Origin of the sequence: Microvirga terrestris (assembly GCF_015694425.1) — a bacterium.
GTDB classification, from domain to species: domain Bacteria; phylum Pseudomonadota; class Alphaproteobacteria; order Rhizobiales; family Beijerinckiaceae; genus Microvirga; species Microvirga terrestris.
The window spans coordinates 1-56,665 of the sequence record NZ_JADQDN010000012.1 but is presented as its reverse complement, the minus strand read 5'-3'; the positions used below and the strand labels follow the sequence as shown (position 1 = coordinate 56,665).

52 protein-coding genes and 2 pseudogenes (1 of these 54 cut by a window edge) are annotated in these 56,665 nt (G+C 61.8%); 29 read left to right on the top strand and 25 right to left on the bottom strand.

The window, feature by feature from the left end:
- Positions 1-798 carry the 3' portion of an ElyC/SanA/YdcF family protein gene (locus I2H36_RS17635; protein WP_196265214.1) on the top strand. It extends 30 nt beyond the left edge of the window, so only the last 798 of its 828 coding nucleotides appear in the window; the start codon falls outside the window, past its left edge; the stop codon is at positions 796-798.
- Here the strand turns inward: I2H36_RS17635 and I2H36_RS17630 are convergent.
- The gene (locus tag I2H36_RS17630) at positions 765-1,040 is read right to left on the bottom strand and encodes a DUF3253 domain-containing protein (RefSeq protein WP_190846701.1); all 276 of its coding nucleotides are present in this window, start codon (positions 1,038-1,040) and stop codon (positions 765-767) included. The two genes, I2H36_RS17635 and I2H36_RS17630, sit on opposite strands and share 34 nt — an antisense overlap.
- A complete protein-coding gene (locus I2H36_RS17625; protein ID WP_196265213.1) occupies positions 1,033-1,725 on the bottom strand; it encodes a DUF599 family protein in 693 nt (230 codons plus the stop codon). Before I2H36_RS17625 ends, I2H36_RS17630 begins: the two co-directional genes overlap by 8 nt.
- A gap of 74 nt (positions 1,726-1,799) precedes the next feature.
- Between I2H36_RS17625 and I2H36_RS17620 the strand changes: the two genes are divergently transcribed.
- A complete protein-coding gene (locus tag I2H36_RS17620; protein ID WP_196265212.1) occupies positions 1,800-2,210 on the top strand; it encodes a rhodanese-like domain-containing protein in 411 nt (136 codons plus the stop codon).
- Here the strand turns inward: I2H36_RS17620 and I2H36_RS17615 are convergent.
- The 4 genes and pseudogenes from I2H36_RS17615 to I2H36_RS17600 form a co-directional block, all read right to left on the bottom strand.
- On the bottom strand, positions 2,207-2,500 hold the full coding sequence (locus I2H36_RS17615) for an acylphosphatase (RefSeq protein ID WP_196265211.1): 294 nt from the start codon (positions 2,498-2,500) through the stop codon (positions 2,207-2,209). The genes I2H36_RS17620 and I2H36_RS17615 overlap by 4 nt on opposite strands.
- 223 nt (positions 2,501-2,723) lie before the next feature.
- A pseudogene (locus I2H36_RS17610) lies at positions 2,724-3,137 on the bottom strand (gamma-glutamylcyclotransferase family protein); the annotation flags it as partial.
- 17 nt (positions 3,138-3,154) lie between these two features.
- On the bottom strand, positions 3,155-5,155 hold the full coding sequence (locus tag I2H36_RS17605; RefSeq protein WP_196265209.1) for an acetyl-CoA carboxylase biotin carboxylase subunit: 2,001 nt from the start codon (positions 5,153-5,155) through the stop codon (positions 3,155-3,157).
- Positions 5,156-5,259: 104 nt separating this feature from the next.
- Positions 5,260-5,673 (bottom strand): hypothetical protein, encoded by a 414-nt coding sequence (locus I2H36_RS17600; RefSeq protein WP_196265208.1) that lies wholly within the window; start codon positions 5,671-5,673, stop codon positions 5,260-5,262.
- A 318-nt stretch (positions 5,674-5,991) separates the two neighbouring features.
- Here I2H36_RS17600 and I2H36_RS17595 point away from each other — a divergent pair, with 318 nt between their 5' ends.
- Together I2H36_RS17595 and I2H36_RS17590 are read left to right on the top strand one after the other, a co-directional pair.
- The gene (locus tag I2H36_RS17595; protein WP_196265207.1) at positions 5,992-6,921 is read left to right on the top strand and encodes a ring-cleaving dioxygenase; all 930 of its coding nucleotides are present in this window, start codon (positions 5,992-5,994) and stop codon (positions 6,919-6,921) included.
- A 116-nt stretch (positions 6,922-7,037) separates the two neighbouring features.
- Positions 7,038-7,646, top strand: a complete 609-nt coding sequence (locus I2H36_RS17590; RefSeq protein WP_196265206.1) for an alpha/beta hydrolase — start codon at positions 7,038-7,040, stop codon at positions 7,644-7,646.
- A 196-nt stretch (positions 7,647-7,842) separates the two neighbouring features.
- Here the strand turns inward: I2H36_RS17590 and I2H36_RS17585 are convergent, their stop codons facing one another.
- Both I2H36_RS17585 and I2H36_RS17580 read right to left on the bottom strand, forming a co-directional pair.
- Positions 7,843-8,922: a PLP-dependent cysteine synthase family protein gene (locus I2H36_RS17585; protein WP_196265205.1), complete on the bottom strand. Its 1,080-nt coding sequence runs from the start codon at positions 8,920-8,922 to the stop codon at positions 7,843-7,845.
- A 2-nt stretch (positions 8,923-8,924) separates the two neighbouring features.
- On the bottom strand, positions 8,925-10,457 hold the full coding sequence (locus I2H36_RS17580; protein WP_196265204.1) for an acyl-CoA carboxylase subunit beta: 1,533 nt from the start codon (positions 10,455-10,457) through the stop codon (positions 8,925-8,927).
- A gap of 152 nt (positions 10,458-10,609) precedes the next feature.
- Here I2H36_RS17580 and I2H36_RS17575 point away from each other — a divergent pair, with 152 nt between their 5' ends.
- Positions 10,610-10,987, top strand: coding sequence for a hypothetical protein (locus tag I2H36_RS17575; RefSeq protein WP_196265203.1), 378 nt, complete (start codon positions 10,610-10,612; stop codon positions 10,985-10,987).
- Between the two features lie 48 nt (positions 10,988-11,035).
- Here the strand turns inward: I2H36_RS17575 and I2H36_RS17570 are convergent, their stop codons facing one another.
- On the bottom strand, positions 11,036-11,770 hold the full coding sequence (locus I2H36_RS17570) for an ATP12 family chaperone protein (protein WP_196265202.1): 735 nt from the start codon (positions 11,768-11,770) through the stop codon (positions 11,036-11,038).
- A gap of 125 nt (positions 11,771-11,895) precedes the next feature.
- Positions 11,896-15,066, bottom strand: a complete 3,171-nt coding sequence (locus tag I2H36_RS17565; protein ID WP_196265201.1) for a tetratricopeptide repeat protein — start codon at positions 15,064-15,066, stop codon at positions 11,896-11,898.
- A gap of 276 nt (positions 15,067-15,342) precedes the next feature.
- Here I2H36_RS17565 and I2H36_RS17560 point away from each other — a divergent pair, with 276 nt between their 5' ends.
- The gene (locus tag I2H36_RS17560) at positions 15,343-17,103 is read left to right on the top strand and encodes a glycosyltransferase family 2 protein (RefSeq protein ID WP_210331124.1); all 1,761 of its coding nucleotides are present in this window, start codon (positions 15,343-15,345) and stop codon (positions 17,101-17,103) included.
- On the opposite strand, the gene I2H36_RS17555 is transcribed toward I2H36_RS17560, so the two are convergent.
- Together I2H36_RS17555 and I2H36_RS17550 are read right to left on the bottom strand one after the other, a co-directional pair.
- Positions 17,100-17,426, bottom strand: coding sequence for an STAS domain-containing protein (locus I2H36_RS17555; RefSeq protein ID WP_196265199.1), 327 nt, complete (start codon positions 17,424-17,426; stop codon positions 17,100-17,102). The genes I2H36_RS17560 and I2H36_RS17555 overlap by 4 nt on opposite strands.
- A complete protein-coding gene (locus I2H36_RS17550) occupies positions 17,423-18,208 on the bottom strand; it encodes a PIG-L deacetylase family protein (protein ID WP_210331123.1) in 786 nt (261 codons plus the stop codon). The genes I2H36_RS17555 and I2H36_RS17550 overlap by 4 nt, the downstream gene beginning before the upstream one ends.
- 331 nt (positions 18,209-18,539) lie before the next feature.
- On the opposite strand from I2H36_RS17550, the gene I2H36_RS17545 reads away from it, so the two are divergent.
- A complete protein-coding gene (locus I2H36_RS17545) occupies positions 18,540-19,004 on the top strand; it encodes a hypothetical protein (RefSeq protein WP_196265197.1) in 465 nt (154 codons plus the stop codon).
- Here I2H36_RS17545 and I2H36_RS17540 read toward each other — a convergent pair.
- Genes I2H36_RS17540 through I2H36_RS17530 form a run of 3 tightly spaced genes read right to left on the bottom strand, consistent with a single transcriptional unit; the run spans position 19,001 to position 21,790 of the window.
- Positions 19,001-19,441 carry an ATP-binding protein gene (locus I2H36_RS17540; protein ID WP_196265196.1) on the bottom strand — a complete coding sequence of 147 codons (441 nt, stop codon included), beginning with the start codon at positions 19,439-19,441 and terminating at the stop codon, positions 19,001-19,003. The genes I2H36_RS17545 and I2H36_RS17540 overlap by 4 nt on opposite strands.
- Positions 19,442-19,473: 32 nt before the next feature.
- On the bottom strand, positions 19,474-19,809 hold the full coding sequence (locus I2H36_RS20535) for an STAS domain-containing protein (protein WP_196265195.1): 336 nt from the start codon (positions 19,807-19,809) through the stop codon (positions 19,474-19,476).
- A complete protein-coding gene (locus tag I2H36_RS17530; RefSeq protein WP_196265194.1) occupies positions 19,796-21,790 on the bottom strand; it encodes a PP2C family protein-serine/threonine phosphatase in 1,995 nt (664 codons plus the stop codon). Before I2H36_RS17530 ends, I2H36_RS20535 begins: the two co-directional genes overlap by 14 nt.
- Positions 21,791-21,862: 72 nt before the next feature.
- Here I2H36_RS17530 and I2H36_RS17525 point away from each other — a divergent pair, with 72 nt between their 5' ends.
- Entirely contained in the window at positions 21,863-22,921 is a 1,059-nt protein-coding gene (locus tag I2H36_RS17525; protein ID WP_196265193.1) for an endo-1,4-beta-xylanase, read from the top strand.
- A 126-nt stretch (positions 22,922-23,047) separates the two neighbouring features.
- The gene (locus I2H36_RS17520; protein WP_196265192.1) at positions 23,048-23,563 is read left to right on the top strand and encodes a GAF domain-containing protein; all 516 of its coding nucleotides are present in this window, start codon (positions 23,048-23,050) and stop codon (positions 23,561-23,563) included.
- A gap of 46 nt (positions 23,564-23,609) precedes the next feature.
- Here I2H36_RS17520 and I2H36_RS17515 read toward each other — a convergent pair whose 3' ends face one another.
- Positions 23,610-24,044, bottom strand: a complete 435-nt coding sequence (locus tag I2H36_RS17515; protein WP_196265191.1) for an RbsD/FucU family protein — start codon at positions 24,042-24,044, stop codon at positions 23,610-23,612.
- Positions 24,045-24,050: 6 nt separating this feature from the next.
- Positions 24,051-25,028: an aldo/keto reductase gene (locus I2H36_RS17510; protein WP_196265190.1), complete on the bottom strand. Its 978-nt coding sequence runs from the start codon at positions 25,026-25,028 to the stop codon at positions 24,051-24,053.
- 460 nt (positions 25,029-25,488) lie between these two features.
- Here I2H36_RS17510 and I2H36_RS17505 point away from each other — a divergent pair, with 460 nt between their 5' ends.
- From I2H36_RS17505 to I2H36_RS17490, 4 genes are all read left to right on the top strand, one after another.
- Positions 25,489-27,033, top strand: coding sequence for a sugar ABC transporter ATP-binding protein (locus I2H36_RS17505; protein ID WP_196265189.1), 1,545 nt, complete (start codon positions 25,489-25,491; stop codon positions 27,031-27,033).
- A gap of 5 nt (positions 27,034-27,038) precedes the next feature.
- Entirely contained in the window at positions 27,039-28,034 is a 996-nt protein-coding gene (locus I2H36_RS17500) for an ABC transporter permease (RefSeq protein ID WP_343234471.1), read from the top strand.
- Between the two features lie 121 nt (positions 28,035-28,155).
- Positions 28,156-29,097 carry an ABC transporter substrate-binding protein gene (locus tag I2H36_RS17495; protein ID WP_196265188.1) on the top strand — a complete coding sequence of 314 codons (942 nt, stop codon included), beginning with the start codon at positions 28,156-28,158 and terminating at the stop codon, positions 29,095-29,097.
- Between the two features lie 76 nt (positions 29,098-29,173).
- The gene (locus I2H36_RS17490; protein WP_246718882.1) at positions 29,174-30,013 is read left to right on the top strand and encodes an amidohydrolase family protein; all 840 of its coding nucleotides are present in this window, start codon (positions 29,174-29,176) and stop codon (positions 30,011-30,013) included.
- 41 nt (positions 30,014-30,054) lie between these two features.
- Here I2H36_RS17490 and I2H36_RS17485 read toward each other — a convergent pair whose 3' ends face one another.
- The 3 genes from I2H36_RS17485 to I2H36_RS17475 form a co-directional block, all read right to left on the bottom strand.
- Entirely contained in the window at positions 30,055-31,941 is a 1,887-nt protein-coding gene (locus tag I2H36_RS17485; protein ID WP_196265187.1) for a bifunctional sugar phosphate isomerase/epimerase/4-hydroxyphenylpyruvate dioxygenase family protein, read from the bottom strand.
- Positions 31,942-32,007: 66 nt separating this feature from the next.
- Entirely contained in the window at positions 32,008-32,688 is a 681-nt protein-coding gene (locus I2H36_RS17480) for a GntR family transcriptional regulator (protein ID WP_196265186.1), read from the bottom strand.
- On the bottom strand, positions 32,685-33,353 hold the full coding sequence (locus I2H36_RS17475) for a GntR family transcriptional regulator (RefSeq protein ID WP_196265185.1): 669 nt from the start codon (positions 33,351-33,353) through the stop codon (positions 32,685-32,687). The genes I2H36_RS17480 and I2H36_RS17475 overlap by 4 nt, the downstream gene beginning before the upstream one ends.
- Before the next feature lie 201 nt (positions 33,354-33,554).
- Between I2H36_RS17475 and dctP the strand changes: the two genes are divergently transcribed.
- The 6 genes from dctP to I2H36_RS17445 all read left to right on the top strand — a co-directional run bounded on the left by dctP (position 33,555) and on the right by I2H36_RS17445 (position 39,515).
- Positions 33,555-34,547 carry a TRAP transporter substrate-binding protein DctP gene (gene dctP, locus I2H36_RS17470; RefSeq protein ID WP_196265184.1) on the top strand — a complete coding sequence of 331 codons (993 nt, stop codon included), beginning with the start codon at positions 33,555-33,557 and terminating at the stop codon, positions 34,545-34,547.
- A gap of 84 nt (positions 34,548-34,631) precedes the next feature.
- Positions 34,632-35,150 carry a TRAP transporter small permease gene (locus I2H36_RS17465; RefSeq protein ID WP_196265183.1) on the top strand — a complete coding sequence of 173 codons (519 nt, stop codon included), beginning with the start codon at positions 34,632-34,634 and terminating at the stop codon, positions 35,148-35,150.
- A complete protein-coding gene (locus I2H36_RS17460) occupies positions 35,147-36,448 on the top strand; it encodes a TRAP transporter large permease (RefSeq protein WP_196265182.1) in 1,302 nt (433 codons plus the stop codon). Before I2H36_RS17465 ends, I2H36_RS17460 begins: the two co-directional genes overlap by 4 nt.
- 29 nt (positions 36,449-36,477) lie before the next feature.
- Entirely contained in the window at positions 36,478-36,927 is a 450-nt protein-coding gene (locus tag I2H36_RS17455; protein WP_196265181.1) for a type II 3-dehydroquinate dehydratase, read from the top strand.
- 5 nt (positions 36,928-36,932) lie between these two features.
- Positions 36,933-37,835 carry a shikimate dehydrogenase gene (locus I2H36_RS17450; RefSeq protein ID WP_196265180.1) on the top strand — a complete coding sequence of 301 codons (903 nt, stop codon included), beginning with the start codon at positions 36,933-36,935 and terminating at the stop codon, positions 37,833-37,835.
- Positions 37,836-38,021: 186 nt separating this feature from the next.
- A complete protein-coding gene (locus I2H36_RS17445; RefSeq protein WP_196265179.1) occupies positions 38,022-39,515 on the top strand; it encodes a tetratricopeptide repeat protein in 1,494 nt (497 codons plus the stop codon).
- Between the two features lie 440 nt (positions 39,516-39,955).
- Here I2H36_RS17445 and I2H36_RS17440 read toward each other — a convergent pair whose 3' ends face one another.
- Complete coding sequence (locus I2H36_RS17440) at positions 39,956-40,192, bottom strand: hypothetical protein (protein WP_196265178.1); 237 nt, start codon at positions 40,190-40,192, stop codon at positions 39,956-39,958.
- 356 nt (positions 40,193-40,548) lie between these two features.
- Between I2H36_RS17440 and I2H36_RS17435 the strand changes: the two genes are divergently transcribed.
- The 5 genes from I2H36_RS17435 (at position 40,549) to I2H36_RS17415 (ending at position 46,332) form a co-directional block, all read left to right on the top strand.
- On the top strand, positions 40,549-42,165 hold the full coding sequence (locus I2H36_RS17435; protein ID WP_343234470.1) for an adenylate cyclase: 1,617 nt from the start codon (positions 40,549-40,551) through the stop codon (positions 42,163-42,165).
- Between the two features lie 206 nt (positions 42,166-42,371).
- Entirely contained in the window at positions 42,372-43,811 is a 1,440-nt protein-coding gene (locus I2H36_RS17430) for a DUF1254 domain-containing protein (protein ID WP_196265233.1), read from the top strand.
- A gap of 65 nt (positions 43,812-43,876) precedes the next feature.
- Positions 43,877-44,425: an alkyl sulfatase C-terminal domain-containing protein gene (locus tag I2H36_RS17425; protein ID WP_246718881.1), complete on the top strand. Its 549-nt coding sequence runs from the start codon at positions 43,877-43,879 to the stop codon at positions 44,423-44,425.
- 665 nt (positions 44,426-45,090) lie between these two features.
- Positions 45,091-45,954: a hypothetical protein gene (locus I2H36_RS17420; protein WP_246718880.1), complete on the top strand. Its 864-nt coding sequence runs from the start codon at positions 45,091-45,093 to the stop codon at positions 45,952-45,954.
- 174 nt (positions 45,955-46,128) lie between these two features.
- Complete coding sequence (locus I2H36_RS17415) at positions 46,129-46,332, top strand: hypothetical protein (RefSeq protein WP_196265176.1); 204 nt, start codon at positions 46,129-46,131, stop codon at positions 46,330-46,332.
- Between the two features lie 53 nt (positions 46,333-46,385).
- On the opposite strand, the gene I2H36_RS17410 is transcribed toward I2H36_RS17415, so the two are convergent.
- The gene (locus I2H36_RS17410) at positions 46,386-47,018 is read right to left on the bottom strand and encodes a response regulator (protein WP_196265175.1); all 633 of its coding nucleotides are present in this window, start codon (positions 47,016-47,018) and stop codon (positions 46,386-46,388) included.
- A 133-nt stretch (positions 47,019-47,151) separates the two neighbouring features.
- A complete protein-coding gene (locus tag I2H36_RS17405) occupies positions 47,152-48,897 on the bottom strand; it encodes a sensor histidine kinase (protein ID WP_196265174.1) in 1,746 nt (581 codons plus the stop codon).
- A 327-nt stretch (positions 48,898-49,224) separates the two neighbouring features.
- Between I2H36_RS17405 and I2H36_RS17400 the strand changes: the two genes are divergently transcribed.
- The 5 genes from I2H36_RS17400 (at position 49,225) to I2H36_RS17380 (ending at position 53,623) form a co-directional block, all read left to right on the top strand.
- A complete protein-coding gene (locus I2H36_RS17400; protein WP_196265173.1) occupies positions 49,225-50,148 on the top strand; it encodes a formylglycine-generating enzyme family protein in 924 nt (307 codons plus the stop codon).
- Positions 50,145-51,854 carry an arylsulfatase gene (locus tag I2H36_RS17395; RefSeq protein WP_196265172.1) on the top strand — a complete coding sequence of 570 codons (1,710 nt, stop codon included), beginning with the start codon at positions 50,145-50,147 and terminating at the stop codon, positions 51,852-51,854. Before I2H36_RS17400 ends, I2H36_RS17395 begins: the two co-directional genes overlap by 4 nt.
- A gap of 146 nt (positions 51,855-52,000) precedes the next feature.
- Positions 52,001-52,258 (top strand): hypothetical protein, encoded by a 258-nt coding sequence (locus I2H36_RS17390; RefSeq protein ID WP_196265171.1) that lies wholly within the window; start codon positions 52,001-52,003, stop codon positions 52,256-52,258.
- A 34-nt stretch (positions 52,259-52,292) separates the two neighbouring features.
- Entirely contained in the window at positions 52,293-52,439 is a 147-nt protein-coding gene (locus tag I2H36_RS17385; protein ID WP_196265170.1) for a hypothetical protein, read from the top strand.
- Positions 52,440-52,630: 191 nt separating this feature from the next.
- The gene (locus I2H36_RS17380) at positions 52,631-53,623 is read left to right on the top strand and encodes an HAD family hydrolase (protein ID WP_196265169.1); all 993 of its coding nucleotides are present in this window, start codon (positions 52,631-52,633) and stop codon (positions 53,621-53,623) included.
- 110 nt (positions 53,624-53,733) lie between these two features.
- Here the strand turns inward: I2H36_RS17380 and I2H36_RS17375 are convergent, their stop codons facing one another.
- On the bottom strand, positions 53,734-54,813 hold the full coding sequence (locus I2H36_RS17375) for a calcium:cation antiporter (RefSeq protein WP_210331122.1): 1,080 nt from the start codon (positions 54,811-54,813) through the stop codon (positions 53,734-53,736).
- Between the two features lie 522 nt (positions 54,814-55,335).
- Positions 55,336-55,882 (bottom strand): annotated as a pseudogene (locus tag I2H36_RS17370) (mechanosensitive ion channel family protein); the annotation flags it as partial.
- Between the last annotated feature and the right edge of the window lie 783 nt (positions 55,883-56,665).

Genomic DNA, 56,665 nt, shown 5'->3' with positions numbered 1-56,665 from the left:
TTTTTCACTACGCCATCCAATCTGCTGATCAGCCTCATCCTACTGGGGCTGATCCTCAGCCTATTCAAGCGTATGCGCCGCCTCGGCATTGGGCTGAGCCTCGCCTTCACGCTAGCGACCGTTGCCCTGGGCCTCCTGCCGATCGCCACCTATGTCCTGCTGCCTCTGGAGGAACGCTTTCCCGCCTTCCACGATGACGGCAGACCGGTCGACGGCATTATCCTGCTCGGCGGCGCCGTCGAGGCATCCGATTCGAAAGCCCTGGGCAGCATCGTGGCCAATGAAGCGGCCGAGCGTGTGCTCGACACGATCCAGCTTGCCCATCGCTACCCGAAAGCTCGCATCCTCATCTCGAGCGGTGCCGGGACTGTCTTCAGGGACGGGGCCACTGAGGCTCCCATCATCGCAGATTACTTCAAGACCATCGGCATCGACCCTGCCCGCATTCTGATCGAAGACCGGTCGCGGACGACGGCCGAGAATGCCGCCTACTCGCAAGAACTCGTAAAGCCCCGAGAGGGCGAGCGGTGGCTCCTGGTGACGTCGGCCTGGCACATGCCGCGAGCCGTAGGGGTATTCGAGAAGGCTGCGTTTCCAGTGACACCCTATCCGGTGGATTTCCGCACGGCCCGTGGATTGCGCACCCACCTGCCCTTCGCGTCCCTCTCAGAGGGCCTGCGGCGACTCGACATAGGCACCAAGGAATGGGTGGGCCTGATCGGCTACTACGCGACCGGGCGCACCGCGCGACTGTTCCCCGGACCTCAGGATTCTGCAGGCGGCAGCGCCAGCCGATAGGTGCCACGAAAGTCGTCCGGGTCGACCGGCCGCCCTTTGCGCAGGATGACGATACGTCCCTCCTTCATGAGGCGCACGGCCACTTTCCGGACCGGCTGCATGAGCGGCCCCCATCCGTCCGGCTGGTTGCCGCCAAGAGCCTGGGCCACGTCGGCCGGCCCGATGGTTTTACCAGGTCCCCGCTCCTCCAGGAGCGCCAACATGGTGGCTTCCAGCTCTTCCGGTGTCGCGGTTCTAGACATTGAACTGCTTCACAGCCGCCTCCCTGGCATCCGACAGAAACTGGCGCCGCCACATGACAATCAGCACGCCGGCTGTGGCGACCATGAAAAGGTAGGCGCTCACGAACCACCCGAGATAGGCCAGCGAGAAGAAGAAGGCCCGCTGGCCGCGGTTGAAGTGCTTGCCCGCAACCGCGTTCATGGCACCGGCCTGACGGGCGACGGTAAGCGCCTCCTCGCGGCTGCTCTCCGTCAGTACAGGAACGGCCCCGACGATGATCGCCATGTAGTTGAAGAGCCGATACGACCAGGCAAACTTGAAGAAGGCATAGACGAAGATCACGGCAAGCCCGCCGACCTTCACGTCCCAGGCGATCCGCGTCGGCGGCTCGCCGAAAGGCAGATCGGCAAAGAGCGGCAGCACCGAATCCGTCGAGCGCAGGAGCGCCAGCACGCCACCGATGGCAATGAGGGAGGTGGAAGCGAAGAACGCGGTGCCGTTCATGAGCGAGGCCAAGATCGTGGTGTCGACGATCCGGTTCTCGCGCACCACCATCTGCTCCATCCAGCGATAGCGATACTGGTTCATCACCTTGTTAAGGCTCTTCTGCCCCGCGGGCGTGAGTTCGAGGGCCGCGTGGTAGCCGAACCAGGCGATCAGAAAGAAGGCCAACGCCGCGTAGTCGAGATTGGTGAAGCCCAGCACCCGTGATCCCCCGTTGACTCCGCCGCCATCATGCCCAGTTTGGTGAAAGGCTCAAAGCGGAAGAACAACCTGTCATGCCTCAAACCATCACCCGCGGCTACAAGACATTGCTCGACGAGGCCAATGCGAAGATCCGGACCGTGCCGGTCACCGAGGCCATGTCCCTGCACGGCCGCGAGGACGTGGTGTTCGTGGACCTGCGCGATCCGCGCGAGCTGGAGCGCGAGGGGCGCATCCCGGGCGCCGTGCATTGCCCGCGCGGCATGCTGGAATTCTGGATCGATCCGGAAAGCCCCTATCACAAACCGGCCTTTGCCCAGGACAAGACCTACCTGTTCTTCTGCGCCGCAGGCTGGCGCTCCGCTCTTTCCGCCGCTACGGCACAGGACATGGGCCTGAAGCCGGTCGCCCACATGGAAGGCGGCTTCACAGCCTGGAAGAAAGTTGGCGGAGCTATCGAGAGCACGGAGCCGAAGAAGACTTAAGTTGTTCGCCGAATTTCGAACCGGGTGGGCAAGTCGCGATCGCCCTCGCTGCCGTCGAGGGTCTCTATGGTCTCGACCACGGCGCCGGCGGGCCCCTGATGGCAGGCCTTGAGCATCACTTGAACCAGATCAGCCGGGCCTGAGAAAACGGCTTCGACCGAACCGTCCCGCCTGTTCCGAACCCAACCCTTGAGACCGTGCAGCTCGGCCTGATGCTGGGTCCAGGCGCGAAAGCTTACGCCCTGGACGCGGCCACGGATCAGAACATGAAGGGTGCGGCTTTCGCTCATGGTTCCTCCGCGATGAGCATGGCATCGGCGTAGTCCTCATCGGGCGTTTCGATAAGGGACAAACCTCCTGCGCCATACGCGGACTCAACGCGCCCGTATGGCAAAGGTTCTTCGAGCGGGAATCGCCCGTTCAGCGGGGCTTGCGGATCGTGCTCGCCGGGACGCTCCAGAGAGGGCGGACCTTAGGCTGCTGAGGCGCCAATGCCGAGGACTGGGTCTTCGGTAGCCACATATTCAGGCTCCGGATGTAATCCTCCGGCAGGCTCGCATGCCGGGCAGCCTCGATCACGCCTTCCATGTAGCCAGGGAGCGGAGTGCCGGGCTTGGCGCTGCGGCCTACATAAACGAGCGCCCGGCGCGGCCCCTGCGCCGTCACGATCGGCTGGATGACCTTGGCGTAGAGGCCCGTCGAGAGGCTTTCATAGCGGTCGAGGGCTGGCACGTCCGCGAGCGCCAAATCCCACACCATGCCCCAAACCGCCCGCTGCGGATCACGCACGACCGTGGCATAGCCTTCGTCGAAGATCATGAAGCGGTGGCGCATGAGCCGCCCGATGCCGACCTGCTTCGAGCCCGGACAACGCATCAGCATGGCAGCTTGGTCCATGTTGGACCCATAAGCGAAGTAAAGGGGCATCGTTAGCGCCTAAACTCTCAGGCGAATTCCAGGATCACGGCATCGACCGCGAGGCTGTCGCCTTCCTTGGCGTGGATCTTGGAGATGGTGCCGTCGCGCTCGGCGCGCAACACGTTCTCCATCTTCATGGCCTCGACGATGCAGAGCGGCTCGCCCGCCTTGACCTCCTGGCCCTGGGCAACGCTGATCGCTTTCACCAACCCGGGCATCGGGCAGAGCAGCTGCTTGCCCGTATCGGCCTCCAGCCGCTCCGGCATCAGGGCGGCGAGCTCCGCCTCACGCTTGGTATAGACCCGCACCTCGGCGGAAGCCCCTGCATGGGACAGGACCACTCCGTTGAGGATCGGGCGCACCTGCACCGCGATCTCCTCGCCACCGACGGTGCCGTTCCAGACCGGCTCACCGGGAATCCAGCCCGACGCGATCGGCCAGGTCTCGCCGTCGATCACCACCGCGAAGCCGCCGTCGATGTCCTCGATGGCCACCTCGTGCCGCTCCGTGCCCAGCATAACCACACGCTCGCGCTCGAATTTCACGGCGGAGGCGGGCCGCATCTGGCCCGAGATGTGCCGCTTGCGCTCATTGAGGATGTGGTCGACGGCAGCGCCGACGGCCGCCATGCGATGGGCGACAATGCCCTCCGGCGCAGGCGCCCTGAAGCCTTGCGGGAACTCCTCGGCGATGAAGCCGGTGGAGAGCTTGCCCGACTGCCAGCGCGGATGCTGCATCAGGGCTGTCAGGAACGGGATATTGTGGCGGATGCCCTCGATGGCAAAGGCGTCCAGCGCCGTCGCCTGGGCCTCGATGGCCTGGAGGCGTGTGGGCGCATGGGTCACGAGTTTGGCGATCATCGGATCGTAGTAGATCGAGATCTCGCCGCCCTCATACACGCCGGTGTCGTTGCGCACCGTGATGCCATCCTGTTCGCCCTCGTTCGGTGGGCGGTAGGTGACCAGCCGGCCCGTGGAGGGCAGGAAATTGCGCACCGGGTCTTCCGCGTAGATGCGGCTTTCCACCGACCAGCCGTTGAGCTTCACGTCGGATTGGGCAAGACGCAGCTTCTCGCCTGCGGCCACCCGAATCATCTCCTCCACGAGGTCGATACCGGTTATCATCTCGGTGACCGGGTGCTCCACCTGGAGGCGGGTGTTCATCTCGAGGAAGTAGAACGACTTGTCCTGGCCGGCCACGAACTCCACCGTGCCGGCGGAATCGTAGCCCACAGCCTTGGCGAGAGCGACCGCCTGCTCGCCCATAAGGCGTCGTGTCTCCTCGTCGAGGAGCGGCGATGGAGCCTCCTCAATGACCTTCTGATTGCGGCGCTGGATCGAGCATTCGCGTTCGCCGAGATAGATCACGTTGCCGTGCTTGTCGCCCAGCACTTGGATCTCGATGTGGCGCGGATCGGTGATGAACTTCTCGACGAAGACGCGGCTGTCGCCGAACGAGCTTGCCGCCTCCGACGTGGCGCGGGCAAAGCCCTCTGCCACCTCATCGGAGGAGTAGGCGATGCGCATACCCTTGCCGCCGCCACCGGCGGAGGCCTTGATCATCACCGGATAACCGATCTCGTTGGCAATCTGCACCGCCTGCTCGGGTCCCTCTATCACGCCGAGATAGCCCGGCACGGTCGAGACCTTGGCGGCTGCTGCCGCCTTCTTTGACTCGATCTTGTCGCCCATAGCCGCGATGGCGCCAGGGTTCGGACCGATGAAGACGATGCCGGCCTCGGCCAGGGCCTTCGGGAAGGCCTCGCGCTCGGATAGGAAGCCATAGCCTGGATGGACAGCCTGGGCGCCGGTGGCCTTACAGGCTTCGATGATCTTCTCGATCACCAGGTAGGACTGAGCGGCGGCAGCCGGGCCGATATGGACGGCCTCGTCGGCCATTTCCACGTGAAGCGCATCCCGGTCGGCGTCGGAATAGACCGCCACGGTCTTGATGCCCATGCGCCGGGCGGTCTTGATGACCCGGCACGCGATTTCACCCCGGTTGGCAATCAGGATCTTGTCGAACATGAACCCTCGAACGCTCCAGCCAAAAACTAAACCCACCTCCGTTACTGCACATCCGTGCCTTGGGGAAGCGGGGCTTGGTTCAGCATTTAGCTTTAGAAGCTAGATCAGGCGGCGATCTGGGACAGCCTTGCCTGCTGGCGCCCGCGCATGATGAAGTCGAGGAGCGCGACGTCCACATAGCCAGCCTCATCCAGGATGGCGTAGGCGATCGCCATGGCATTCGGAGACGGTCCGCTGACCTCTAGGAGGGTTGCGAGCCAGAGGGCGTCATCGTTGCTGACCACGCCGTGGGGAGCCCGCTTCCAGATGACGAAATCGGCCACGAGCCTGGTCAGCACCGCGCCCCAGGCGTCGACAGCGGTGACGATGCGGTCGACGGCCAGCAGGGATTCGACCTCAAGACGGCTGGTGATGCCTTCAGCGAGGATCTCGTCCTGAAGCATCGCCACGTCGTCCTCGCAGATATGACCCCTCTCGGTGAGGCTGTCGATGAAATCGCGAAGTTGATCCTTCAACATCCGTTTTGACTCCCGCCGGCATTTATTTCGGCCAACGCCGGTTGATCGCTTGTGCGGGATGACATTCACACGGGCGGCAGGGCTAAACCGTTAACACGGCATGCTGAATCGCCGTTGAGGTTAAGCCTTGCTAAGACTCTTTGGTTGCCGGAATCTTGACGTAACGGATTTTCCAACGTTTGCGCGGATTTGCCAGGACGAACCTCCGAGCTTTGCAATCCCGCAAGGTAGCCCTTTCCGCACTTCATCGAAGCTCGGTGGTACTTATTTCCCTGTCAACGCAGCGCAATCCGCGCTTGCCCGTTAAGGAACGCACCCATGCGGCACCACGGCATTCATCACGTCACCGCCATTGCAGGCCCGGCCCGTGGCAATCTCGATTTCTACACCCGTGTACTCGGCTTGCGCCTCGTCAAGAAGACCGTCAACTTCGACGATCCGGGCACGTACCACCTGTATTTCGGCGACAGCCTCGGCCATCCCGGCTCGATCCTGACCTTCTTTCCCTGGGAGCACGTGGCGCCCGGACGCAACGGCGTCGGCACCACGCAGGAGACGGCTTTCCGCGTACCTGAAGGCTCCCTGGGCTTCTGGATGCACCGCTTCATCGAGCAGGGCGTCGAGCATGGCAGCGTGGAGAAGCGCTTCAGCCAGAGCGTTCTGACCTTCAAGGACCCGCACGGCACCAGCCTTTCGCTCGTCGGCATTCCGAATGCCGAGACCGAGGAGGCATGGAACGTGGATGGCATCCCGGCGGAGCATGCGATCCGGGGCCTGGAGGGCGTTACCCTTCTCGTCGAGAACGGGGAGCGGACGGGCACGATCCTGACCGACGTGTTCGGCTTCCGCGAGGCAGCCCGCGAGGGCTCCGTCGTCCGCTACAGGACGGACGCGCTCATGGGCAGCACGGTCGACATCCGCAGCGTCGGCGGTTTTCTGCCGGGTCGGATGGGCGGCGGCTCCGTGCATCACGTGGCCTTCCGCGCCAAGGACGATGCCGATCAGGCCGGGATGGTGAAAAAGCTTGCCGAAACCCATGGCCTCCAGACCACGGAGCAGAAGGACCGCAACTACTTCCGGTCCGTCTATTTCCGCGAGCCCGGCGGCATCCTGTTCGAGATCGCCACCGACGAGCCGGGCTTCGCCGCCGACGAGGCGCAGGAGCGGCTGGGTGCCGAGCTGAAGCTTCCGGCATTTCTGGAATCGCGACGGGGTGACATCGAGGCGCGTCTGCCAGAATTGGCGTGACCTAAACCCTCTCCCCTCTGCGGGAGAGGGGCAGTAAGTTTAAGCACAGCCCCTCTCCCACCCTGCTGCGCAGGGCACCCTCTCCCGCTTCGGGGAGAGGGAGAAAGAGAAAGATCATGACCGAACTGTCCTTCATCCACCGTTACGAGCCCGCCACGGACCCGACCCGTCCGCCTCTCCTGCTGCTCCACGGCACGGGTGGCGACGAGAACGATCTTCTCGGTCTCGGCCGCATGATCTCACCCGGCTCCACCCTGCTCTCCCCACGCGGCAAGATCCTGGAGAACGGCATGCCCCGCTTCTTCCGGCGACTCGCTGAAGGCGTGTTCGACGAGGAGGACGTGCGGTTTCGCGCGAACGAGCTTGCGGATTTCGTGGCCGAGGCGCGCAAGGCCTACGGGCTTGAGGCTCCCATCGCGGTGGGCTTCTCCAACGGCGCCAACATCGCCGCCGCCATGCTGATGCTGCGCCCTGAGATACTGGCCGGCGCGGCGCTGCTACGGGCCATGGTACCGTTGACCCAGGCTCCGGCAGTGGATCTTGCGGGCAAGCGGGTGCTGATGATCTCGGGCGCCCTGGACCCGATCATTCCGGCTGATAACTCGCAGCGCCTTGCTGCGTCTCTGTCCGCATCGGGTGCCGATGTTCAGCACGAGATCCTGCCGGCAGGCCATAACCTGTCGCAGACGGACCTACAGCTGCTGGTGAGATGGTTTGGTGAATAGACGCTCACTTATCCTCTACTGTCATCCCCGCGCAGGCGGGGATCCATAACGACGACCTTGCACCAACCCGGCACCGTCCGGCGTTTATGGATTCCGGGCTCTGCTACGCAGCCCCGGAATGACATTGAGGGTATCTGCCTCAGCGCCATGGCCGTCCCCGGATTTGATCCGGGGATCAGTCACGGCCATCCACGTCTTAGGGCGCGGCAAGGGCACCAGTCTCGAAGAACCCTTCCATCGCCTCCTCGGCGGCCTTGATGCAGATGCCGCGGCATTCGAGCCAGGCGTCGTCGAAATGCGTGCTGCGGTAGCGCTCGCCGGAATCGCACAGGAGCGTCACGACGGAACCCGTCTCGCCGTTCTTCACCATCTCGCCGACGATCTGCGCCACAGCCCAGAGGTTGGTGCCCGTGGAGCCGCCGCAGGAGCGGCCGATGCGGCGTGACAGGACCCGCGCGGCCGCAATGCTGGCCGCGTCCGGCACCGCATACGCGCGGTCGATGAGGTCAGGCACGAAGGATGGTTCGCAGCGCGGGCGGCCGATGCCCTCGATCACCGAGGGCGGCCCAGAAACGGTGCAGACCTCCCGGTCGGCCAGATGCCGGTGGAACACGGAGGCCTCGGGATCCGCGAGGCAGAGCCGGGTCGGCAGGCGACGGTAGCGGATGTAGCGCCCCAGCGTCGCCGAAGTGCCGCCGGTCCCCGCCCCCACGACGATCCAGGTCGGGATCGGGTGCTCTTCATGCGCCATCTGGCTGAAGATGGATTCGGCGATATTGTTGTTGCCGCGCCAGTCCGTCGCCCGCTCGGCATAAGTAAACTGGTCCATGTAATGGCCGCCGAGTTCGTCGGCGAGCCGCGCGCTCTCCGCATACATCTCGGCGGGGCTATCCACGAAATGGCTCTCGCCGCCATAGAAGGCGATCTGCGCGATTTTTTCCGCCGAGGTCGAACGCGGCATCACGGCGATGAAGCGCAGACCCAGCATCCGGGCGAAATACGCCTCCGACACGGCGGTCGATCCGCTCGACGCCTCGATGATCGTGGTGTTCGGCCCGATCCAGCCGTTGCAAAGCCCATAGAGAAACAGTGAACGCGCCAGCCGGTGCTTCAAGCTACCCGAGGGATGGGTCGATTCATCCTTGAGATAAAGCTCAACGCCCGGAACAGCCGGCAGCGGCACGCGCAGCAGATGCGTATCCGACGAACGGTTGAAATCCGCCTCGATGATCTGGATGGCTGTGGAGACCCAAGCGCGGGTGGAGGGGAATGGCATGATCACAACGGGATATTATCGTGCTTCTTCCAGGGCCGCTCCGTCTCCTTGTGTCGGAGCATCGCGAGCGCGCGCGCGATCCGGCGCCGCGTCGAATGCGGCATGATCACCTCGTCGATGTAGCCGCGCTCCGCCGCCACGAAGGGCGACATGAAGCGGTCCTCGTATTCCTTGGTGCGGGCCGCGATCTTGTCCGCGTCGCCGATATCCTGGCGGAAGATGATCTCCACCGCGCCCTTGGCACCCATCACGGCGATCTGAGCGGTGGGCCAGGCGTAGTTGACGTCGCCGCCGATGTGCTTTGAGGCCATCACGTCATAGGCGCCGCCAAAGGCTTTGCGCGTGATCACCGTCACGAGCGGCACGGTGGCTTCCGAGTAGGCGAAGAGCAGCTTCGCCCCGTGTTTGATCAGGCCGCCATATTCCTGCGCGGTGCCCGGCAGGAAGCCCGGCACGTCCTCGAAGGTGACGATCGGGATGTTGAAGGCATCGCAGAAGCGCACGAACCGGGCGGCCTTGCGGGAGGCATCCGCGTCGAGCACGCCGGCCAGCACCATCGGCTGGTTGGCCACGAAGCCCACCGTGCGGCCCTCGATGCGACCGAAGCCGGTGATGATGTTCTTGGCGTAGGCTTCCTGGATCTCGAAGAAATCCGCCTCGTCCACGACCTTCAGGATCAGCTCCTTCATGTCGTAGGGCTTGTTCGGGTTGTCCGGGATCAGAGTGTCGAGGCTCTCATCCGTACGGGACGGGTCGTCGAAGCTCGGGATTTCCGGCACGCCGTCCATGTTGTTGGCGGGCAGGAAGTCTATGAGGCGGCGTACCTGGAGCAGCGCCTCCACGTCGTTGTCATAAGCGCCGTCAGCCACGGACGACTTGGTGGTGTGCACCTTGGCGCCGCCGAGTTCCTCGGAAGTCACCGTCTCGTTGGTGACGGTCTTCACCACGTCGGGGCCGGTGACGAACATGTAAGAGCGGTCGCGCACCATGAAGATGAAGTCGGTCATGGCGGGCGAATAGACATCGCCGCCCGCGCAGGGGCCCATGATGACCGAGATCTGCGGGATGACCCCCGAGGCGATCACGTTGCGCTTGAACACCTCGCCATAGCCGCCGAGCGCCGCCACGCCCTCCTGGATGCGGGCGCCGCCGGCATCGAACAGGCCGACGATGGGTGCGCGCATCTTGAGCGCCATGTCCTGAATCTTGGTGATCTTCTGGGCATGGGCTTCGGAGAGCGAGCCGCCGAAGACGGTGAAATCCTTGGCGAAGACGAAGACCGTTCGGCCATTGACGGTGCCCCAGCCGGTGACCACGCCGTCGCCGGGGATCTTGGCCTTGTCCATACCGAAATCAGTGGAGCGGTGCTCAACGAACATATCGAACTCCTCGAAGGAGCCATTGTCGAGCAGGAGTTCGATGCGCTCCCGGGCGGTCAGCTTGCCGCGGGCGTGCTGCGCCTCGATGCGCTTCTCACCGCCGCCGAGGCGGGCCTGCGCGCGCCGCTCCTCAAGCCGTTCGAGCATGTCTTTCATGGCTGGACCCTGACTCCCGGGAAAATGATCCCCCGCTTAGCACAGCCGTGCCTGGGTCAAAATCCCACTATGGGTGTGTGCTCCACAGCACTTCTCAGATCGACCGGCGCGGGCTAAGAAAGTTTCGTTATTACGTTACAATGGGGCTGAACATGAACAAGTCCACCCAATTTTCGGCTTTGGCCGTATCCCTGTCGCTGCTGGCGGCCGGCTGCGCGAGCCGCTCGGAAGACGTCGGAGCCGCCTATGTGTCACCAGTCACATACCAGAGCTACAGCTGCAAGGAATTGAGCCTCGAGGCTCAGCGGGTCAGCAGCGCGGCTGCCTCGGCAGCAGGTGCCCAGGACTCCCAGCGGACCAAGGATGCGGTCGCCACGACGGCTGCCGTCGTTATCTTCTGGCCAGCCGCCTTCCTGGTGGGCGGCGATAATGCCAAGACAGCGGAACTCGCCAACCTCAAGGGACAAATGCAGGCTATCGAAGCCGCTTCGATCCAGAAGAAGTGCGGGATCACCTTCCAGCGCGGCTGACGCTCTAAGGTTCAGAAGCCGCCGGCGCGCTGGGCTCCGGCGGCTTTTTCATGCCTGCGTCAAACGATAGACCAGGGACGCGGCCCGGAAATCGGCCTCGCGCCGGCGGCGGCGCTCCATGGCCTCGTAATCCTCACCCCAGACGCTCTCCTGATAAAGCTCATCCACATGGGCGGCTGCCCAGGCCTGCTCCGTGTCGAGCTTCCGGGCCGCATGGGCGAGCGCGATCAGCACCGAACCGGACAGGGTCGTCATCACATGGAGAGCTGCGAGCGCAAACGGCGATCCGATCTGCTCGATGGCCCCGCGGATGGCTGCGACCGCCTCCTCCGGCTGCCCCACATGCATCACGCCCTCACCTAAGGTGAAGCGAGCGCCGTGGGCATCGAGCGCCCAGTCGAGCACTGGTCTCCAGGCGTCATCCTGAGACTTGGCTAGGCGCTCGGGCTCGCCGGCCCGGTAATAAACGAGGTCCGATCCGGCATAACGCACCAGATCGTCGACCACCTCGGCCATTCGCGGCGCCACGCCGTCGATGGCGGAATTGACGATGCGGGTAACCGGCATGGTGGAGGGATCGATCTCGCCCCCCTGCACCTGCCATTCCTCCGCCAGGGCTTCGGCCAGCGCTTGTGAGGGCACGGCCAGAGGGTGCTTGCTCGGCGTCTTCGCCGTCCGGCCGTCGAGCGTGAGGTGGAACAAGCCGTCCCGCTCCTCGACGCCAGCCTCCTTGTAGAAGCGCTTCGGCAGGGTGGGCTTCATACCGGCCTGAGCGGCCCGCATGGGGTTGGGTTCCTCGGCTGAGGGGAACCAGTCGCGTGGGTCTGTCATGGGGGCAGAAATAGTCGCTCCCGGCGCTGTATGCGAGGGATGCTATGAAAAATCCTGAGGGTTGAGGTGTAACCCGCCTACCAGCGGATCCTCAGCTCCCCTCCCAGAGACCAGCGGCTGAACGGCTCGTCGTCCTCTCCGGTATTGAAGTTGCCGTCGTCTTCCGACGAGCGTGCATAGGAGATGAGGTGGCTTGCATAGAGGGCGAAGGTCGTCTGCGAAGTGAAGTCGTAGTTCAGGCGTGCAGACGCATAGGAGACGAAGCCCCCCTCGCCGGGCTCGCTCCAGCCATATCCGGCAGCGCCCTGGAGATCGAACCACCATCGTTCCGCCAAGGGTCCGTAGAATTGGACGCTTGCTTCCAGGGATTGGTAGCGCTTGGGATTCCAATAGCCGTTGTCGACAACCTCCGCGAATTCGAAGGCCGTGTAGCGCGCGCCCAGCCAGAAATAGGGGTTGGCCGTGAAACGCTTGGCGAACTCCACCTGCCCCCAGATGCGCTCGTTGCCGTCGGAGTAGTGGCTGTAGATCGCCTGGGCGGCAAAGCGGGTCGCGTTGTCCGGTGTCACGACCGTCTTAAGGCCGAAATCGTTCTCCAGCACGTCGTTCACGATCGAGTATGTGTTCTCGTCCGCGTAGTGCCGTGCCAGATTCAGGTCGAACCGGAACACATCGGAGGCAATTAGGCTCAAGCTCGTGTCGTGGGTGAGCGTGACGTCCTGATCCTCGTCTCCGTCCGGCCGGTTGCGCCGTGACTCGTCCTCAACGTTCAGGAAGACCGACGACTTGAACTCGACATGGTCGCCGAATCTGTGCTGCCCGGCGATGCCGATGCTCGACATGTCGACACTTGGGAAATCGTCGCCGCGAAAGCGCATGAAGCGGGCCTGAGGCCCGAATTTCGTCAGACCATCGTTGAAGGTCAACTCGTGGGAGGCCTGCAGCGACCAGATCGCGAGATCGTCCGAACGGCGGGCATACCAGCTCTCGATGCGCGTCAGGGGTCGGCGCTCAAGATAAAGCTGATCGAGAAGCGCCAGGGCACCGGGATCAGCGGGCTTCTGCGCCAGGACGGCCCTCGCATAGCCCTCCGACAGGTCCGGGCGCCCCATCTCCCGGCGCGCCTGGGCGGCGATGAATAGCGTGGCGGGGTTCCGGTCGCCGCTGGCCAGAAGTGGGTCGAGCCGGGCAAGAGCCGCCTGCGGCAGCCCCATGGATCTCTCGGCCGTCGCAGCACCGCGGATCGCCTCCACATTGCCGGGCTGGAGTGAGAGCACCACCTCAAAATCAACCAGGGCAGATTTGTGCTCCGTGATGTCGTTAAGGGCGTTGCCGCGTCCGATGAGAGCATCGACGTCGGTATCGTTCGACGCCAGGATCTCGCTGAAGACCGGGATAGCAAGCTTCTGCTGTCCGCTCCAGGCCAGGGCGCGGGCGAGACCGAGCCGGGCATCCCGCCGCTCCTGCGCGTTCAGGTCGGCGCGCTGAAGCACCTTTTGGAAGAGCGGGATGGCTCTCAGCGGCTGACCCGCATACAGCACCTGCTCGGCATATTCCCGCAGCAACTCCCGGCGGCGCCCCGGCATGACGGTCAGCGCACGTTCGAAGAGGTTCACGGCTTCCGCATTGCGGGTTTGCCCAGCGGCTTGGCGTGCTGCACCGACGAGCGCATCCGAGAACGCCTTGCGGGCTTCCTCGTCACGCGGGTTCTCCCGGAAAAGCGGCTGCCAAGCGGCAATGGCCTCACGGAACTGGTTGCTCCAGAGGAGCGCGAAGGCAAGGCCGCGCCTCACTCGCCGACGCTCCGCGTCGGAGCGCTGGCCATCGCCCAGGGCCTCTCGATAGAGGGGCACCGCGCCGGCCGGATTGCCCGAATAGGCCGTCTGATCGGCATATTCGGGAAGCAGTTCCTGCCGTCGTTGCGGTGCGGTCTCGATGGCTCTGCGGAAGTAGGAAGCGGCATCGGCGTTGCGGGTGCTCTCGGCCGACTGGCGGGCAGCACCCACGTAAGAATCAGAGAGCGCTTTTCGCGCCTCCGCATCGCTCCGGTCAGCCTGAAGGATATTGCCCCAGGCTTCGATCGCCGGCTGAAACTGGCTGCTCCACAGGAGAGCGAACGCCAGCGAGCGGGTCGCCTGTTGCCGCTCCACTGCCCGAAGATCCTGACGGGCGAGAACCTCGCGATAGAGGGGAACCGCCCTGCCCGGCTCTCCGGAGAAAGCAAGCTGGTCGGCATATTCGCGACTAATCTGCCCCCGCTTGGAGGGATCGAGCGAGATCGCCCTCTCGAAGAGCGAAGCCGCTTCCCTGTTGGCACCCCGTCCCGCCGCTTCTCGGGCCGCCGCGACGGCTGCATCGGCAGGCGAGACTGGAGCGGTGACAGGCGCTCGTTGCACTGGCGCAGGAGCGGCCTGAGAAGGCTGCGCTGTCTGTGCACGGCTTCTCTCGGCGCCGGTTCGAGCTTCTGCCAATCCTTGTCGGACCTGAGCGTCGTCCGGAGATGCCCGAAGCACGCCCTCGAGGGCCGCGACGGCAGCCGGAAACTGGCCACTCCACAGGAGAGCGAAAGCAAGTCCCCGCCTCAGGCGCCGCTGCTGGTCCTCGGGACGGCTGCCATTCCGCAAGGCCTCTTGATAAAGCAGCACGGCCTGATCGGGCTGGCCAGCGTAGGCCGTTTGATCGGCGAGTTCCGGTAATAGTTCCTGGCGACGCTGCGGCGCTGTCTCGATGGCGCGGCTGAAGAGCGTCCTGGCGTTTGCATTGTCGGAGCGTTCTCCGGCCTGTCGCGCTGCACCGACCAGGGCGTCAGACAACGCCTTTCTGGATTCATCGCTGGCAGGGTCTACCCTGAGGCGGGCCTCCCAAGCGGGAATAGCCTCCTGGAACCGGATGCTCCACAGGAGAGCGAAGGCTAGTCCACGCTCGGCTCGTTCGCGATTGGCGGCATCGATAGCAGGGTCGTTCAGTCGCTCGCGATAGAGAGGCACGGCATCCCCAGGGCGGCCGGAATAAGCAACCTGATCCGCATATTCGAGCAGGAGTTCGTTGCGGCGCTCGGGCGCAAAGTTGATCGCCTGCTCGAAAAGACGAGCGGCCTCCTGATTTTCGTTGGTGGAAGCAGCCTGCCGCGCTTGCTCCACAAAATCCTGGGCCGATTGGGCCAGAGCAGATGACGCGGCCAGCCCGAACCCACAGAGGAAAGCGAGGCTTGCGAACCGGATACGAAGGGCAAGCCTACGCTTATACATCGTCTCAGAATCTCGAATCACAAATTCAGGAGGGGCAGTATCTGGATTTTGCCCTTATGGCAGGTAAAGATCGGATCTGGCGAGAGCCTCGCTTCTCCTAACTTTCTTTCCTAGAAAATAGCCTATTCTTATCCCCAGACCAGAGGCCCTTCGCCTCCAGCGTATCTTTCGGAGACGTCTTTCTTGTCCCGTCCTTTGTCCCGCTTTCAGAGTCAGACGCCCTGGACCCCGCTTCCATATTCCCCCTGGCACGAAACATTGTGGCAGTTTCTGTGCGTGGCGAGCCTCGTCTTTGGAACGTGGTATATAGGCTGGCGTTGGGTTGCCTCGATCAATTATGACGCGCTCTGGTTCTCGATCCCTCTCCTGATCGCCGAGACAGGATCCTTCATCGGCCTCGTCCTCTTCACGGCCAATCTTTGGAGTGCGAAATCGCCTGTGCGGGCTCCCCTTCCAGTGACTGTCAGGGACTGCACGGACGATGCGGAGGTGCCCGATAGGCCAGTCTCCGTCGATGTTTTCTTTGCAACCTACAGCGAGGATCCAGAACTTGTTCGGGTCGGCCTGCAGGCGGCCAAGAAGCTCACCTATCCCCACCCTATCGATCTGCGGGTTCACGTGCTTGACGACGGCAAGCGTCCGGCCATGGAGTCGGTCGCCCGGGAAGAAGGAGTGAATTATGTCACCCGCTCCGACAACGTCGGATTCAAGGCCGGCAACCTCAGAAACGCTATGGCGTCCACGTCCGGGGACTTCATCCTGATCTGCGATGCCGACATGCATCCATTCCCTACGTTCCTAGAGGAGACGCTCGGCTATTTCAGGGACCCGAAAGTAGCCTGGGTGCAGACACCACACTGGTTCTACGACATTCCTCCGGGCATACCGCTGCCGGCCGCGCTGGGACGCCGGATGGGCAGCTTGGGTCGAGGTATCGGCAGAGCGTTCGAGCGCATCTTCGGGCCGGTTCAGGTCGGAGAGGATCCGTTCGCCAACGATCCACAACTTTTCTTCGATGTCATTCTGCGCCGGCGCAACTGGGCGAATGCGAGCTTCTGCTGCGGTGCGGGCTCGATCCATCGTCGCGAGGCGGTCATGGAGTCGGCTCTTCGTCAATGGTCCGATCAGGTCGCAGCGGCGGCCGGGCGCAATGAAAAAGCTGCCCGCCAGCTGACCGGCGAGGAGGCCATCACCGACTCGATCAGCGATGTCATGCGCTGGCAGAGCGCGCTGGAAGAAGAGTTCCAGCCCTACAAGTTCCACGTCTCCGAGGACATCTATACATCCATCGTCCTGCACAGCGACCGGGAGCGCGGGTGGAAGTCGGTTCTGCACCCGGTCGTCCAGGCACGGATGCTGTCGCCGAATGATCTTCTCAGCTGGACAATCCAGCGCTTCAAGTACGCGGGCGGCACGCTGGACATCCTTGCCCATGACAACCCGCTGTTCCGGCACGGGCTGACGCTGCCGCAGAAGCTCATGTATGGATCGACCTTCTACTCGTACCTGGCTCCGCTCTGGAACATCATCTTCCTCGTCTCGCCCATCGTCTTCCTGTTCTCAGGAATCGCTCCGGTCTCCGGCTACTCGCTCGATTTTTTCGTGCATATCGCGCCGTTCCTGCTGCTCAACGAACTCTCGCAGCTCGTCGCCATGTGGGGCAACTCGAACGCCAAGGGCCGTGCCTGGTACCTCGCCATGTTCCCACTGAATATGCAGGCGCTATGGGCCGTCGTGCGAGGGAAGAAGATCTCGTTTCCTGTCACGCCCAAGGACCGGCAGATCGGAACCTATGGCAGGCTCGTCAGGTGGCAGATCGCGCTAGTCGTCGTCACCATGGCAGGTCTGGCTTGGGGCTGGGCGGCCTATGGAATGGGACGTGAGGGATATACGCTCGGCGCGATGATCGCCAACACCCTCTGGGGGTTCAGCAATGCCCTGTCGATGATCCCGGTGATTCGGGCGGCCTATTGGCAGCCTGACGCTGAGTTCGAGGCGGCTATCGTGGAAGGGGCGTTGCCGTCGCAGGGGACTTAAGCCCATACCTCGTCAAGCGAGTTGGTTGTCACGAACACCCGATCGAGGGTCGTGAGGCGCAGGAGACGCTGCGCCTGAGGGCTGGGTGCGATAAGGCGCAGATCGCCCTCCGCTTTACGGGCAGCCTTTAGAACTGACACTAGGGTACCGAGCCCAGTGCTGTCGATGAACGAAACCTCGGACAGATCAACGGCAAGACGGCTTTGTCCCTCGGTCAGAGCACCCATCAGACGAGCCAAGACATGAGGTGCCGCAGCAGCATCCAACCTTCCTGACAGGCGGATGAGAGCAATCCCTTGAGCCGTTTGCTCCAGTTCAATCATCTTGAAACGCCGTACGGATGAACAGGCCAGAACCGCTCGGCGGGTCCGGCATCGCCGCCAGTCTTTATCGCAAAATCCGTGACGGTCTTCCTGAAATCCGATGTGAACCTGAAAATCACGGGAACCTGGGATCGGTAACAGGCGATCGAATCGAGGCGCTTCTGAAGGGTCTCCGCAATCGGCACAATGACGGGCTCCCCGACAGCATCTCCAAGAGCCGTCAAACGCGCCTCGACACCGGCAGGCGTGTGGATCGCATAGGGGCAATCTTCGTAGGCAAAGACCTTGACGCCTGCCGATGCGAGATGCCGGCCAGTCTCGAATACAAGTTGATGATCTACATGGGAGCCAATGCCCAGAGGAACGAAGACCTGCATGTCGTCGCGCCATTCTGGCAACTGACGCACCTCCTCTGCGAGATGAGCAGCGAGTTCCAATTCCTCGGGCCTCAAAGCTCCGAAAAGCTCGGGATCGGACCTGTAGCGCTCCCCACGATAGATAGCATCCGGCAGCCCAAGCCAGCGAACAGAGGCTCCGAGGGCACGGGCTGCCTCTGCATCCTCCTGACGGCGAACGGCCAGAACCTGCTCCGCATCGGTGACCTTCCACCGCTCGTGCTTCCAGGCAGCGAACTCTCCGATCATCTCGTCGACCAGTTCACCAGCGAACACGGTAATCATGCGAGGATCATGCCCGCCCTCAGCCAAACGAGCCAAGGTACCGCCGCAGGAGAGCGGAACGTCATCATAATGAGGCTGGATGAAAAGCGATGGTCCAAGCACGAAAACACTCACAGGCCTACTTCAATCGACTCAACCGATCCTTCCGGCCCAACCTGAGTTCTAGGAGCTTCCCTGGCGGATAGACGAATGAATCGTCCCGGACGCATAGCCCGATTTGAGGAGGATCGCACCAAAATGCGGATGCCGATGATGGCATTGTGACCAAAGAAGAAATTGATACTTTGTTTCAAAAAAGCAAGACATGCCGCCGTGCCTTTTCCCCTGACAAGTATCTCACTTGCCTTCCTGGGCGCAGGGCGATTAGGTTTCTGACCTCTTCCCACGGCAAATCCGTGGCGTATTGCGTACCAGGCTTACCGGAGGCTCAACGTTGACTTTCAGAGAAGGCCTCCTCAAGGCCCGAGGGCAGATCATCTTCATTGCAGCACTGACAATCTCGACAGGGATCATCATCTATCTCGAGACCCTCGATACGGAGGAGCGGATCCAAGGGCGCGTTGCGACTGAACTGGCGCGTCAGAGGAATGCCCCTCCGAGCATTTCGCCGGCGGTCGAGGCAAAGGTGAAGGCTAACCTTCAGCGGTCGGAAGAGATTTATTCCGCTGACCCGACCGCCGCTGCGGCGCGAGCGGCTTTGCTGTCGTCCCTCGCTTCCGCCGTGCAGCTCAGCATCCTGAGGCCAGAGGATGGTCTGACCCGGGCCCAAAGGATCCTTGCCGACATGGAGCGCCGCACAGGCGAGGTCAGCCCGGTGCTCGTCTCCGCCTTGGGAGCCGCAGCGGTCGCCTTCCCCACTCTCCAGGACAGGATAGCAGGGCTGGCTTTAGCCCCTTAACTCGGGGCTCCGATCCGCTTGACCATGCGCAGGCGGTTCTCGGATTCGCTCGAATGATACTCGACCTCATCCATGTTCATGCGGATGAGCGCCAGACCCATGCCACCCTCCGGGATGTCGGCCAGATCGGTTTCGTCGAAGGCGAAAGTGTCCTCCGGGACATTGTCCAGCACCTGGGCGGGCATAGGCGGAGCATGGTCGATGATCTCGATCACCACCTGATCGGCCTGAAGCCCGACCGCCACCTGGACGTCTTTCCCCCGCTCCCCGTGATAGCCGTGCTTGATGACGTTGTTGATGGCCTCGACGAGGCTGAGTTCCACCGCGTCCTGATCCTCCGGACTCAGCAGATCCTCGCACAGGGCCCGCACGGCGCGGGCGAGGAGCGAAACCTTGTCGAGGTCGCTATCGATTGAGAGGCTGATGGATGAAACCATCGTGGCTCTTTCTGCGCTCTGGCGGCGAGGGATCAGGCGGAAAGCTGTTCAACCGCGGAATCCACGTTCGCGTGAAGGGCGAAGACGCGATCCATCCGGGTGAGAGTGAAAAGACGGCTGACAGCTCCAGTCGCCCCCGCAACCGCGAGGCTACCCCTCGGGCCGAGGCGCTTGAGGCAGGAGACGAGAGCGCCAAGGCCCGAGCTGTCGATGAAGTCGACTTGGCTCAGGTCGAGAACGAGCTGATTCTGCCCGGCCTCGATGCACTTAGCCATCTCATCTTTGAATGTCGGAGCCTTGCTGGCATCGATCCGCTTCTCTTCAACCCGGACGACAAGAATATTATTGCGTAGATTAGTGGACAGCATTCGCAGGCATCCTTTCGGGTGAACGCTCCAGCATGAGAACGCTCAAGTCATCATCCAGGGTTTCAGAGCCCCGCCAGTTTCGCAAGACGTCATCAAGCCGGTCGAGCAGGATGGCACTTGGCTCTTCGGCGACCTCGCGTACTAGCGCGCGCAGCCGGTCTTCGGAGAACTGCTCGCCGCCCTGGTCTTCAGCCTCGACCAGTCCATCAGAGTAGATGAACAGGCGATCGCCCGGACCCAGGTCGAACTCGAGCCGTTCGTAAGAAGCGGCAGGCAGCATGCCGACGGGAAATCCGCCCTCCCCGATCATTTCAACGGCGCCATTGGAGCGTATCACCAGAGGCGATGGATGCCCGGCCTGAATGATGCTGGCGCGCTGTGAGCGGGAGTCGATCTCGCCGAGGATCATCGTGAAGTACGGCAGATCCTCCGGCCACTCCTCGTTAATCTGGACGACGATTTCCTCCAGCGGCGTTCCCTGGGTGCGCGTCAGGATCGCCTGCGAAAGAGCATGATGACAGGCAACCGAAACAAGAGCGGCGGCTGCTCCATGGCCCGCAACATCGACCTGGAAGAAGCCTACCGCGCCATCGGTCCGGCGCACCACATTATAGGTGTCGCCGGCAATAAGGCTCGAGGGCCGGAACAGGCCGTGATACTCCACTCCGTCGATCCGTGCCGATGGCGGCAGCATCGTCCTCTGGATGACCGCAGCGGCCTCGAGATCCTTCCGGAGCTGGCCGTAGGCGTCCCGAAGGCGGGCATGCAGAACCTGCTTCTCGTTCTGGGTCCTCTGGCGCTGAATGGCATTGGCCTTGAACACCCTCAGCGCATCGTTCATCTCGCCGATCTCATCTGCCCGGGCCAGGCGCGGCAAGGAAATCTCCAGGTCGTTGTCCGCCAACCTGAGCATGGCCTGACTAAGACCTTCCAGCGGCCGGACCACTCTCCGGCGCACGACCAGGATGCTGGCCAGCACGGCAGCAGCCCCCAGCAAAAGCAGGACCGACCACAGGGCTACAGACCGTTGGGCCCGGCTGAGTTCCGCCTCGAGCCGATCCCGGGTACTGTGAAGGAGTTCCCGCTGCATCAGAGCAATGTTGCTCAGGGTCCTTCCGGTCAAATCGTACCATTCCGCGGGACCAAGCGTGGGCGGCACCTTCCCAAGGAGCGCCGCAAGTAGAGACCTTTGAATCGGCGCAAAGGTCGAGCTGTAGTTCTCATGGGTCCTTGACACGCTCCCCTTGACACTCTCGCTCAACGGCACAGCCATTTGGCCGTCTATGAGCTCCCAGGCCAGTGCTGCGCGGCCGGCATTTTGACTGATTGCATCAATTTGAAGCCCACCGAGTTCAGATGAATTCTCAAGGGCCCGGCTCATCAAGGCTTGGTTTCGGGCGATGCTCTCACTCAGAATCGCGCCAAAAGCCCTCAGGTTGGCCTCGGTTCTGAGAACCGGGTCGAGCGGCCTCTCGCGCTGGAGAATGGTCATCCGGGACGATTGCAACTCATCCACGAGGCGAGTGGCCTCTTGGAACCAGCGAGGGGCGAATTGTTCCCCTCTTGCACCCTCTGCAAGTCCGAGCGACTGGTCGGCCTGCTGCCGCAGGGTCCTGATCTCCTGACGGATGCGAGACACCGTCTTGAGGCTGCTGCTGGCGTTGCTCAAGGATGCTCGGGTGACTGTGATCTCGCGCTCAGCAGCATTTAACAGGTCGTCCACCTGTCGCCGGACGTCGCGCAGTTCCACGAGGCCGTTGGCTTCGTTCCTCTGCCCGATCAACAGCACGTATGTCTGGCTGCGCTCGTTCGCGAGGGCCTCTGTCCCAAGCAGAAGCTGTTCCCGTACCGTATTCGACGCCACCATCCTTTCCGCCGTCTGGTATCCGAGCAGCTCGTCGCGAATCTGGAATGCAACGGCGATTAGCAAGGCAGCACCGAGGAATGCCGTCAGGAGCAACAGGATGTGGCGGATCTTCATTGATGGGGACTACAGCGGTATCGCGTTGGACGGGAAGTTGCCTGTGATATCATTCTAGGTAAGGAATGAAGAATGCACCATGAGCCGAAGAAGAGCAGCTTGTCGAGCGCCGCCGCTCGAAACGGTATGCTTTTCGGCACCGCTCTTTGCACCTCTGACCTTCTGTCGCAACCAGTCGTCAGGACAGTCCTGCGTGATTGTTCTATTGTTACACCAGAATATGAATTGAAATGGGATTCTGTGTCAGGGACCCAAGACAAGCTTGACTATACAGGTGCCGACAAACTGATTGCTTTTGCCTCGGATAATGATCTGGCCGTTCATGGGCACACGCTCTGGTGGCATGAAGCCATTCCGTCATGCTTTCAGAAGAGTTCGGACAAGCAGTTTCGGGCCGCTGCACTGAAGCATCTGACGGGCACCGTGAATCGCTATGCCGGCCAGCTGCATTCCTGGGATGTTGTGAACGAACCCCTGGAGCCTGACCATGGCCGAAGAGACGGCTTGCGTGAGACGCGCTTTCTGACGGCCTTTGGCCCCGATTATATTGAGATTGCCTTTCGTGAAGCAGCGCGCCTGGATCCTAAAGCCGTTCTCGTTCTCAACGAGATGGGCCTCGAATACGGCTCGCCCGCGGCTGAGCGAAAGCGCCGGCAGATGCTTGCCCTTCTTGAGCGGGAAAAAGCCAGGGGCACCCCGATTGCCTGCCTCGGCATCCAATCTCACCTGACCGCCTTGGAGCAACCCCGGGAACATCCGGATTTTCGCTGCTTCCTTCGGGAGGTCCGGGCCATGGGCCTGAGCGTCATGATCACCGAGATGGACGTCTCAGATCACCTTTGCCCCCGTGATAGGAGGCGGCGCGACGCCATCGTGACCGATACTTACCGGGCCTATCTCGATCTCGTCCTCGAAGAGGCTGAGGTTCTTGCCGTGATCACATGGGGGCTGTCCGACGGTCGGACCTGGCTCAACAGCTTCCGGCCCCGGCCCGACGGCGCCCCGCACCGGCCGCTTCTCTTCGATCGGGCAGTCCGGAGAAAGCATGCCTGGCATGGGGTCAGGGATAGCCTCCTGAACGGACGGCAAACTGGCTCAAGAGCCTCCGGTCTCAGCATAGGAACTGATTAACACGAATGGGCTACTGTAAACGCTGGCAATTTTCGTCCACCATGAAGCGGCTTCAACACTGACTGAACCAACGGTTTCCTCACCTTCAGTAACCCATCACTCGATTTCGCTTCAGGAAAGAAGCGCTTGGTACCCATAACAATGTCCTTCCCTACAGGTCCTCATGAGGAGGAACGCCTAAAAACTCTTCTTGAGACAGGCGCTCTCGATGCCACAGCGGATCCGACGCTTGACCTGATCTGCGAGGAGGCCCGACGGCACTTCGAGGTCCCTATTTGCACGCTGACCCTACTGGACAGAGCCCGGCAGCGCATCAAGGCGGCGCAGGGCCTGGAACCTGGCGAAACGTCTCGGGACGTGGCCTTCTGCAACTATACGATCTTGAGCGATGAGGTCTTCGTCATCGAGGACGCCGTGGCGGACGACCGTGTCAAGGACAACCCCTTCGTGACGGGAGCGCCCTTCATCCGGTTTTACGCTGGGGCTCCTTTGATATTCCTGAAGAACATCAGGCTGGGCGCCTTGTGCCTGATCGATACGAAACCCCGCTCCTTCTCGCGAGGCGACAAGGCAGAGCTTCAGCTTTATGCCGACAGAGCAGTCCGGCAGATCGCCACAGCCGAATTCGAGAAGATAAGCTGATGTCGCCTTCACCTGCTTATGAGCTTTCTGGGAGATCCAGCCAAAATCATCGATCGCGGACAACACCTTTCTTCAAGATGATATTGCCATAGAGCCTTCTTTCGCCCGTTGAAACGATCGCATAGGCAGATTTGGCCTGCTCATAAAAGGCGAAGCGCTCAAGACTGGCGAGACGAAAGTTTGAGCCTTCATGACGTGCAATGATGGCGCGGAACTCATCGAAGATCGGCTGTTCCGCCTGAGTATCGCCCACCACTTCCATGCGCCAGGCCGCCTCCAGTACGAAATCGTCGAGAGGCATCACCGACAGAATCGCATTGGTGACGTCTGTCGCCGTCAGCCCGTCGAGCCGAACGAGACGTCGAGCCATGGCGGCCGCCGGGAAGTTGGCGTCGACAATGGCGATGTCGTCGCCATGCCCCATCGAGCGCAGCACCATCAGCAGATCCGGAGACAGGAGAGGATCGATGTTTTTGAGCATGGCGGATTATCCTGGATTGTAATGGCGACTCGCCTCCGGGTCGTCGGTCGAATAAGAGAGAGAGGCCAGTTCGTCCCAAACGGCTTGCGGAATATGACAAGTTGCCCACTCGATTGTTTGGGCAACCCGTTCGGGTTTGCTGACGCCGCAGATCGTTGAGGTGATCCGTTCGTCCCGCATCGAGAATTGCAGGGCAACTGCCCCGGGCGGGACACCATGCTTGGCGCAGATAGCCTCGATGCGCCGGATCGGATCCAGCACATCTTCCGAGGCCTCCTGGTAAACATACCTCGGATAGGACTCGGAACCCTTCGCGAGGACGCCTCCCGCGTAGGGTGCTGCGTTGAGAACGGAAATTCCTTTCGAATGCGCGAAGCTGATCATGGCATCCGCATTGCGGTTGGCCAAAGTGAAGCGGTTGTGCGTGATTATCGCGTCGAAGTCCCAGTCGCGCAGGAGCGGCATCATGACGTTCACTGCACCTGCGGCTAGGCCAACCGCTTTAACCAAGCCTTCCTCTTTCATCCTGAACAGTTCCGGGAGTGCACCCCGGGCGCCGGTAGTAGTTTCCAGAGAGTCCGCGTGTTCCGGATCATGAAGGTGGAGGAGATCGATGCGGTCGAGGCCCAGCGCCCTGAGGCTCTCCTCCAAAGATCGCCGCGCCTGGGAGCCATCGAACCGGTTCGTTTCCGGGTCGCGATCCAGCTTGGTCGAAAGGACAAATCCTTCCGGCAATCCCCCGCGCTCGCGAATGACATCGCCAATCCGTTCTTCGCTGCGACCGAAACCATAGATGCGGGACGTATCGAGAAAGTTGACCGGGCCCGAGAAGATGGCCCGCACGGTCTCTCGGGCTCGGTCTTCGCTGACGTCATAACCGTAGGTTCCAGGCATGTCCCCCAAAGACGAGGTGCCGAAGCAGATCCTTGATACCGAGAGACCCGTGCGTCCGAGCGGGGTCTTCTGAATCGGCTCTATGGGCATCTGATCACTCCGTTCAGCTCTCCCGAGAGCTTCGATACGACTCCGGCGAGGAATAGGTTCAAGCCTATGGTGCAGTCTCCGAGCAGGCAAGCCACGAGACCGCAGGAGCACCATTTGGGAGGAAGTAGGACTCTGTTGCAATAGCTTCGCGTGCCCCACCTCTTCCACTAACATTTTAGTTGCTTGCCCGTACTCTTAATGAATATCATCCTCGCAAGAAAAGCTTCTTGAGCTTTTGATCCGAACCGAAACCCAAAGGAGCCCCGCAGAACGGCCCCATGGGTGCGGGTCGTCACAGGGGCGGTCGGGAGGAGCAGATGCAGGAGCAGGACAGAGTCCTGTTGGCCTCCGCAACGATTTTGGACTGCCCAATCGTCGTTGCATGGCTGCGCACGGACGCATTAAGGCATGCAAGCACTCCCTCTTTTCATGTTGCCTCAGCTTCACTGGTGCTTTGCTCATGACACCGCTTGTCACGATCAGGGACCTCGACAAGTCATTTCCCGGTGTGAAGGCTCTCAAGAAGGCTCGTTTCGAACTGTTTCCAGGCGAGGTCCATGCCCTCATGGGAGAGAACGGTGCGGGCAAGTCGACCTTGATGAAGGTGCTCGCCGGCATTTATCAGAAAGACTCAGGCGACATTCTCATTGAAGGTAGGCCCGCCGATATTCGATCGCCGCGAGCCGCGAAGGACCTTGGAATCAGCATCATCCATCAGGAGTTGAACCTGATGAATGAACTCACCGCCGCACAGAACATCTTCATCGGCCGCGAACCCAAGCGAGCCATGGGACTTCTCCTTGACGAAGGAGCTTTGAACCGGGCGGCTGCCGATATCTTCTCGCGCATGAATCTCACCCTCGATCCTCGCGCGGAGGTCGGCGAACTCACAGTTGCCATGCAGCAGATGGTAGAAATCGCCAAGGCTCTGTCGTTCAAGTCGAGGGTCTTGATCATGGATGAGCCCACGGCTGCTCTGAACAAGGCTGAAATCGCGGAGCTTTTCGGCATCATCCGCCAGCTCAAAGCTGAGGGCGTCGGCATTGTCTATATTTCCCACAAGATGGATGAGCTGAAGGAAATTTCGGATCGGGTTACCGTCATGCGCGATGGTGAATATGTCGACACCGTCCCAACCGAGTCGACCAGCGTCGATGCCATCATCTCGATGATGGTCGGGCGCAGCCTCACCGAGACCAAGACGGATGTTCCGGACCTGTCGAGCCACGATGTGGTGCTGGAGGTCCGCAATCTCCGCCGAAGCAACGCCATTCAGGATGTCAGCTTCAAACTGCGGAAGGGTGAGATCCTCGGATTTGCAGGCCTGATGGGAGCCGGTCGTACGGAGGTGGCGCGGGCCATCTTCGGAGCCGATCCGCTCGATGGCGGGGACATCATCGTCAGAGGCCAGCCGGTGACGATCCGCTCGCCGCAGGATGCCGTCCGGCTCGGCATCGGCTATCTTTCGGAAGACCGCAAGCGCTACGGACTGGCGACCGGCATGGATGTGGCGGCGAACATCGTCATGCCGTGCCTGAGAAAGTTTCTTTCTCTGAACATGGTCCTCAGGGCGCGGGCGATCCGCGAGGCGGCCCGCTCCTATATCAAGCAGCTGCGGATCAAGACGCCTTCAGATGCTCAGGAGGTACGATTCCTTTCAGGCGGCAATCAGCAGAAGATCGTGATTGCGAAATGGCTGGCACGAGACTGCGAAATCCTGTTCTTCGACGAGCCGACCCGCGGCATCGATGTCGGCGCCAAGAACGAGATCTACAAGCTCCTGAACACCCTTGCCACTCAGGGCCGCGCCATCGTGATGATCTCATCCGAACTGCCAGAGATTCTGCGCATGAGTCACCGGATCGCCGTGATGTGCGAGGGGCGGCTCACAGGTGAGCTCCCAGCCGACGGGGCGACCCAAGAAGACATCATGCGCTTGGCAACACGGCGGCATAGCCTGATGGCGGACAGTTCAAACGCGGCGATTGGGGGATCAACCACGTGACGACCATCGTAGAGAAAGATAGCCGGGCAATCGCCAGGTCCACCGTGCTGAGCCAGGGGGCTTGGCAGAAGATCCTGGCCTTCGCCAGCCTGATTGCCCTGATGGCCGTCTTCAGCATCGCGTCGGAAAACTTCCTGCAGAGCGATAACCTCATCGGCATCCTGCAGGCGACGGCCGTGAATGGCGTTCTCGCGGTCGCCGCGACCTTCGTCATCATCACGGGTGGGATCGACCTATCCGTCGGCACCTTAATGACGTTCTGTGCCGTCATTGTAGGCGTATTCCTGACCTACTGGGGTCTGCCCATGCCCGTGGGCATCGTGGCCGCCATTGCGGCTGGCGCCATCTGCGGATCGATCTCCGGCACCCTCATTGCTAAGATGAAGATACCACCGTTCATCGCAACCCTTGGCATGATGATGCTGCTGAAGGGTCTGGCCCTTGTGATTTCGGGAACCAGGCCGATCTATTTCAACGATACGCCGAACTTTTCAATGATCTCCCAGGAATCTTTGATCGGAGCCGTCCTGCCCTTCCTGCCGATCCCGAATGGCGTCCTGATCCTGTTTGTCGTTGCCATCGTGTCCAGCCTCGTTCTTACGCGCACGGCTTTCGGCCGTTATACCTTCGCCCTCGGCTCGAACGAGGAGGCGGTGCGCCTCTCGGGCGTGAACACGGACTTCTGGAAGATTATCGTCTATACCGTCTCGGGTGGGATTTGCGGCATTGCCGGTCTCGTCATCGCCTCCCGGCTCAACTCCGCTCAGCCTGCCCTTGGCCAAGGATATGAGCTTGATGCCATTGCGGCCGTGGTCATCGGCGGCACATCGCTGAGTGGCGGTCGCGGCACCATTCTCGGTACGATCATCGGCGCTCTGATCATCAGCGTGCTCACGAACGGCTTGCGAATCCTCTCTGTCGCCCAGGAATGGCAGACGGTCGTGACGGGGATCATTATCATTCTCGCCGTCTATGCCGACATCTTGCGCCGCAAGAGCTAAGCCCCTCACCTCTCGTCATCATAAAGGAGCAGACTAAACCGCAACAGCAGCCCACTCATCCAGTACATCCCCAAACCCCGGGTCATCGGGGCCGACAACGAACGATATCCAGGAGGAACAGATGTGGAGCAGACGCAACCTGATCGGTGCCATCGGCATCGGAGTGCTCATCGGCTTTTCGGGCCCTTTAGCGGCCCAGGAAATCTATATCCCTCTCATCTCGAAGGGCTTTCAGCATCAGTTCTGGCAGGCGGTAAAAGCTGGAGCCGAGCAGGCTGCCAAAGAGTATAATGTGCGTATCACGTTCGAAGGCCCTGACAGCGAGACCATGGTCGACAAACAGATCGACATGCTGTCGGCCGCGCTTGCTAAGAACCCGAAAGCGATCGGCTTCGCGGCACTGGACAGCCAAGCGGCCATCCCCCTCCTGCGCAAGGCTCAGGCCGCCAAGATCCCGGTTGTGGCCTTCGACTCCGGGGTCGACAGCGACATTCCGGTAACGACAGCCACGACGAACAATCTTGCGGCTGCGGCTCTGGCAGCAGACAAGATGGCGGAGCTGATCGGCGGAGAAGGCGATATCGCCCTCGTGGTGCATGACCAGACCAGCCGCACGGGTATCGACCGGCGCGACGGCTTTGTGAACCGGGTCAAAGAAAAGTACCAAAAGATCAAGATCGTGAGCGTCCAGTATGGCTCCGGCGATCACCTCAAATCGACGGAGATCACAAAGTCCATCCTCCAAGCGAACCCTCGTCTTAAAGGAATCTTCGGCGCCAACGAAGGGTCGGCCATTGGCGTGGTCAACGGTGCCAGGGAGATGAACCGCAAGATCGTCATCATCGGGTACGATTCCGGGAAGCAGCAGAAGCAGGCGATCCAGGATGGTTTCATGGCGGGGGCCATCACCCAGAATCCGGTCGGCATCGGCTACAAGACCGTCGAAGCGGCCGTGAAGGCTCTCAAGGGCGAGAAACTCGAGAAGGTCATCGACACCGGCTTTTACTATTACGATAAGTCGAACATGAGCGATCCGAAGATTGCTTCCGTTCTCTATGACTGAGGTTCCCCTACCGGGAGAGGGCTTTCCCCTCTCCCGCTCTCTTGTTCGGTAGCCTGCCGCCAATCGTAGGTAAAAGATGAGCCATACCCTGCGCATCGACTCCCACATGCATGTCTGGCAGCTGTCACGCGGGGACTACGGCTGGCTCACACCCAACCTTCCCACCATCTATCGCGACTTCACTGTTGAGGATGTCCGAGCGTCCTGGGAACAAGCGGAGATCGATTACGCGATGCTGGTTCAGGCTGCACCCACCCTTGAAGAAACCCGCTTTCTTCTATCGGTCGCGGAGAATGAGCCCAAGATCAGGGGCGTTGTCGGGTGGATCGACATGCTGGTACCTGATGCCGTCAACCAACTGGAACGTTTGGCCTTCAACCAGCTGTTTCGCGGGATTCGCCCCATGCTGCAGGACATTCCCGACGATGGCTGGATGTTGAAGCCCGAGTTAGCTCCGGTCTACAGAGCGGTCGTCGATCTCGGTTTATGCTTCGACGCGCTTGCTCTTCCACAGCATCTGCCCAATCTCCTGCTGCTGATCGAGCGTTATCCGGACCTGAAGGTTGTCATTGATCATGCTGCCAAACCGCCGATTGGTGAGCCCTTGGAGTCCTGGCACAAGAATCTGGCCCAGTTGGCTGATATTCCTCATGTAAACTGCAAGTTCTCGGGCCTTGTGACTGAGTGCCGAGGGCAAACGTCAAAGGCTGCGCTTGAGCCGGTATCCCAAACACTTCTGGATCTGTTCGGACCAGAACGGCTCATGTTCGGCAGTGATTGGCCTGTTTGCACCTTGCGCAGCAGCTACATCCAGTGGTGGCAGTGGGCACAGGAACTAACTGCTCATCTGCCTCCTGAGCAGAAAAGCGCTGTTTTTGGAGGCAATGCTCAAAGATTTTACGGATTGAGATCATAACAATCTCCTGACCAATCCATACACCATCGGCTTGTCGTTTATCAGAGCCCAGAAGGTGTCGCCTCAGCGGCTAGACGCGTTTGGGAAGCAAGACGGATCGGAGCATTGGAAGCGCCGTAGCCCTGGTAACCCCGGCGCTCCACGATCTCAAAAAAGAACCCGCTCTCCAGGGTTTTCGTATAGACCTGATAATACTCGGCTCCGCCCTCGCGATCATACAAGATGTTGCCGGCGCGCAACTGCCCCACATCCTCGACAGAGAGATCGGTCCTGACTTCGAGATCGTCGTAATAGTTCTCCGGAATCGGCAGGAGATCGACGCCGCGTGCTTTAAGTTTCTCGACGGTGCTGAAGATGTCGTCGGTCGCGAGCGCGATGTGCTGGATGCCCGACCCGAAGAGTTCATTCAGGAAGCGCGAAGACAGGGTGCGCTGGCTTTGGGAGGAATTGAGGATCAGGCGGAGCGCGCCGTCATCGGTCTCGATGGCCTGACTTTGCACCACACCACCGGGGTCGATGACCGCCTGAACCGGCGTTTTCCGGACATCGAGAAGCGATGCGTAGAATAGCAGCCAGGTTAGCATCTCCTCATAATGCATCGATTGCGAGATATGGTCGACGGATTTCAGTCCGGCTCCGACAAAGTCGTCTGCAGCGATGGGCTCGAAATCCACATCCCATAGTCGATCTAACCCCGATTTTTGATCGACGAAGTACAGAAGGCTGCCGCCAAGACCGCGGACGGCCGGTATGTTCATCTCGCCCGGCCCTACAGGCTGCTGAAAAGGCTGATCGAGGAGCGAGCCTGCACGGCCGACCGTGCCTGGCGCGTCGTCGACGCGCAGAGCTAGGGCACAGATGGCGGTGCCATGTGTGATGTTGAAGGAATGGGCGAAGCCTTCTTTGTCCGCATTCACAACGATGTTGATGTCACCTTGCCGCCAACGAGTGACGGCCTTCGAGCGATGGAGCCCTGCTTTCTGGAAGCCAAGGCCGCTCAAAATATGCTCCAATCCAACGACGCTCCGCTCGTCCACGGCGAATTCGACAAATTCGACTCCGGAGCAAAGGGCTTTAGGTGGGAGAGCTTCGACGTTGGGAGGAGCCGCACCCTTGCGCCGGCGGAGCTCGTCGAGCATGACGATCAGGGAGCGTTGACCGTCGATGGCGACGCTTCGCGTGGAGCCTGCCCGGAAGCGGTCGTTGAAGATCTCGAGTGACAGGAGCCCGTCGAATCCCGTCGCATGAAGCACGTCCATGAAATCGTCGATGGGAAGGTCGCCCTGTCCCGGGAAACACCGGTAATGCCGGCTCCAAGACAGGTAATCCATATCGAGCCTCGGCGCATCGGCCATTTGGACCAGGAATATCTTGTCCGACGGGATTGATCGGATCGCCGACAGGTCCGTTCCTCGCGCAAGCACATGGAAGGAATCGAGCACCAGACCCACCGCCGGATGGTTCGCGCGCCGCACGACCTCCCAGGAATCACGATAATCGTGGATGTGCCGTCCCCAGGATAGCGCCTCGAAGGCCACGCGCATGCCGCGCTTGGCGGCGCGTTCGCCGAGTTCGTGAAAGTCAGCCGCCGCCCGCTCGATTCCGCCGAGCGAATCTGGTGAGACGTTGCTGCACACCATCAGGAGGTCGCAGCCGAGTTCCTGCATCACGTCGAACTTGCGCTCGGCACGGGCAAATACCTTTGAGCGCTGCGGCTCGGGCATGCCCTCGAAGTCGCGGAACGGCTGGAAGGTGATCGTCTCGAGCCCAAGCCCCTCGATTAGACGCCGGGCATCGGCGGGCGTGCCGTTGAAGGAGAGAAGATCGTTCTCGAAGATCTCCACGCCCTTGAACTGCGCGGCCGCGATGGCCTCGATCTTCTCAGTCAGGGTGCCGCTCAGGCAGACGGTGGCGATGGCGGTGCGCATGCTCGTCGGTCCGTTTCTTTGGTTGAAATTGGGAGCTTATGCCGATCCGGCCCGCTCCTTCTCTTGTCAGCTGATGGTTCTGGTCGCCAGCGCATGCTCGACGCCTCCGGCCACGTGGCGCGTGAGCACCTCACAGGCGCGCGCAGCGTCCCGTTCCAGGGCGCATTCCAGAAGCTCGGCATGTTCATTGGCCGCGATGTCGCCGCGATAGCTCAGGGCGATCATCTGGTAGCGCAAGTACTTGTCGAAAACCGCCGCGTGGTTGTCGATCAGCATCTTGGATCCACAGGCAGAGATAAGTGCCTGATGGAACTCCCAGTCGTAGCGCTTCCATTCCTCGGTCTGGGACCTATCCCCTTGAGCCATCCGCTCTTCCATTCGGGCAAGCCGATGGTGGGCGGCTACGACCCGGCCCTCCCATTCCATGTCGCCGGCCCGGAATGACTGCTCCAGCGCCCTACCCTCGAGGAGTTGCCTGAGCGCAGCAATCTCCCTTAGGTTCGAAATCGATACGGGAGCCACCTCGAAGCCCTTCTGGCCCTCGGCCACCACGAGCCGCTCGGAATGGAGGCGATTCAGGATCTCGCGAAGCGTGCTGACACTGGCGCCATAATCCGCCTTGAGGCGATCGAGCTTCAGCTTCTTGCCCGGGGAAAGGCGGCCGAACACGATATCGGACCGGATCTTCTGGTAGGCGCTTTCCCCAACGGTGCTGGGTTGCGGGATCACGAGCGTATCGTCGGTCATGTCAGCGCCCCGCTCTCAAGCGTATAGGCCACGCATCCATTCACATGCTGAGTGAGCACCGCGCAGGCTAGTTCGGCATTTCGGGTCAGAGCGCAATCGAGCAGCGTCCGATGCTCCGCTGCCGCGATCTCTCCACGGAAGACGACGGCCACCATCTGGTAGCGAAGATACTGGTCGAAGACGCCTGTATAGAGATCGAGCAGGGTTTGGGAGCCACAGGCCTCGATTAGGGTCTGATGGAACTCGCGGTCGTAGCGTTTCCAGAGTTCCATCCCCTCTTGAGCCCCAGCCAACATCCGCCTTTCCATGAAAGTAAGCTTGTGGTGAGCGGCCACAACACGGCTTTCCCACTCCAAGTCACCGGCAGTGAAGGACAGAGGCAGGGCATAAGTCTCCAGGAGCAGCCTCATGGCCGCTACGTCTTCGAAGCCGGCAGGTGACACGGGGGCAACCCAGAAGCCGCGCTGCCCCTCGGCAATGACCAATCCTTCCGACGAGAGCCTGCTCAGGATCTCTCGCAGGGTGCTGACACTTGCGCCATAGGCATTGGTCAGCTGGTCCAACCGGAGACGTGCTCTGGGGGCCAGCCGACCGAACACGATGTCGGCACGGATCCGTTCATAGGCACGATCCGCAATGGACGTTGCCAGCAACTCAATGCTCATCCGAACACCACCGTTTGATGACTTGGCATCGGTGAACTCTCCTGGGCCGCCCTGCTTTCTGGAAGCAGGGCGGCCATATTGTAGGTCGATCACCAAAATATCAGATGATTCCAATAATGCCTATTGATTTTGTAATTCTCGGAGCTGATAGTGCCGGTCAAGACGCAGGTGAATGCGCACCAACTTGAAGGAGAGGAAACCATGGGATTTGATATCAATCGTCGTGTTCTGATGGCTGCAGGCGCAGCGCTTCTCGCCCTAAGCGCAGCTGGGCCGGCCGCCGCACAGGCACCGACGAGCCTGAGATTCTCGGCCGTCTTCTCGGAGCAGGACATCCGAGCGAACATGATGAAGCAATTCGGCGAGGCGGTGAAGGCGCAGGGCTTTAACCTTCAGCCCTATTACGGCGGCACCCTGTTCAAGCAGGGCACAGAGCTAGTCGCCATGCAGCGCGGTAACCTCGAGATGGGCAACATCGCCCCGCAGGATATCTCGAATCAGATCCCGGAATGGTCCATTGTCACCTCCGCCTATCTGTTCCGCGACGCCGATCACCTGAAGAAGGTTTTTGCGAGCGATGTGGGCCAGCAGCTCAAGAAGCTGGCTTCCGACAAGCTCGGCATCCATATCCTCGGGCCGACCTATTTCGGCGCCCGTCATGTAGGCCTCAAGCCCAACAAGAAAATCAACAAGCCTGAGGATCTTGCAGGCATCAAGCTGCGGATGCCCGGCGGCGACGCCTGGCAATTCCTTGGCCAATCGCTCGGTGCGAACCCGACGCCGATGGCTTATGCGGAGGTCTATACGGGGCTACAGACTGGCGCCATCGATGGGCAGGACAACCCGCTGCCGAACGTGCAGAACATGAAGTTCTACGAGGTGATGTCGCAGATCGCCCTCACCTCCCACCTCGTCGGCTTCGACGTTCTGGCCGTGTCCAACAAGGTCTGGGATGGCCTGTCGCCGGAGAAGAAAGCAGCCTTCCAGGCAGCCGCGGACAAGGCGATCGAGTGGAGCACGCAGGAACACCTGAAGCAGGAGGCGCAACTCGCGACCTTCTTCAAGGAAAAGGGTCTTGAGGTGTACACGCCCGACCTGAAGGCGTTCCGCGAATTCGCGCAGAAGAAGTATTTGGCATCGGATCTTGCGAAGAGCTGGCCGGCCGGTATGGTCGACAAGATCAACGCCATGTAAGGCTTCGAGCCTGGGCCGTCGGAGCCTTGCCCCGGCGGCTTTTCCAAACCTGTTCAGCGCCTTCTTACGAAGGAAACGGCTCCCATGACCTCAACATCGCGGGCACTCGGCTCGTGGCTCGCCCGACGCGCGGAGAACATCGCTGCCGCCATGCTGGCCGTGATGTTCGCAGCCTTCCTCCTGCAAATCGCCTTCCGGTATCTTCTGGGTCTCCCGATTGGATGGACGCACGAGATCAGCGTCGTCCTTTGGCTCTGGCTCGTCCTGTGGGGCGCTGCCTTCGTGGTCAGCGAGGGTGAGGAAATTCGGTTCGACATCATTTATGGAGCTGTTGGACCTGGACCTCGGCGCGTGATGGCGCTCATCAGCGCGATTGCGGTGATCGCGCTCTACACCATCTCTCTTCCGGCCATCGTCGACTACGTCACCTTCATGAAGGTGGAGAGGACAAGCTACCTTAAGATTCGGTTCGACTGGCTGTTCTCGATCTACATCGTCTTCGCTGTCGCCACCATCACCCGCTACATCTGGATCGCTTGGCAGGCCATGCGGGGCGTGGCGCCGGATGAATTCGACCCCACTAAAGCGAGCTCCGGCGTATGAACCTGACCAGCCCATTCTCGATATCGCTCGTTGCGATCACCGCCCTCGCCTTTCTTGGTCTGCCCATCGGTCATGCGATGATCGCCGGCTCGATCCTGTACCTGCTCCTGGCAGGACTGGACATGGGAACGGCCGCTGAGCAGCTGCTCAACGGCATGTATTCCAACTACGTCATCCTGTCGGTTCCTCTGTTCATCCTGGCCGCCGAGTTCATGAATATCGGCAGCATGACGGACCGCCTCATGGCGTTCTGCAATGCCTTGGTCGGCCGCTTCCGTGGGGGGCTCGCCCAGGTCAACATCCTGCAGAGCATCATTTTTGCTGGGATGTCTGGCTCAGCCATCGCCGATGCCGCCGGCACGGGACGCATGATGCAGGCCATGATGACCCGCGATGGCCGCTATCCCGGAAGCTACGCCGCTGCCTTGACGGCCGTCTCGTCGGTGATCGGCCCAATCATCCCTCCATCAATCCCGATGGTGCTCTACGCCCTCGTCTCCGACGCCTCAATCGGCTTTCTCTTCCTGGGCGGTGTCATTCCGGGTCTTTTGATGGCCCTGAGCCAGATGATCATCGTGGCGACGACCGCGCGCAGCAGAAACTTCCCCGTCGAGAAGCCGGTCGCCTTGCGCAAGCTCCCACGGATCACCTGGGAGGCCCTCCCCTCCCTCATGATGCCGGTCGTTCTGCTCGGCGGCATCTACAGTGGCGTGATGACACCGACGGAAGCCGCAGCCGTCGCGGCCGGTTATGCGCTTCTCATATCAGCGGGGCTCTACCGCAGCGTCAGCTGGCGCGACTTTTACAATGCGCTTGCGGTCAGCGCCAGAACGACGGCCTCTATCGGCATGCTCATTGCCGGTGCGCTCGTGTTTAACTATGTCATCACCGTCGAAAACATTCCGGAAGGCGTGAAGGCCCTGCTGGCAGGGTGGGACTTATCCCCGGTCGGCTTCCTGATCTTCGTCAACGTCCTTCTACTGCTGCTAGGGTGCGTGCTGGAAGGAACGGCGATCCTGCTGATTGTGGTGCCCGTCTTCATTCCTACCGCGCAGGCGCTGGGCATCGATCTCGTGCACTTCGGTGTAGTCGTCGTCGTCAACATCATGATCGGGCTGATCACACCACCCTATGGTCTGCTCCTGTTCATCATGGCGAACATCTCGGGCGAGCCCCTGCGTGACATCGTCCGCGACTCGCTGCCGTTCCTGTTCGCCATGATCGTTGCGCTCGCGATCATGACCTTCGTGCCCGAAACCGTCCTCTGGCTGCCGCGCCTCTTCGGCTACCAGGGATAAGCCTGCTCCTTTTTCAGAGACGGATTTCAATGAGCAAGCCGATCTACATCCTCAACGGGCCCAATCTCAACCGCCTCGGAACGCGCGAACCCGAGATCTACGGGCGGACAACCTTGGCCGAAGTCGAAACCATGTGCCGGGATGCCGCCTCCGGCTATCCGATTGTTTTCCGGCAGTCGAACCGTGAATACGAGATCATCGATTGGGTGCACGAGGCAATCGACGAGGGAGGCGGGATCATCATCAACCCGGCCGCCTTCACCTTCACCTCCATGGCCATCATGGATGCCCTGAAGATGTTTTCAGGCCCGCTCTTCGAGTTGCACATCTCGAACATCCACCGGCGTGAACCGATCTATCACAAGTCTTACGTCTCCCCGGTAGCGACCGCAGTTATCGCAGGACTTGGCACCAAGGGCTACCCGATTGCGGTGCGTGCCATGCTCGACATGATCGGCACCCTACCGGCAAAGGCCTGAAAGCCATGGCAGCCGGCCGTTCACCTGAACCTCAATCCCGGACCGATGATGCCTCAGGGTCATGGAACCATCCATCCGTCCTCGTCGGATTGGTGGGCACAGGCATTCAGGCATCCCGAACCCCTGCCCTTCACGAGCGTGAGGGCGGAGAACAGGGTTTGCGCTATGTCTACAAGCTGATCGACCTTGAGGTGCTCGGCCTCGATGCAAGTGCGCTCCCCGAAATCCTTACGGCAGCCCATCGCTTCGGCTACGCCGGGCTCAACATCACGCATCCCTGCAAGCAGGCCGTAATTCCTCTGCTCGACGAGCTGTCGCCCGATGCGGCTGCACTCGGAGCCGTCAATACGGTTGTGCTGAAAGACGGCCGCCGCATTGGACACAACACCGATTGGTGGGGCTTTGCCGAGAGTTTCCGGCGCGAGTTGCCTGATGTGGGTTGCGACCGGGTCGTCCAGTTCGGCGCCGGCGGCGCGGGCTCGGCGGTCGCCCATGCTCTTCTCACCCTTGGAGCAGGCGAAGTCATTCTCATCGATACGGATGAGGCCCGGGCCGGAGATCTCGCCGCCGCCCTGAATGCCCGGTTCGGCAAAGGCCGTGCTACTTCCAGCAACTCGCCCGCAGAGGTTCTGGTTTCAGCGGACGGCATGGTCAACACGACGCCGCTGGGCATGGCAAAGTACCCCGGCATGGCGATCCCTCCAGATCTCTTGCGCCCTGACCTATGGGTTGCGGACATCGTTTATTTCCCGCTTGAAACGGAACTGCTGCGCCAAGCCCGTGTCCACGGTTGCCGGACCATGTCAGGCGGCGGCATGGCTGTCTTTCAGGCCATCGGTGCGTTCCAGCACTTTACAGGCCTCAAAGCGAATACGGAGCGGATGCTCCGGCATTTCAACGAGATGTAACAAGCGGCAATCACCTAGTTTGAAAATGCCTCTGAACCAGCAACTACGGCTTTGGCGAGGCACTGCATGCGCATACTTAGGTTCAACGGCCCAACGCCTTGGCCCGCAAGGCTCAGCAAAGCTAACGCGGTTATCCCTGCATCACGTGGCCTGATTTCAGGCACATGAGGCATGCGGATCCTTACCATGACGAACATCCACCTTCCTGACGTCAACGTCACGATGGCCCTGGTGACTAGCCTCCAGGCGAGCCTGCCGGATTTCAGCCGCATAGTCGATCAGCTCGGGCATCCGTCCCCGGCACTGCGTAAGCTTGGTCTCGTGCATTGGGAGAACGGACGGTTCGAGACGGCTGCACGCACCTTCGAGGCAGCGCTCTCTCTGACCCTCGACGATCCCGACCTCTGGCGCGATCTGGCGAGCGTCTACAGTGCCTCGGACCGCGACGAGCAGGCCCTGACGGCGATTCGGACAGCCCTGGAACTCAACCCGCACAGCGCTCGATCCTGGCAGGCTCTAGCCAGCATCGCAGACCGACTCGACGATGCCGAGACGGCCGAAGAAGCCTACCGCCGCACGGTCGCGCTCGATCCGAAGGCGCCTGCCGCTCATCTCGGGCTCGGTCTGCTGCTGTTCAGGAAGAAGCAATACCAGGAAGCACTCGCGGCTGTGCGCAACTCGGTAGCACTCGATCCAGTCAACGGCTTGGCGCATTTCGCCCTCGGCCACCTGTGCTTCATCACCTGTGATTTCGCCGGTTGCGCGCGCGCCTTCGATGAGGCGACCCAGCTGACCCTGGAGCTCGATCCGCCGACCCGGAAGAAGCGCGCACGCGCCCTGACTTTCCAGACTATGATCGAAGGCCGCGTTAGAGAAGCTCTTCGAAATTACAACGAGATTGCCGGCGAAGACTGCGAGGATCTCGATATTATCGTAAGGGATGCCTTTTCTGTTCTCAGTGCCTCCGGCCACCTTGAAGCCGCCGCCGAAATCGGCAGGATGCGGCTTGCCCAGGAGCCTGACGATCCGGTGCGGCGCTATCTGCTCGACGCTGTGCTCGGGCGGAGCATGACGGCCGCACCTGCGGAGTATATCGAAACCTATTTCGATCAGTTCGCGCCACAGTTCGACAGCAAATTGCTTACGACATTGCGATACGATGGTCCACGCCAGATGACGAAGCTGGTGGCAGGGCACCGGACTGGGTTCAACCACATGCTTGATTTAGGATGCGGCACTGGACTGGCCTCTGAGGAACTACTACGGCTTGGCCCGACCCTGATAGGCGTCGATATATCGTCAGGCATGCTGACCGAGGCAGAGAAGCGCGGTGGATACACCGAACTCGTCAAGTCGGAGGCTGTGGCCTACCTTGAGGCGACCCCGAGCCGCTTCGATCTCATCTTCGCGGCAGATTCGCTGATCTATTTTGGCGATCTCGGACCGATCCTGCGAGCTGCAGCAGATGCCATGGTGCAAGGGGGGTTGTTCGCCTTGAGCATCGAGGTCGTCGCAGGAGACGGCTTCATACTGCAGCCCTCCGGTCGTTTCGCCCACGCACCTGAGTACCTCAAGGCAGTAGCCAGCGATTTCACCATTCTGGAGACCCTGGAAGGCAACATTCGGCTCGAGGCAGGACGGCCAGTAGCCGGTCTCTATGTCATCATGGAAAGACGTTGACGAAACGAGAGCCAAACCATCAGACCCTAAAGCGTCTCCGTGATCAGGGCCGACCCAGAGCCAGCCCATCCAGGCTCTATTCAATCCATATCGCCATATTCAGGTAGCCCTTTCGCTTAAAGGCGACGCGGATACTTACCCGTAGTTCGGCTTCAGGGAGGGCTATGGTCGTCATGATCATCGTATGAGCTCGTGAACACACCTATCCGGGCTCAGGTTACTATACGGGTTGAGCGAACTGGAAGGTGTCAAGTACGATCTTGATATAGTATATCACCAATGCACTGGGCGTCCTATCGATAAAACCGATAAGCGGGTGCGCGGATGAAAGGTTAGACAATCGGCAATGGGGACCGAGCAAAGGTCTGCTAACCGCGCAGATGCTGATATTCACTTTACTTCCGTTCAGTGCCAGGTCCGGACCTTCATCGCATTCCAGGCTATCCTTGCGAATGGCGGTCCAGCTCGGCCGCGAGATCCCTCACCAGTTCCCGGTACTCAGCACAGCGCGCCGTCATCACCGGAGTGTCCGAGCGCTCCCACCGTGCGAGGGCCGCCTGCGCCTCGGCGAGATCCTCGCGGAGCGACAGGAAGCTCTCGTCCGTCCTGGCCAGTTCCTCAATGGTATGCCCCCGGTCCGGAAAGCGGGCGACGGCAGCCTGGACCGCGTGATGCATGGCTTACCCCCGCTGCCGGATTCGGACGGCGCAGGTGCGCCATCCCACAGGTGCGAGCATCGACCCATACCGCATCCAAGGGGAGTATGTTACGGTAGGTTACGAGAAGAGGCGCCTAGTGGCGCCCGCGGATGACGGACCGATCCATGCTCGGCGGAGGCGACGGCACTGTCGGTGCCTCGCCGCAGGCGCAGTCGCCGCCTGCGGCAGATGACGTCCGCGCCCAGCTCGAGATTCTCCTCGGCAGCCCCGACCTCGACGCGCCTGCACGGGCCCGCAGGTTCCTGCGCTATGTCGTTGAGGAGACGCTCGCCGGCCGGGCGGACCGCATCAAGGCCTATACCATCGGCACCGAGGTGTTCGCGCGGAGTGCGGACTTCGATGCCCAGAACGATCCGGCCGTGCGCATCGAGGCCGGACGGCTGCGCCGGGCCCTGGGGCGCTACTATCTCTCGGATGGCCTGACGGACCCAGTGGTTATCACCATTCCCAAGGGGGCGTACGTCCCGCACTTCGCCTGGCGCACGCTGCAAGCCGCGAAGCCCCACCCTTCCCCAGGCGCTGCGCCAACCGGGCATCGGGTCGATTCGCCGCCACGGCGCTGGACGCCCTGGCTCGGCGTGGCGAGCCTCGTGGTCTTTATCGTGGCCGGGCTCGTCTTTTGGGGCCCGTGGCGCGACGGTATGTCCGGCTCACCCCAAGCATCCACCCCCTCGCCGCCCGGGGGGCCGACCCTCGTCGTGCTGCCTTTTGCGGCACTCGGCGAGCCTTCCGCGGCCAGGACCTACGCAGACGGCCTGACTGAGGAGGTCCTGAGCCAATTCGCCCGCTTCAAGGAGATCACCGTCCTCGGGCGGGAGATGTCGCGCAGCATTCCGTCGGGTGCGGATGCCGCCCGCCTCCGCCGTGATCTCGGCATCCGCTACGTGCTGGAGGGTAGCGTCCAGGTCGCGGCACACCGCCTGCGCATTATGGGCCGGCTCCTCGATGCACAGACCGGCGCCGTCCTGTGGTCGCAGACCTACGACGAGGACTTGCACGTCCGTGACCTGTTCTCGATTCAAGATGACGTCGCGCGCAAGGTCGCAACCGCCGTAGCACAGCCTTACGGAATCATCCACCGGGCCGACCAAACCCGGACCAGCACCCGCGCGCCCAATGATCTCGAGGCCTACGGATGCACGCTGCGGTTCTACGATTATCGGGCCGCCCTGTCCGATAAGAGCCATGCTGCGACCCGGACCTGCCTGGAGCAGGCCGTGGCACTCCATCCGGAGTATGCCACCGCCTGGGCGATGCTGTCCGTCCTGTATCTCGACGAGGATCGGTTCGGGTTCAATCCGAGGGCGGGGTCCAGCACCCCGATCCAACGCTCGCTCGAGGCCGCCCGAAGGGCAATCCGACTCGACCCGGAGAACGCGCGCGCGCTCCAGGCCCTGATGGTGGCGCTGTTCTTCGCCCAGCAACCCGCCGAGGCGCTGGAAGTCGGCGAACGGGCGGTGGCGCTGAACCCGAATGATACCGAGCTTCTCGGCGAGTTCGGAACCCGGGTGGGCCAGGTGGGCGCCTGGCAGCGCGGCGCCGAGCTGCTGGAACAGGCGCTCACCCGCAACCGGGGCCATTCCGGCTATTACAGCGGAACGTTGGCGGTCTACGCCTACATGCAGCGCGACTACGCCCGCGCCGAAAGCCTGATCCGGCAGGCGGCGCTGGACAAGTTCCCGCTCTACCATTTCGTCGCCGCCGTGATCTGTGCCCAGCTCGGCAAGGCGACGGAAGCCGCCGAGGCCCGTGACGCGTTCCTGCGCATGCGCCCGACCATCTTCGAGCACTGGGACGACGAGATGGCCAAGCGGAACTATCGGCCGGAGGACGCGGCCCATTTTGCCGAAGGAGCCCGCAAGGCCGGCTTCCCCGTTCCTGCTCGGACGGCTGCGGAGATGGCCCTCCAGGCGGCCACTCACCAGCGCTGACCGTCGCCACCACCACGTAAATTACACGATGCTACAGGCGCGAATACTCCGCCGTTGCTACCTTCCGGGCAGTGCGCATGGCGATTCCGAGGTTTTCACCCACGGATTTCGTTGGGGCGAGGAGCCGCAGGTCGGGACCGTCCGCCGTGCCGGGTAAGTGTCGCGCGGTTCCCAGACCCCCCACGCAACGGAGATGTGTCATGACGATGAAGCTGACCCGCCGCCAAGCTGCGGGCGGTGCCTTGAGCCTGCTTGCCGGGACCACGATGAGCACCATCAGTGAGGCCCATCTGGGCGAGTTGTTGGGCATCGACGAAGGGCTTGAGGACTTCTGGCTGGCAACAGATGCCTACATCTATGGCTATCCGCTGGTCACCATGGAGATGACGCGCCGGGTCATCACCAACGTGGCCGCCCCCGAGGGCACCCGGGCCCCAATGGGTCAGATCATCAAGCTCCGGCACTATCCAGATGCCGCGTTCCGCGACGTGACCGCGCCCAACGCCGACACGCTCTACACGACGGCGTTCTTCGATGTCGGCAAGGAGCCCTGGGTGTTGAGCCTGCCGGACATGAAGGACCGCTACTTCCTCATGCCGATGCTGGACGGCTGGACGACGGTGTTCCAGGTTCCCGGCAAGCGCACCACGGGCACCGCTGCCCAGACCTATGCCATCACCGGCCCTGGCTGGAGCGGCACGCTTCCGGCGGGCGTCAAGGAGTACAAGGCGCCGACCAACATCGTCTGGCTGCTCGGCCGCATCTACTGCACCGGCACGCCGGAGGATTACGCCGAGGTGCACGCGCTCCAGGATCAGGTCAAGCTGGTGCCTCTCAGCGCCTACGGCAAGCCGTACACGCCGCCAGCCGGTAAGGTCGACCCATCGATCGACATGAAGACCGCCGTGCGCGATCAGGTGAATCGCATGGACGCGGTCGCGTACTTCACCCTGCTGGCGGAGTTGATGAAGACGAACCCGCCGTCGGCGGCGGATGCCCCTGCGCTGGCGAAGTTCGCCAAGATCGGGCTCGTGGCTGGACAGGACTTCGATGCCAGCAAGCTTCGTGCCGACTTCGCCAAGCGTATCCCGGAGATCGCCAACGACCGGATCATGATCCAGTTCAAGATCAACAAGGATGTCCATGACATCGATGGCTGGGGCTTCACGACAAAAACTGGGATCTACGGCACTGACTACCTGATGCGGGCCCTCATCACGGCGATCGGGCTTGGGGCCAACCGCCCGCAGGACGCGGTTTATCCGACCTCGCAGAAGGACGGCGACGGAAGGGCCTATGACGGAGCCAACAAGTACGTCATGCGCTTTGCCAAGGGCCAGTTGCCGCCGGTCGAAGGCTTTTGGTCGCTGACGATGTATGATGGCGGCTACTTCTTCGTGCCCAACCCGCTCAATCGCTATTCAATCAGCGCGCGCCAGAACCTGAAAGCCAATCCGGACGGTTCGATCGACCTCTACATCCAGAAGGACTCGCCCGGGGCGGACAAGGAGGCGAACTGGCTGCCCGCTCCAGCCGGCAAGTTCATCCTTATGCTGCGGATGTACTGGCCGGACGAGACCAACCCGTCGATCATCGACGGCACCTGGACGATCCCGCCGGTCCGAAAGGTGACAGATCGGGCGTAGCCACCCACGGGCCCTATCGCACGCAACAGCGAAGATCTGCTTTCCCCGCAGAGACCTACGAGCAGATGGGGTACCAGTTCGAGAGCCCGAGCCTCCGCAACAGCTTTCTCTCTGGAGCCAAGGAGTTGCGGGATGGTGTGGTCGCCGTAACGGCAGCGAAAGCGGGAAGTCCGGACTTTGTGCGCGGCACCAGCACCGAACTGTTCCTCAACTACCTCGGGATCCAGATGGACAGCCGCAAGGCCGAGGGCATGAAGTTCAAGATCAATCTCTCGACACCAGATAATGGCGAGAAGTTCGTGGTCGAGCTGAGCAACGCCACTCTGACAACAATCGCCGGATATCAGGCGAACGACGCCAACCTAACGCTCACGATTGACCGCCGTGAGTTGGAGGACGTGATGATCGGCGCAACCAAGCTGGCCGACAAGATCGCTGCCGGCAAGGCAAAAATGGAAGGCAATCCGCAAGTGCTTACGCAACTCTCCCCGACGACGGCGTTCGACAACTGGTTCGAGGTTCTGCCGGGCACAAAGAACGGGTCGGCCATGTCCCAGAAGCCCGAACTTCTTCAGGACGACGCAACCTACTACGCAGGATCGTGGAAGGCTTAATAGATCGGCCGTGTCATTCCGCGTTACCGTCCGGGGTCGTAGAGCGTCGAGCAGCGCTGAATGGCGCTGCTCGACCTCGACGATCTCCGGCATGATCTGATCGTGTGTGCTCCGGTTCGTACCGTCGAGAGCAATTCCGCCTAGGACGGCCGCGATGGTGATGAAGAGCCCCTTGGATCAGGTGCAGAGGAAGCGGAAGATTATGGCGACAAGCACGAGACCTCCGCCAGCCGTTGCAATCTGCGCCACATCGGAAGCTGACGAGGGATTCCTCTGGCCGAATTGCCGGCACGGCGTCGCCGGACAATGCTTAGGCTTCTCGGGAGGGATGATCGATGATGAACGGTCCTATGTCGTCGCAAGGTTCTGGTTCACTCGTGGGCTAGGAAGGCACCGACAGTCGTTGCCGTCCCGGGGCTTACGTGCTGCTGGCGTTTGTGGAGTTGCCCTCGGCTTGGTTGCGACCCAGGGTTTGCCGACGTCGCTGTGGGACACGGTAGCTCTAAGGCAGTATTCGATGATCATCTTGGTTCTGCATGCTGCTATCGACGGCTGACTTGACCTTAGGTGCAGCCTCGGCTGCTATGGGACCGCCGGGGGGCACTGGATCAGCAATTTCAGGGGGAATGATGGGCTACCTTGCAAAATGTCTGACACGTGGCGTCATGGTTCCGGTTGGCCTCCTTGCTGGGAGCGCAGGCAACTCACTCGCCGCGGACCTGGGGCCACCGCCTCCGGCTCCCGTGATCGACACGGCCGTTCAGCCGGCCTGGACCTTCCGCTTCACGCCCTATGGCTGGCTCACCGCATGGAATGGCACCCAGACCGTGCGTGGGCGCTCCGTGAAGGTCGATGCCAGCTTCATCGACATCGTCGAGAAGAGCGACACCCTCGTCGCCCTGATGGGAGACTTCGAGGCCCGCTTCGGCCGCTTCGCTCTCCTGGGCGACGTGGTTTGGAGCAGGGTCGGCGCGGATCGCAGCAACATCCGCAGCCGCACACTGGCACCCGGCGTGACGGGAACGCTCGCCACCTCCCTCGGCTTGGATGTGGAGATGGTCATCGCCGAGTTCGGCGTCGCCTACGAGGTTGCTCGCTCGGGTCCGCTAGCCTTCGATATCCTAGGCGGAGCCCGGTACTGGTATCAGGAGGCGGATCTTTCGCTTGCTGTCACCGCGGCGGTCGACATTGGCGACCTCCAGGTGGCAGGTGCCCGGGCGTTCGCCCGGTCCGGTTCCGTCGATTGGCTTGATCCTATCGTAGGGGCACGGGTGCGCTACACCATGGCACCGGGGCATGAGCTGTTCCTGCGTGGCGACATCGGCGGTCTCGGCGTCGGAAGCGACTTCTCCTGGCAGGCCATTGGTGCCTACGGGTTCGAGCTCGGCACCTACCAGGGCATCACCTTTTCCGGTGTGATCGGCTACCGGGCGCTGTCTGTCGACTATGCCCAAGGTGAGGGCCGGCGGCGCTACGAGTTCGACATGATCCAGCACGGGCCAATCCTCGGCCTGAGCATGCGGTTCTGACGCGGGAGGCGCGGGAATGCAGGTCGTTCAAGAGGGCGATGGGAGAACCGGGTGCCCTTCCGCTTCGCAGGGGTTGCAGCCCTCGCATTTGGAATGCGTGTCGTTTGGCGTGGCTTGGCCGCGCACGCGCGTTCGGATGCTGTCCGTTGCCCTACTGGCGCTTGCCGTCAGCGGATGCGTCTCGACAGCCGACGAGACGCATTCTCCGGCAACAGCCCGATTGCTCCTGCCGCCTTTGAGCGCGAGCGCCTGATCGGACGGTGGGGTGTAGCGTCGTTCCACGACGAGAAGGACCGGCGGCGCACCGAGGCCGAGGCAAGGGCCCAATGCGGCCAGGCCTATGCCGTATCGAGGGGGCCGACGAACGCCGGCAGATGATGAGGAGCGGCAGGATCGAGAGAAGTAGGCATAGGGTTCGCCCTTCCAGAGACTCATGCCTCCGACAGTTTGTTGCGGATCGCATAGCGGATCAGCGCTGCGGTCGTGTCGAGGTTGAGCTTGCTCATGGCCGTGGCGCGATGGGTCTCGACCGTCTTAGTGCTGATGCTGAGGATGTTGGCGATCTGCTTGTTGGTCTTGCCCTCGGCAATGAGCTGCACCACGGCCTTCTCGCGGGAACTGAGTGCCGACTGGTCTGCAATGCCCTTCGACAAGTAGGTTTCAAGCAAGGCCTCAGAGACCTTGCCGGTGAAGAAGGGCCTGTGGGCGGCCAGGCTCTCGACCGCCGAGATCAGGAGCTGCCTGGCGTCGGACTTAAGCAGGAAGCCGCGCGCGCCCGCCTCGAGCACGTCCCGGACCAAGCTGTCGGTGTCGTGCATGGTGAAGATCAGAACTTCAATACCAGGAACGCGACTGCGGATCTGCCGCGTGGCCTCGACCCCATTCACCAGCGGAAGGGCGTAGTCGAGGACCACGACATCGGGCCGGAGGGCTGAGGCCTGATCGATGGCCTGCTTCCCGTCCCGAGCCTCGCCAACCACCTTCCAACCTTCGTGCTCCTCCAGAATTGTGCGAACGCCGGAGCGGACGACGTCGTGATCGTCGGCGATCAGGATGCGCATCATCGCGAGACGTCCTCCGTCGACCCGATGCCAGCGGCGGTTCCGGTGAGCCCGAGTTCCTTGGTAGCATACACACGTTAGTCGTGAGGCCCACCTGCGCAAAACCCTGAAAGTGATGGAGGCAGACCCTGAATGTTCAAATGAGTGTGTCGCCATCCACCTCGGCGGGACGCGATCGCCATGGCATCCGCAATCGACTGGCAGATGGCAATGTAAGGCGAGCTCCGCGGACCGGGACCATCGCGAGAATGCTGGTGCCCTTCCGACCTGTCCAAATCCTCAGGCTGCCGCCGAACTGCTCGAGGCGGGCTCGCATGCCTGCAACACCGACACCGAGCCGGATCGGTCCATCGGATCGGGCCGAGCCACCCATGCCATGCCCATTGTCACGAATGCGGACGATGAACCGACCGGACAGAATGCGGGCCGTGACGGACACTCTTGTGGCATTGGCATGGCGATGCACGTTGGTGAGCGCCTCCTGCACCACGCGCAGGATGGCCCGCTGGAGTTCCGGCGACAGGTCATCGACCTCTTCCGGGATGCGGATCCGGGCGACGAGGCCCGTACGTCCGGCAAAGCCCTCGGCAAAGTCCCGCAACGTGGCCTGAAGGCCGTCTTGCATCAGGTTGGGCGGATGCAGCAGATAGGTGAAGATGCGCAATTCTCTCAGCGCCTCGCCGAGTTGCCTCTCAATCTCCGCGAACGCTGAACGGGATGCCGGAGTGGCCACAACCGCTCCCTGAAGTCCAGCGAGTCCGAGGTTTGCCGCCACCAGGTGCTGAGCCGTCGAGTCGTGCAGTTCGCGGGCAATGCGTTGCCGCTCCTCTTCCTGGAGGGCAAGCAACTGCCCGGACAGTTCGTTAACCTGCTTCTTCGCGCCGGTGACCTGATCGGACAGTGTCCGGAGCGGCTGCTCGACCTGTCGGGCCGTGAACCAGGCGGCGATCCCGCCAGCGAGCAGAAGGAGAGATGCAGGCCCGGCCATCCGCCACAGGGCGGCGGTGACAGGGGCATTGAGATCAGCCAGCGGCACCGCGACCACAGTCGTCCAATTCGTGGTGCCCGAGCGGCGGAAGGCGACGAGGACCGGGATACCACGGTCATCCCTAGCCTCGACGGTTCCCGTGATCGTGCTGTCCGGTCCGGCGTCGGCAAGGCGGGTGGCCAGGGCTGCAGGGGCCGGCAAGTCGGATCCTTTGTGACCGTCCCTGTCGGCAACGATCGGCTGGAGCTTGCGGTCGTAAAGTCCTTTCATCCAACCGGCAGGCCGTGTCTGGTCGTCGAGGATCACTCCCAGCCGCGCCTCCGTCAGGGCGATGGTAAGATGGCCGTTCATCTGCCCGTCCGGATCATCGAGCCGGAGACTGAGCGCTACGACGATTTTGCCCTTCAAGGGGGCCAGCATCCGGCCGGAGACGGTCCATCTCCGATCCCGGATTCGATCGAGCTGCTCCTGATGGTTCGGGAAATCAACATGCCTGGGGAGCGGCGCACCGAACGGTCGCAAGGTGTTGGCGACCTGCCGCTCAAGGTCGTTGAGAACCAGCCACGAGCCTTCCGGAACAGGGGTTACTTTAAGCTGGTCGTAGAAGGCCCTGATATCGCCCGCGAGGAGCGCGGGGGACTTGGACAGACCCTTGAGGAGATAATTGACCGCGGCGACCTCCTGGTCGAAGCCGAAGGAGAGCGCCTTGGCCGCCTCCGTGGCACGGTGCTCGATTGCGTGTCGATCGTCGGCCGCGCGGGAAAGCAACAGGGCCGCGGCGATGAGGCACGCCGCAAGGGCGGTGACCATGAAGGTCAGCACGATCCGCCGCCGCAGGCGGGGTGGCAGGCCCGTGAGGGATCGCGCAACTACCGGGACGGTGCCATGGCTCATGACGGCGGTTTCCGGCCGCAAAAGGCAACGCAACGGGACCGGGGTCGCGACGAGCCCTCGTCCGATGACGTAAGGTAACTCATGAGCCGTTTTCTGTCGACATTGCACCGGTGTGAACACGAAAGCCATACCCGACGACGTCCGATCTGGCGGCGTTCCGGCCGAAAATCAGGGTCTGCCTCCATCAATTTCAGGATAGACCCTGATAGCCTGATGACCGGGCGCTGAACGATACTGCTGTCTGCCAGGACGGGAGCAACACCCATGTCACAGGCTAGGCTCCGGTATGATCAGGATCACGAGCTAAAGGATCATTCGGACACCAACATGATCCGGATCCCCGGCGGAACGTTTCGCATGGGTTCAGACAGGCATTATCCGGAAGAGGCGCCGGTCCACCGCGTCACCGTCGACGCGTTCTGGATCGATCGCACGCCGGTCACCAACCGCCAGTTCCGCGACTTCGTCCGCGCCACCGGGCATGTCACGTTCGCCGAGAGGCGCCCTGATCCGAAGGATTATCCCGGCGCCCTGCCGCACATGGTCTTCGCGGGCTCGCTTGTCTTCTCGCCACCCGGTCATCCGGTCGATCTCCGAAACTGGGCTCAGTGGTGGACCCTGCTCAAGGGTGCCAACTGGCGTCATCCCTACGGCCCGGGCTCGTCGATCAAGAGGCTGGACGATCATCCGGTCGTGCACGTCGCCTATGCCGATGCGCTGGCGTATGCGCATTGGGCTGGCAAGGACCTGCCGACAGAGGCTGAGTGGGAGTTCGCCGCTCGTGGTGGACTCGATGGCGCCGAGTTCGCCTGGGGCGACGAACTCGCGCCCGGCGGACGGCAAATGGCGAACACGTGGCAGGGCGCATTTCCATTCCAGAACACGCGTTTGGACGGCTTCGAGCGCACCTCTCCTGTCACCGCCTTCGCGCCCAACGGCTATGGCCTTTACGACATGATCGGCAACGTCTGGGAATGGACCAGCGACTTCTACACGCCAAAGCATCCGGCCGACGCGGCCAAGGCCTGCTGCATCCCAGAGAACCCGCGCGGCGGGCGGGAGGATCAGAGCTATGACCCGTGCCAGCCGCAAACGCCCATTCCGCGCCGGGTCCTGAAGGGCGGCTCGCATCTATGCGCGCCCAACTACTGCCGCCGCTACCGCCCGGCGGCGCGTCACCCGCAGCCAGTCGATACCTCGACGAGCCATGTCGGCTTCCGCTGCATCATCAGAGAGAGGAAGATCCCATGACCAGTGATCGTGCGTCCTCCCAAGCTCCCGGCGGACGGTTCCGCGTTCGGCACATGCGGGCCAAGGCTGCTCTGACCGGAGCCACGGCGCTGGTCTCGGTCGGGATGGCCGTCCCGACCTTCGCCCAAGCCCCGTCGCAGAAGCCCAACATCGTGCTGATCGTCTCCGACGACACGGGCTACGGCGATCTTGGTCCTTACGGCGGTGGCGCAGGCCGCGGCATGCCCACTCCCAACATCGACCGGCTTGCCAATGAGGGCATGACGTTCTTCTCGTTCTATGCCCAGCCGAGCTGCACCCCGGGCCGGGCTGCGATGCAGACGGGACGCATCCCGAACCGCAGCGGCATGACCACCGTGGCCTTCCAAGGCCAGGGGGGCGGCCTACCGGCGGCCGAGTGGACCCTGGGCTCCGTGCTCAAGCAGGCCGGATACCGGACCTTCTTCACTGGCAAGTGGCACCTCGGTGAGGCCGACTATGCGCTGCCCAATGCCCAGGGCTATGACGAGATGAAGTATTGCGGCCTCTATCATCTCAACGCCTATACCTATGCCGACCCGACCTGGTTCCCGGACATGCCTCCGGAGCTGCGGGAGACGTTCCAGCGGGTGACGAAAGGCGCGCTGTCAGGCAATGCCGGGCAGCCGGCGCGGGAGGAGTTCAAGGTCAACGGCCAGTATGTGAACACACCCGTGATCAACGGCAAGGAAGGCGTGGTCGGGATCCCATTCTTCGACGAGTACGTCGAGAAGGCCTCGCTCGATTACCTCGACCGGGCCGCGCAATCCCGCGAGCCGTTCTTCATGAGCATCAACTTCATGAAGGTGCATCAGCCCAACATGCCTGCGCCGGAGTACGAGCACAAGTCGCTGTCCAAGAGCAAGTACGCCGACTCGGTGGTCGAGCTCGACGCTCGGATCGGGCGCATTATGGACAAGATCCGGCAGGTCGGCGGCAACAACACGCTCGTCTTTTACACCACGGACAACGGCGCCTGGCAGGATGTCTATCCCGATGCTGGCTACACCCCGTTCCGCGGCACCAAGGGCACCCTACGTGAGGGCGGCAACCGTGTGCCGGCGATGGCATGGTGGCCCGGCAGGATCGCGCCCGACACCAAGAACCATGAGATCCTTGGCGGCCTCGACCTGATGGCGACGTTCGCGTCGGTTGCGGGCACGAAGCTGCCCGAGAAGGATCGCGAAGGTCAGCCGATTATCTTCGACAGTTACGACATGACACCGGTGCTGTTCGGGACAGGCCAATCATCGCGGAAGTCATGGTTCTATTTCACCGAGAACGAACTCTCGCCTGGTGCGGTTCGCGTCAACAACTACAAGTTCCTGTTCAATCTGCGCGGTGATGATGGCGCCTCCACCGGTGGTCTCGCGGTCGACACCAACCTCGGCTGGAAAGGGGCGAGCAAGTACGTCGCCACGGTCCCGCAGGTGTTTGACCTCTTCCAGGATCCTCAGGAGCGCTACGACATCTTCATGAACAACTTCACGGAACGCACCTGGATGGGCGTGGTCATGGAGCAGGAACTCAAGAAAGTGATGAAGACCTATGTCGAGTATCCGCCGCGGAAAGTGCAGAGCTACGGCTACACCGGCCCGATCACGCTCTCCGACTACGAGCGCTTGCAGACCGTCCGCGAGGTGCTCGCCAAGGAAGGCGTCAACGTGCCGATGCCTACAGGAAACTGACTTGACCGGGGAGGATCATGTCTCACATAGCCCTCCCCTCATTGCGGCCCGAGCGGAGGAACTCCCGTTCAGGGATTGGTTCGGCCCGATGCGCCTTTACCCGTCCCGTGCATCGGGTGAGCCGTTCACAAGCTGGAGGACCGACAATGTACCGTGTCATTTTGCTCACCGTTCTCCTCGGTCTGGTGACGGCCACGGCTAGTCACGCTCAGAACCAGAATGCGACGCCCGCACCACGCAGGAATGAGATCACGATCCCATCGGAAAGGACCCTCGAGCGGGACGCCGTGACTTCGCCGAAGAACGAGTTCTCGACGGACGACGCGACCGCCAACCGGCAGATGGAACGGCAAAACAGGCGGATTGACCGTGAGCTGAAGGAGGAGATCTGCACCGATTGCTGAAGGAGGATCCAGGTCGACAACCGAGGAGGGACCGGTGATGAGAACGCTACGGTCATCGAATGCCTTCACCTTGCTTGCAACCGCAGCGACGGTGCAGGTTGAACTATCGGCGTCGCAGCAAACGCGCGGTGCGGACCGCCAGCTTGTCATGACGGAAGGCGCCGTCGTCATCGATACCTGACCCTCCACCTATGCCGGTTTCGTCAGGAGCGGCGCGGAATGCACGTTCGACCAGTTCCCGGAGCCGGCATAGGTGCCGATTTCCAACGTCCTGCAGTGCTTTATCGGTTACCGGTGCAAGGACGGGTCCGACGAATTCTGACGCAGCGCTCGCGTCAGCTCATTGACGGAATAGTGAAACGGGAGGCACACATGCGAATTCGCCTGTCCTGGCTTGGCGCCCTTGCCCTGGTGGCAACCTGGATTTCAGTCGCTGTCGCCCAGACGGACCCGCTGCCCTCGTGGAACGACGGTCCCGCGAAGCAGGCGATCGTCGCCTTCGTGACGGACGTAACCCGGGAAGGATCGCCCGACTTCGTTCCGCCAGCGGAGCGGATCGCCACGTTCGACAATGACGGCACGCTGTGGGTCGAGCAGCCAATCTACGTACAGTTCGCCTACGCGCTCGATCGGGTCAAGGCGCTGACGCCGCAGCATCCGGAATGGAAGGACACGCAGCCGTTCAAGGCGGTCCTCGAAGGCGACATGACAGCGCTCGCCGCGGCTGGTGAGAAAGGAGCGGTTGAGATCGTCGCCGCGACGCATGCCGGCATGACGCCGGAGGAATTCCGGCAAACAGTCACGGAGTGGCTCTCGACCGCCAGGCACCCACGCTTCGGCCGCCGCTACGACGAGCTCGTGTACCAGCCCATGCTGGAAGTGCTGACCTATCTGCGAGCGAACGGGTTCAAGACATACATCACGTCCGGCGGGGGAGCCGAATTCATTCGGGCGTTCGCCGAGGAGCGCTATGGCATCCCGCCTGAACAGGTCATCGGCTCCCGCATCATCACGAAGTTCGAGCACCGGGACGGCAGACCGATCCTATTCCGCCTTCCCCAAGTCGACTTCATCGACGACGGCCCAGGAAAGCCGGTCGGTATCAACCAGGGGATCGGTCGTCGGCCTGTGGCGGCCTTCGGGAACTCGGACGGCGATCTCGAGATGCTGCAATGGACGACCGAGGCCGGCAAGCGCAGACTTGGTCTTGTCGTGCACCACACCGACGCGGAGCGCGAATACGCCTACGACCGCCAGTCGCGCGTGGGCAAACTCGATAAGGCGCTCGATACCGCGACGGTAGACCGATGGACTATCGTCGACATGAAACGGGACTGGAAGACCGTCTTCCCGGTCAGGCCATAGCGTCTGGAGATCGGTGAACGACGGCAAAGAGTCCGATGCGGCCCTTAGCCAATCCGCAGATTGAGGTGGCGACTTGGCCAGCGGCATCCTCCTCCAAGCCCAGAGGGGCTTTACGGAACCACAGCGAAGAATAGGAACGCGGCGAAGATCACCAAGTGGACTGCACCTTGGAGCACCGTAGTCCGGCCTGTGCCCAACGTGATTACGCCAATGAGAAGCGTCAGCGCCAGCAGGAGCCGATCCTTCTCGCCAAGTCCAAGCTCTAGCGGTTGGCCAAGCAGGATCGAGACGGCAGCCACCGCGGGGATTGTCAGGCCAATAGCTGCAAGGGCCGATCCGAGCGCCAGATTCAGGCTGGTCTGCAAGCGGTTTGCCTGGGCTGCCCTGAGAGCTGCCACGCATTCGGGCAGGAGCACTACGGCCGCGATCACTATCCCCAACACGGCTTCGGGCATGCCGAGCCGATCCAGTCCCGCTTCAAGCGTCGGCGACAGGGCTTTGGCGAGCGCCACTACGGCCACGAGGGCGACGAGCAGCATGCCGGCGCTGACGGCCGCTGCCCTGTTAGATGGCGGCGGCGCATGGGCGTCTTCGTTGTCGCTCTCGACCGGGAGAAAGTAGTCGCGGTGCCGCACGGTCTGAATGAAGACGAAAGCGCCGTAGAGGACCAGTGAGGCGGCCCCGGCAAAGACAAGCTGCCACGTGCTGAAAAGCGGGCCAATCTCGCTCGTCGCGACGTTCGGCAGAACAAGCGTGAGGGTGGTGAGCGCCACCAGGATGGCCAAGGCGGCGCTGGCGCCGTGGATCGTGAATCCTTGTTCATGATGACGTGCGCCACCCCAGAGAAGGCACAGGCCGACGACGCCGTTCATCACGATCATAACCCCCGAAAAGACCGTGTTCCGGGCCAGGCCGGCCTTCTCTCCGGGTGCCGCGATCATGAGGGAGACGATCAGCGCCACCTCGATCACAGTCACGGCCACAGCCAGCACCAGCGTGCCGAATGGCTCGCCCGTCCGGTGAGCAACGACCTCGGCGTGGTACACGGCCGCGAACACGGTGGCGACAAGCACGGCTCCAGCCGCGGCGGCCATCAGGCCACCCATGCCCATGAGGAGCACCGTCAGGAGGGTGACCCAAGCCACGACGGGCCATGTCCACGCCCACCAAGGCATCCGCTCCGCTGCCATGCCGAAACCAGCCTCGCTTGTTCTCCCGGGGACGTTAGCATGACGTTAGCGGCTACCGGAAGTGAGGCAATGGCACATTTGCCCCTGCCTCCTCGCCCGTGTCTCGGGCGACAACTAACATGGCCTGCCGAACGCAATGTGACAATTCTGGAAAACACAGACCGTATAGACGACAAGTCTGTCTCTCATGCAAAGCGTCGCCGTGACCAGACTAAGAGGCCTTCGCTTGCTCGGCTATCACTCGGCTGGTCGATTGGAAGGTCCGTTCAGAGTCAATGAGTAACGAACAGCAGAGAAAGTAAAGGTCGGCTTATCGCCTTTGAGCGGATCAAAACGTTCGTTCCGAAATGTGCCGATTTCTGGGTGAGCAGCATATAGGATGTTTGGCCTCATCTGGCCCGCTGATGCTAGAAATAGACCGATGAAGTAGGGCAAGGGAGTTCTTCAACAAAATCTGCCAGCTGGAGACATTTGCGCAGGATTCAAAATTCCATCTCTGCTCCGCCCGTAGAGGCGATACCTCTATTCTGCAGCCGATTCTTCGGAGCTGATACGTTCAATCACGTGCTGTGCGACGGCCGGTGCGGTCTCCTCGCCGCCTGAGACCTGAACCGTCGGGGTCGCAAACTGGATGTCGTTCTCGTCGAAAGCCTGCTTGATGCGGGCGAAGGCCTTGCGCCGGATCACGAACTGCTCGCGAGGCCTAGATGCCATCTTGCAGCGGATCTGGACAGCACAGTCGCCGAACTGCTCGACTCCCTGCATCTTCAGCGGCTCAATGATATGCCGCGCGTACTCGGAATCCTGCGCCAATTCCTGGCCGATCTTCTTGATCAGCTTGCGGGCCTTCTCCAGGTCGGTGTCGTGTGTGATGTTGATCTGGAACTTGTCGATGGCCCAGTCGGCGGCTCATGTTTTGAACCGCCCCAAGTTGGCCGAACGGCACCGTGTAGACCGGCCCGCGATGGTGTCGCAGCTTCACGGAGCGCAAGGACAAAAACTCGACAGTCCACTTGTAGGAGCCGCTCTTGATGTACTCGCCATTCCGGAAGGCGTCGTCGAGCAGGAAGAGTGCCGGGTACTTGGGCCTGAACCGGTCCACGTCATGGAATTCTCCTTTGCGCTCTATCTAACCTCAAGCTGGCGATGGATGACATCGAGGAATGACCTGAGAAAATCGGGTCATTCCGCTCATTCCAGACCCTCACGTGAAGCGGCGGGTGACCGGCAGAAACTCCACGACTTCCGGATGCCATCTCAGGTGTTCACCCGATTTTGCTTTTCCGCCGCGGGGCTAAACTCTCTCCGAAACAGAAGCGCCCATGAGGGCCCGTCCAAGTCAGAGAACCCGCACACGGGAGACCCGCCATGAGAGTGGCCATGCTGGCTGCTGTTTTCGCGTTCACTGTGCCATGGCTGTCTCCGGTAGAGGCCGCTCCGGTCACCCCCTTTGAGCCGGTCGCCTACCTCATGAAAGGCCAAGTTGACTGGGCTCAACCGCGCCGAGGCGGTGAGGTCCGTCGCGGGTATCGCCCATACCCGTACCGTCCTGTGACACCTGTTGTGGTGGCGCCGGGATGACGCCGCCCCGCCGTGTATTGGTGGCGCACTGGCGCAGCCATTGCCTCAGGCGCGGCGGTGGGCCTTCGTGACAGCGGCCGCCACAGCTTACGTCAACAGCCGCCCGCCGGCCCACGGCTAATGCTGGTACTACACAACCCACAGCGGACCCAGGGCGTCTGGACCTCTGCCCGCGCTGACAAAAAGGAAGACATCATGGACCTGCACAACAGCCAGAACATCCACCGGTGCGTGGCCGAGGGCATCGGCACCTTCTGGCTCACCTTCGCCG

Excerpts from the sequence above, each read along its gene's own strand:
- I2H36_RS17630 (WP_190846701.1), bottom strand. The coding sequence starts at position 1,040 with ATGTCTAGAACCGCGACACCGGAAGAGCTGGAAGCCACCATGTTGGCG.
- I2H36_RS17620 (WP_196265212.1), top strand. The coding sequence starts at position 1,800 with ATGCCTCAAACCATCACCCGCGGCTACAAGACATTGCTCGACGAGGCC.
- I2H36_RS17615 (WP_196265211.1), bottom strand. The coding sequence starts at position 2,500 with ATGAGCGAAAGCCGCACCCTTCATGTTCTGATCCGTGGCCGCGTCCAG.
- I2H36_RS17605 (WP_196265209.1), bottom strand. The coding sequence starts at position 5,155 with ATGTTCGACAAGATCCTGATTGCCAACCGGGGTGAAATCGCGTGCCGG.
- I2H36_RS17600 (WP_196265208.1), bottom strand. The coding sequence starts at position 5,673 with ATGTTGAAGGATCAACTTCGCGATTTCATCGACAGCCTCACCGAGAGG.
- I2H36_RS17595 (WP_196265207.1), top strand. The coding sequence starts at position 5,992 with ATGCGGCACCACGGCATTCATCACGTCACCGCCATTGCAGGCCCGGCC.
- I2H36_RS17590 (WP_196265206.1), top strand. The coding sequence starts at position 7,038 with ATGACCGAACTGTCCTTCATCCACCGTTACGAGCCCGCCACGGACCCG.
- I2H36_RS17585 (WP_196265205.1), bottom strand. The coding sequence starts at position 8,922 with ATGCCATTCCCCTCCACCCGCGCTTGGGTCTCCACAGCCATCCAGATC.
- I2H36_RS17580 (WP_196265204.1), bottom strand. The coding sequence starts at position 10,457 with ATGAAAGACATGCTCGAACGGCTTGAGGAGCGGCGCGCGCAGGCCCGC.
- I2H36_RS17575 (WP_196265203.1), top strand. The coding sequence starts at position 10,610 with ATGAACAAGTCCACCCAATTTTCGGCTTTGGCCGTATCCCTGTCGCTG.
- I2H36_RS17570 (WP_196265202.1), bottom strand. The coding sequence starts at position 11,770 with ATGCGGGCCGCTCAGGCCGGTATGAAGCCCACCCTGCCGAAGCGCTTC.
- I2H36_RS17565 (WP_196265201.1), bottom strand. The coding sequence starts at position 15,066 with ATGTATAAGCGTAGGCTTGCCCTTCGTATCCGGTTCGCAAGCCTCGCT.
- I2H36_RS17555 (WP_196265199.1), bottom strand. The coding sequence starts at position 17,426 with ATGATTGAACTGGAGCAAACGGCTCAAGGGATTGCTCTCATCCGCCTG.
- I2H36_RS17540 (WP_196265196.1), bottom strand. The coding sequence starts at position 19,441 with ATGGTTTCATCCATCAGCCTCTCAATCGATAGCGACCTCGACAAGGTT.
- I2H36_RS20535 (WP_196265195.1), bottom strand. The coding sequence starts at position 19,809 with ATGCTGTCCACTAATCTACGCAATAATATTCTTGTCGTCCGGGTTGAA.
- I2H36_RS17530 (WP_196265194.1), bottom strand. The coding sequence starts at position 21,790 with ATGAAGATCCGCCACATCCTGTTGCTCCTGACGGCATTCCTCGGTGCT.
- I2H36_RS17525 (WP_196265193.1), top strand. The coding sequence starts at position 21,863 with ATGCACCATGAGCCGAAGAAGAGCAGCTTGTCGAGCGCCGCCGCTCGA.
- I2H36_RS17515 (WP_196265191.1), bottom strand. The coding sequence starts at position 24,044 with ATGCTCAAAAACATCGATCCTCTCCTGTCTCCGGATCTGCTGATGGTG.
- I2H36_RS17510 (WP_196265190.1), bottom strand. The coding sequence starts at position 25,028 with ATGCCCATAGAGCCGATTCAGAAGACCCCGCTCGGACGCACGGGTCTC.
- I2H36_RS17505 (WP_196265189.1), top strand. The coding sequence starts at position 25,489 with ATGACACCGCTTGTCACGATCAGGGACCTCGACAAGTCATTTCCCGGT.
- I2H36_RS17495 (WP_196265188.1), top strand. The coding sequence starts at position 28,156 with ATGTGGAGCAGACGCAACCTGATCGGTGCCATCGGCATCGGAGTGCTC.
- I2H36_RS17490 (WP_246718882.1), top strand. The coding sequence starts at position 29,174 with ATGAGCCATACCCTGCGCATCGACTCCCACATGCATGTCTGGCAGCTG.
- I2H36_RS17485 (WP_196265187.1), bottom strand. The coding sequence starts at position 31,941 with ATGCGCACCGCCATCGCCACCGTCTGCCTGAGCGGCACCCTGACTGAG.
- I2H36_RS17480 (WP_196265186.1), bottom strand. The coding sequence starts at position 32,688 with ATGACCGACGATACGCTCGTGATCCCGCAACCCAGCACCGTTGGGGAA.
- I2H36_RS17475 (WP_196265185.1), bottom strand. The coding sequence starts at position 33,353 with ATGAGCATTGAGTTGCTGGCAACGTCCATTGCGGATCGTGCCTATGAA.
- dctP (WP_196265184.1), top strand. The coding sequence starts at position 33,555 with ATGGGATTTGATATCAATCGTCGTGTTCTGATGGCTGCAGGCGCAGCG.
- I2H36_RS17465 (WP_196265183.1), top strand. The coding sequence starts at position 34,632 with ATGACCTCAACATCGCGGGCACTCGGCTCGTGGCTCGCCCGACGCGCG.
- I2H36_RS17460 (WP_196265182.1), top strand. The coding sequence starts at position 35,147 with ATGAACCTGACCAGCCCATTCTCGATATCGCTCGTTGCGATCACCGCC.
- I2H36_RS17455 (WP_196265181.1), top strand. The coding sequence starts at position 36,478 with ATGAGCAAGCCGATCTACATCCTCAACGGGCCCAATCTCAACCGCCTC.
- I2H36_RS17450 (WP_196265180.1), top strand. The coding sequence starts at position 36,933 with ATGGCAGCCGGCCGTTCACCTGAACCTCAATCCCGGACCGATGATGCC.
- I2H36_RS17445 (WP_196265179.1), top strand. The coding sequence starts at position 38,022 with ATGACGAACATCCACCTTCCTGACGTCAACGTCACGATGGCCCTGGTG.
- I2H36_RS17440 (WP_196265178.1), bottom strand. The coding sequence starts at position 40,192 with ATGCATCACGCGGTCCAGGCTGCCGTCGCCCGCTTTCCGGACCGGGGG.
- I2H36_RS17430 (WP_196265233.1), top strand. The coding sequence starts at position 42,372 with ATGAAGCTGACCCGCCGCCAAGCTGCGGGCGGTGCCTTGAGCCTGCTT.
- I2H36_RS17425 (WP_246718881.1), top strand. The coding sequence starts at position 43,877 with ATGGGGTACCAGTTCGAGAGCCCGAGCCTCCGCAACAGCTTTCTCTCT.
- I2H36_RS17420 (WP_246718880.1), top strand. The coding sequence starts at position 45,091 with ATGGTTCCGGTTGGCCTCCTTGCTGGGAGCGCAGGCAACTCACTCGCC.
- I2H36_RS17415 (WP_196265176.1), top strand. The coding sequence starts at position 46,129 with ATGCGTCTCGACAGCCGACGAGACGCATTCTCCGGCAACAGCCCGATT.
- I2H36_RS17410 (WP_196265175.1), bottom strand. The coding sequence starts at position 47,018 with ATGATGCGCATCCTGATCGCCGACGATCACGACGTCGTCCGCTCCGGC.
- I2H36_RS17405 (WP_196265174.1), bottom strand. The coding sequence starts at position 48,897 with ATGAGCCATGGCACCGTCCCGGTAGTTGCGCGATCCCTCACGGGCCTG.
- I2H36_RS17400 (WP_196265173.1), top strand. The coding sequence starts at position 49,225 with ATGATCCGGATCCCCGGCGGAACGTTTCGCATGGGTTCAGACAGGCAT.
- I2H36_RS17395 (WP_196265172.1), top strand. The coding sequence starts at position 50,145 with ATGACCAGTGATCGTGCGTCCTCCCAAGCTCCCGGCGGACGGTTCCGC.
- I2H36_RS17390 (WP_196265171.1), top strand. The coding sequence starts at position 52,001 with ATGTACCGTGTCATTTTGCTCACCGTTCTCCTCGGTCTGGTGACGGCC.
- I2H36_RS17380 (WP_196265169.1), top strand. The coding sequence starts at position 52,631 with ATGCGAATTCGCCTGTCCTGGCTTGGCGCCCTTGCCCTGGTGGCAACC.
- I2H36_RS17375 (WP_210331122.1), bottom strand. The coding sequence starts at position 54,813 with ATGGCAGCGGAGCGGATGCCTTGGTGGGCGTGGACATGGCCCGTCGTG.